The sequence below is a fragment of the Sporosarcina sp. BI001-red genome (genome assembly GCF_003384035.1).
In the GTDB taxonomy this organism is placed as follows: Bacteria; Bacillota; Bacilli; order Bacillales_A; family Planococcaceae; genus Sporosarcina.
This window is the reverse complement of record NZ_QQAK01000011.1, coordinates 346,028-403,698: the sequence shown is the minus strand read 5'-3', so window position 1 is coordinate 403,698 and position 57,671 is coordinate 346,028. Positions and strand designations below refer to the sequence as shown.

Here is a 57,671-nt window from a genome sequence, read left to right as displayed (position 1 = left end):
AGGAATTGGGATGATTTTTCAAGATCCTATGACGTCTTTAAATCCGACTAAAAGAATAGGGAAACAGATATGCGAAAGCATTATAAAACATAAGAATGTCTCAAAGAGAAAAGCAAAGAGAGAAACGATTGAGCTTTTAAATATGGTTGGCATTAAGGATAGTGAAGTTCGGTATAACCAATACCCCCATGAGTTTTCTGGAGGGATGCGTCAACGGGTTATGATTGCAATTGCTCTTGCTTGTAAACCTGCACTACTAATTGCAGATGAGCCTACGACTGCACTAGATGTAACTATTCAAGCACAAATTCTCGATCTCATGAAAAATATTCAACAACGTTTTGGCACTTCTATAATATTAATTACTCACGATTTGGGAGTAGTAGCGGAAATGTGTGATCATGTCGTAGTTATGAAGAAAGGCGAAATTGTGGAGACCGGAACAACGCTTGAGGTGTTTGAAAGTCCAACACATCCATACACTAAAAAGCTCTTAAATGCACTACCTAGACTTGATGAAAAGAAGAAGGAGAAACGTGTATCCCAATTACCAGAAGGAATTGATAAGACGATTCCTCTTGTTCAAGTGACGTCTCTTAAGCAACATTTCGATAGTGGGAAAAATGGATTGACTAAAGCGGTTGACGATATTAGTTTCCACATTCGGCCTGGTGAAACACTTGGCCTTGTGGGCGAATCAGGGTCTGGGAAGTCTACAACAGGTCGTGCAATTTTACGGTTGGACGATCCGACGGAAGGTGAAGTGTTGTACCAAGGGATGGCCATCAACCGTTTTACTTCAAAAGAGATGAAGAATATGAGAAAACATATGCAAATGATTTTCCAAGACCCATATTCTTCTCTAAATCCCCGCTTCAAAATACTCGACATTATCGGGCAAGCTCTAGATATTCATCGAATGAGTAAGAACAAAGCTGAACGTAAGAAAAGGGTTGAAGATTTGCTAAGGATGGTTGGTTTGGAACCCGAGCATGCCATGCGGTATCCCCATGAATTCTCTGGCGGTCAGCGTCAAAGAATTGGAATTGCACGAGCTCTTGCAGTGGAGCCGGATTTCATCGTCTGTGATGAACCCTTATCTGCACTGGATGTATCGATTCAAACACAGATTGTAAAACTTCTGGAGGATTTGCAACATAAGCTTGGTCTCACTTATTTATTCATAGCTCACGACTTGTCAATGGTGAAGCACATCAGTGATCGGGTGGCGGTTATGTACGCTGGGAAGATTGTCGAGTTGGCTGAAAGCGAAGAACTGTACAATAACCCTTTACATCCGTACACAAAGTCCCTGTTAGCAGCTATTCCAATTCCGGATCCTAGGATGGGTGCAAACAAACATCGCCAACTGAACAAACAGGATATAGCAGATAGGAAGTTCAATGTAGAAAATACAAAACTGGTAGAAGTAATGGAGGGGCATTGGGTGGCCCAAGGAATAGAGTAACCAGTTAAGTAACTCACATGACAAATATACAATTTAGTATCTGAAAAATTGATGCAGTGCATCACAAAGCCTCATTCAGCCTAAGTCTTCCGCTGAATGAGGCTTTTAATTTCATTAAGTTTCTGTTTTCGTTTTACTAACAGTGAACACTCGATACACCGAAGGAATAAGCAACAATGTAATGAAGGTCGCAAACAGCAGTCCTGAAATGAGTACTGTTGCGAGAGGTGCTTGGTAGTTCCCTGATACGCCAGATGCGAGTGCAAGGGGCAACATACCACCAACCGTCGTTAACGTTGTCATGAGGATGGGACGTATCCGCTGTTTCCCTGCTGCAACGAGTGCCTCTTCAACGGATCGCCCTTCTGAACGCAGCTGATTTGTCCGGTCAATCAGCAAAATTGCATTGTTTAAGACGATACCAATGAGCATGATAATCCCCATACCCGACAAGAGATTTAGTTCCCTTTGAGTTACGACCAATCCGATTATGACTCCGACTATTGCCATTGGGATGATGGACATGACAATGAAAGGGTGCCCTAAGTGATTGAACTGTACAGCCATAACAAAATATACAAGGAATAATGCAATGGTCAATACAGCGACCATTTCCATCATCAGTTCTTGTTGCTGCTCGATATCACCAGCGACTCCAACGGTATATCCATTAGGCGTGTTAAAGGCCTTCAAGACCTTTTGTACATCTCGATTGATGGCCCCTAAATCTCTTCCTTCAGTATCCGCTGAAACAGTAATATAACGTTCGCCATCCTTATGCATAATTTCATTTGGCGTCTGAACAGCGTTTAAATCTATGAAGGTAGACAATTTCTTTTCTCCATCCGTCGTTGGAATCTTTAAATGGAGCAAGGCTTCTGCGGTAGTTGTTCTTGAGTCCCAACTTGCGATTAATGGAACTGCCTGATCCGCAATCGTGATTTGTCCGATAGGTGTATGGATAAACGTTTCTTCGAGGAATTGTTTCACTTGAAGTGTAGATAACCCTGCGGCCTGGATTGCTTCCTCCTTCAATACGATGAGTTGCTCAGGTGAAGTATGCTGCATGGTATCCGTAATTCCAACAATCCCGTCAACAGCACCAAGTTTTTGTTTAAATCCTTCTGCTAGCTTTTGTAAGGAGTCAAAGTCTTCTCCTTTAATGATCACTTGAACGGGGGATCCTGCCAAGCCGTCCATGGAGCTTTGAACACTCATAATTGGCGTGGATGGCACCAGTTCACGTAACTTTTTAAGTATCTCTTCATTAACTTCTTTTTGTCCTTTGTGAATCTCATCGCCTTTTGTCATATTAATGATTCCAATGAGTAACCCGTCTGTATCCAATATATAGTTGGATTCAATATCCTGAATGGCTTCCAGACGTTCATTCACATCTGCGATCACGTCTGCTTTATCTTTCTCGTCAATACCCGATTCCAATTCCATCACGACTTCTGTATATCTGTTGAAAATGTCCGGCATCACCGTCATCGGGATTTTAGGGACTAAGAAGAGAGAGCCGACGAAGAGTGCAGAAAACAAGGCAATGACGAGAATACTACGTTTCTTTTTTCTGACGATCCAAGAAATGGCTGCACTGTATACTTTGGTAATAGCACCTTCCTTAGGAACCGCAGACCTCTTTTTGAACAGCAAGAATCTTTCGGATAAAGTTGGTATTACCGTAAAAGCGACAATGACGGAACTGATCAACGTAATGGCAACAACAATTGACAAGATGATCATAAGCCGACCAAGATCGCCGCCAATGAACCCGATAGGTAAGAACACCACGATTGTCGTCAACATGGATGCAAAAACTGCACCAGCAACTTCCTTTGTACCAATAAGAACCGATTCCATATTTCCGAGTCCAAGTTCTCTCTGCCGGTAAATCGATTCCAGAATTACGATAGATGAATCCACCATCATTCCAATCCCTAATCCTAATCCAATGAGGGTCAGCATGTTTAGACTATAGCCTAATAGGTGAACGGTTAAAAAAGTGAGGAGAACGGAAGTAGGGATGGATACCCCGATAATGAGTGTCGCACGGATGTTTCGCAGAAAAACCAGTAGAATCGCAATCGCGACAATACTACCTATTAATATATTGACTGTGACCCCGTCAATCGACTCTTTCACAAAGTCTGCCTGGGCAACCATTTCGTTTAAGGTGAAGTCTTCGATAAGTCCTTCTTCACGGATTTTTTCGATTTCCTTGCGAACTGCTTTTGCCATGTCTATTTGGTTTACACTGGCGGAGCGGCTAATTTGCACGAATACTAAATCCTGCATGCCGTTTTTCCATACGAATGATGAGCCTTCAAGGGGCACTAAGGAAACCGTTGCTAGTTCATCCAAAAAGATAGTCCCAGTGGCTGTAGGAATTTCTAGTTGTTCAAGGGATGTCACACTATCCAATTTTGTATCCCATCTAACCGTTGCGTTGTCTTGATCGTCTATTAGTTCCCCGAGCGTCACTTCTGAATTCGCTTGAGCAACTACGTTAATTACTTGTGAAATATCCAACTCGTGTTTAAGCAACTCATTGCGCTTAAATTGAATGGCAATTTCTGACTCGGACATTCCTGACAGACTCACATCTGCAACCTCAGGTAGGTCGTCAAGCCGTGGTTTTAAGACGTCTTTTGAGAAATCAGACATGGTGTTCATATCTCCGCCGGCCACGTCCATATAGAACTCATAGCCTTGGCTCACACCATATTGACTTGAAGAGATCTCTTTAATCTCAGGATGAGCTGCTGTTAGTTCCGTCACGACTTGATGGACTTCTTTGGATAACTCTTCTCCCCGTCCACGTTCAAAAGTGATTTGTAAAGCGCTATTCCCCCTGTTGGTCTTGGACTGAATTTCTTGTACGCCGTCAATGGCCATGATCTTTTGTTCAAGGGGGGTAGTAATCGTTCGCTCTAAATCGATGGCAGATAGTTCTCCAGCATCGACGTTGACATAAGCACCATCCATTCCGACAGAGGGCATAATTTCCTTGTCCAATTGAAGAACAGCGAGCCCCCCAAGAGCGATAATCAGAACAGATAGCAGACCTACTAATACTTTTTTTCTAACGATATATTCTAAAATACGCAACGCAAGACCTCCTTTTGCTTTTTACTATCTCCAACATAACGTTTCATTCGGAAATTTCAGACGACACTTAGTCTGATTCTTTCTCATCCTTTGGATGTAGAAGAGAATTTCATTCATCTCATTCTCAAGACTATTCTTCAGTGTCTTCAATCATTACACTTCACGTATATCCCTATTTTACGCGGACGTAAGTGAATCAAAAAAACTGTACGCCGCCTTAGAATATAAGGTGGCGTACAGTTTTTTATTCATAATAATCAACATCCAACTAGTTCTTTGTCTCGCTACAAGTAAATGGATGGTGAGTGCGCAATGCTTTCTTCTGCTATATAGTTACGCAGAGCTGCCTTCTCCCCTTTATAGTAAGTGTATATAAGCTACCTCAATTTCGTACTTAGACGGAAGGTCGTGAAAATTAGTAATTAGGGAGATTTCTGTATCGTTTTCTATAATCCTATTTGTTCACTAATTACCTTGCTTCTGAGAGTTGAACAAAAGGTTTTTTATGTTTGGGATTTGTACGCCTCCTCAAACATCTCCCTTTTGTATCTCCTTGAATTAGTCTATAATTGGGAAGGTAAAGCACATTTATTTATTAATCAATCAAACCGTATAGATTAAGATCAGGGGTATTAGCAGTACAAAAAAGATGCTGTGGGAGCGTTTCTCGTCATCTTTTTTGCAAATTTAGTATATAAGGATGGATCAAATGAGCAAAAGAGATACGAATACAGACGTTATTTTGATTGGCGCAGGCATTATGAGTGCCACGCTCGGAGCGATGCTGAAAGAGGTAGCTCCAGAGTGGAATATTACCATGTTTGAAAAGCTTGACCGTGCAGGGGAAGAGAGTTCGAATGAATGGAATAATGCGGGTACAGGTCACGCGGCATTATGTGAACTGAACTATACGACGGAAAAGGCAGACGGCTCCATTGATATTAGCAAAGCAATTAAAATCAACGAACAGTTTCAAGTATCTAAGCAGTTCTGGTCATTTTTAGTAGAGAACGGAAGAATTCAACGTCCTGAAGACTTCATCCGTTCACTCCCACATATGAGTTATGTGCAAGGTAAGGATAATGTGACGTTTTTAAAGAAACGCTATGAAACGATGAAGCAAAATCCTCTGTTTCAAGATATGGAGTACACAGAAAACCGTGAAACGTTAAAAGAATGGGTCCCTGTGATGATGGAAGACCGTGTAGATACTGACCCGATCGCAATTTCTAAAATCGATGCTGGAACGGATGTCAATTTCGGTGCTCTTACAAACATGCTTTTCGATCATCTACAACATGAAAATGTCGATCTTCAATACCGACGTAGTGTAGAGGACTTGAAACAGAAGAGTGATGGGCGCTGGGAGTTGAAAGTTCGTAACTTGGTGAGCGGGGAAATCGAACGCCACACGGCGAAGTTTGTTTTCATCGGCGGTGGCGGTGGAAGTCTTCACTTGCTGCAAAAGTCTGGTATTCCTGAAGGTAAAGGAATAGGTGGCTTCCCGGTTAGCGGTCTGTTTTTAGTGTGTAACAACCCAGAAGTTGCAGAAAAGCATTACGCCAAAGTATATGGGAAAGCTTCGGTCGGTGCACCGCCGATGTCTGTCCCTCACTTGGATACGCGTTATATTGATAACCAAAAGTCTTTACTGTTTGGACCGTTTGCTGGCTTCTCACCTAAGTTCTTGAAAACAGGTTCAATGATGGACTTGCTATCTTCAGTAAAGCCGAACAACGTCTTCAATATGCTATCGGCAGGTATGAAAGAGATGTCGCTGACGAAGTATCTTGTTCAACAGCTTATGCTATCGAAAGAACAGCAAGTTGAAGAGTTACGTGCGTTCATTCCAAATGCGAAGGTTGATGAGTGGGATGTTGTCGTTGCAGGTCAGCGCGTGCAAGTCATTAAAGAAACAGAGGCTGGCGGAAAAGGAACACTACAATTCGGAACAGAATTGATCAACGCATCAGACGGTTCAATTGCTGCCTTGCTCGGAGCATCCCCTGGAGCGTCGACAGCCGTTCACGTCATGATCAATCTACTCAACACGTGTTTCCCAGAGCGTAAAAATGAATGGGAAGCTAAATTCAAAGAGATGATTCCTTCATACGGCATAGCACTGGTGGAAAATCCAGATGTGCTTCGTGATGTGAAAGCGGCAACTGCGAAGTCACTGAAGCTCGAAGAAGATCCCTTAGTCGTTGAGGGTTCTGATACCAGTGTTATTGAACTGGAGATCTTACCAAAAAAGAATTAACAACTATAAGTTACCCCCTTACTGATTCTGTGTAAGGGGGTTTTGCTGAGTGGCTGCAAATGAATATGTAACGGCTATATGGGAAAACTGAGTTTCTAAAAAATCTATAAAGTGAAAACTTATATTTAGCATAATTCAATATATGAAGTGAAAGTCATCGCTTTTCACTTCATCCAGGCGGTATAATCTCATGAAACTTCACACTATCCAGTTTTTCAGTTTCCGTGACATACGTCACTCTAACGACAACGCCGTATTCCCGTTTCCCTTCACGCAACCAGAGGCGGAACGTTGCAACAGTGGAGCCATTATTCGCGGCGCTTCCCATATACAAGTAGTCAACAATACTAGCTTTCGGATAGTTGGATTGGGTTTGTTTAATGGCTAGTCTCGACCACTTAGCATAGGCGGGAGCATCTTCCTGTACCACTTCAGCAATTTGAGGATGAGGTGAATAAGTGACTATGAAAAGTCCGATCGCAATCGCAATTTTAATCATCAAAACGGTTCACTCCTTTTTGGTAGGATGCGTTTTTTTGCATGTTTTATACAGAGCGAATGGGTGTGAAGTAGCGTCATAATTCTTTTTTGGTTACACTATAGAAAAAGAAAATCGGGGAGGACATCGTGATTATGCAACCATCCATTTATCATGAAGAAGCTAGTATTGCCACGTCAAAAGTGGAGTATCAATCGCCAATTGGTGTAATTGAAATCGTGGGTACTGAGGAAGCGATTGTTTCGATTTTATTTTCTGATACTGAAGTTGTCAGGTCAGAGCTTAAAGATTCCACCTTTCAAGTAGTCAAAGACTGCTACAACGAGCTGGATGAATACTTTAACGGGACACGTATTGAGTTTACGGTTCCTTATACAAATGAGGGAACCGAATTTAGACGAAACGTCTGGCAAGCACTTACGGAGATTCCTTATGCACAAACTGCATCTTATCGAGATATCGCCTGTTCAGTCGGCAACGAAAAAGCAGTGCGAGCGGTTGGTACGGCGAATGGGAAAAACCAACTGAGCATTCTCATACCGTGTCACCGGATTATCGGATCGAACGGAACGTTGACTGGATACGCAGGTGGCTTGTGGCGGAAAGAATGGCTGCTCGCGCATGAACAAAAAAATAACCAATGATTTTAGCATGAAAGGGAAGATGCAGTTTGAAGGGATTCATGCGGTAGTCAGGTTGGATTTCACGCGCATATCATTATGTTAAAAGGAAATACTACCTCTTAAAGTGAGGTAGGTGTAATTAGATGAAAGCTGGTCATTTGGTGTTTTTGATGCTGATGTTCAGTTTAATGGCTTTCTTCGTTGTAACTTTTGAAAAACCAACAGAGGTACAAGCGTTGATGGGTGAACAAGACAAGTCATCGAATGGAATTAAAGAGCCATGCAGTCTGGTTTTGGAGCCAGTCGATAAAAAACTTAAAAACGCAAAAGGTGTAGCATTAGTATACAAAGTGCAATTAAATCCACCCAGTTTTGCACGAACGAATATCAGTATCCTAGCTGTACATCTTCCTGAACCTTCGTCATATGGCGATTACGATAGCTATGAAGGATTTGCGTATATACCGGAAGAAATCAGCTGGCGGTTCAAGCTTTATCCCACAGCTGAGGAGTACAGTCCAAGTTGGGCTGGTCGATTTGACTTAATTACAGCAGACATGAAAAATGCGGTAGTACAGGTGCGTCTCTCCAATGGAAAAACAGATAGGCTCGGCCCTAGCGTTCTAACTAACACTATTAGCAACTGTAAGTGATTTATTCAACCGGATGCCTGCCCCGCTAGGTTCGGCGGTCAACCCGCCCGTTTCGGAGGAGAACCCGCCCGTTCCAGCGAGGAACCCGCCCGTTCCGGTGAGCAACCCGCTCGTTCCAGCGGTGAACCCGCTCGTTTCGGCGGTGAACCCGCCCGTTCCGGTGAGCAACCCGCTCGTTTCGGAGGAGAACCCGCCCGTTTCCGGGAGCAACCCGCCCGTTCCCACGGACAACCCGCCAATTCCAGCGAGCAACCCGCTCGTTCCGGCGGAGAACTCGCCCGTTTCCGGGAGCAACCCGCTCGTTCCAGCGGAGAACCCGCCCGTTCCCACGGACAACCCGCATATTCCCACTACATTCCCTTGCAAACTATTTATATATTCCCCATTATTCAAAAAAACAATTGGAATTTCCCTTACATCTTGTTACGCTTGAACAAATAGAGTGGTTTGGGGGAAATGATAGATGCAAACAGAACCAATTATTTCACTGCGCGACCTTACGATGGAATTCCCGGGGAAACGTGTTTTGGATGGAATTTCATTAGATGTATATCGAGGGCAGATCATCGGGTACATCGGACCGAATGGTGCTGGGAAAAGTACAACGTTGAAAATATTGCTCGGACTGCTTCAAGATTACAAAGGGACGGTCGAGATTTTCGGAAACGATTTACGTAACGAAGACCAGGACGTTAAACGGAGGATAGGCTATGTGCCTGAGAATGCGGAGATCTACGATACGCTGACACCTATGGAGTATCTGACGTTCGTGGGTGAGTTGTATGGCATGAAGCGCACGGTGGTAGAGGAAAAAGCAAGGCAGCTTATGACTGTTCTCGGATTGGAAGAAGTTCTACATACTCGGATTTCTTCCTTCTCTAAGGGCATGAAGCAAAAGGTGCTCATCATCTCAAGCTTACTACACGATCCTGATATTTTATTTTTAGATGAACCCTTGAGCGGACTGGATGCTAATAGTGTCATGGTCGTCAAAGATATATTGGCGATGCTCGCAGCGAATGGAAAAACGATTTTTTACTCCTCACACATAATGGATGTCGTAGAGAAAATCAGTAATCGTATTGTCCTTCTTTATAATGGGGAAATTGCTGCTGATGGATCATTTGATGAACTAAAAGGTCAGGGTGAAGCTGGGTCTCTTGAAATGTTATTTAATCAGCTGACCGGTTTTAATGAACACCAGCAAACTGCGAAGCGTTTTGTAGACCTTGTCACAGGTGGTGAAACGGATGGGTAACTTCCGTTCGCTGCGTTTTATGGACTTATTTAAAGTTATCTTCCAAATGTTTGGGATTGACTATTCTTCAATGCGGACAATTGTTGGTCTGAAGCTGACAATGGATGAACGGCGCATCCCTGTCGTGTTTTCACAAACGAAGCTAAAAGAAGGAAACCAGTTTCTAAAATCACTTGGATTGTATGTGATATACGGTTTGGCAACAATCCCTTTCCTGTTCTTTGGTGACAGCGCGATGCTGCAGATGGGAATTGTATTCGGAATTGCGATGTTTATGATCATGACATCCCTTATTGCGGATTTTTCTAGTGTGCTACTAGATGTTAGGGATCGAATTTTACTAGCTGCTGCTCCTGTAGATGATCGAACGCTGAATGCCGCTAAGCTCGTCCACATCAGTATTTACATGACACTAATCGCGCTTTCATTGCTCGGCATTCCATCAATCGTAATCCTTATATCTAAAGGGATTTCGTTCTTCTTATTGTTTATAGTGATGATGATATTTCTGATGCTGCTCATTATCGCACTTACAGCGATCACATACATGGTGATGCTACGTGTTTTCGATGGAGAACGACTAAAAGATATGATCAACTACGTACAGATCCTATTATCAGTAGGAGTATTTGTTGGATATCAAGTGCTAATTCGTTCGTTTGACTTCGTGGGCTTAACCGTTTCTTATGAGTTCAATTGGTGGCATTTCCTGATTCCACCATTATGGTTTGCAGCACCTTTTGAATGGTTACTAGGAGGCAATACGAGTCGGCCGCTCATTGTGCTCTCGATAATTGCAGTTATCATTCCGATGTTTGCAATTTGGATGTACGTCCGTAAAATGCCGCTCTTTGAACGTGACCTTCAGAAGCTAATGTCAGAAGCAAGAGGTGGAAAACAACAACGTGCCGTGATGATGAGGTTCTGGGAATGGATGCTCTGCAGAAACAGTGAAGAACGTGCGAATTTCCGATTTTCATGGCAGCTGATGAAGCGAGAACGCGATTTTAAACTGAAAGTGTATCCATCGTTAGGTATAGGATTTGTGGCACCGTTCCTTTTTTTATATATCTTTTTATCCGATGGAACATGGCAAGACATGATAAATTCCAATATGTATTTCATGATTTACTTTGGTTTTGTCATCATTGGTCCTCTTGCAGTGATGCTGAGTTATTCGAGTAAATTCAAAGGGGCCTGGATCTATGCGGTTGCTCCGATAACAAGTGTGTCCCGTGTGAAACGAGCGGCTTTAAAAGCAAGCCTGTCACAGTTGTTTTTACCAGTGTATCTCCTTCAGGCAGTAATATTTACAGTATTGTTCGGCTGGCGCATTGTTCCAGATCTCGTTATCGTACTGTTTTCAGCGATCCTCTATGCAGTCATTTGTTACGCAATAGGCGCTAAAGGTACATTGCCATTTTCACTTCCAATGGGTGAGTCTGTTCAATCTGGAACAGCAAAGCAGATTATCCTCATGCTACTTATCGGAGTTTTTGTAGGAGTTCATATCCTGATGTCTAAGATTCCATATGGAACTCCAATTTACTTAGCCGTGATTGTAGTTGGATGTCTAGTCGGTTGGAGGATGTTGCTTCCGATAAAACATAAGAAAATCTAAACGTAAATGAAACCTGTCAGGCATATAAGCTGCTTAGACAGGTTTTTTAATGTTTTTTCAACTTCATCCTGGGCATAGGTTACTGGTATAATATATAAGAACTACAAAATAGAGTGAATAAGTAGTATGATATTACTACTACAACATATATCAAATTAGAAGAGGTGAATCGATGTGTCATCTTTGAAATTCAAAAGTATTAAGTGGAAGATGTTGATGGGGTTTTTGACAGTTATCATACTTGTAACCGCATTAGGTATATACAATTACCAGTCTGTGAGAAAAGTTAATTTAGAGACTGAAAATATCATTGATGAACAAGTTCAATTGCTGATTTCAAATACACAAATAGCAAACTCCATGGCGAATGGCCTACGGGTGACAAATAGCTATTTGTTAACAGGGGACTCTAAATATAAAAATCAGTTTGATGAGTTTAGTGATCACGGTGTTCATTACGCTGATCATATGAAAAAAGTGTTGGGAGAAGAACACTTTGACTCGACTGGTGTGGATCTGGCGGCAGAATGGCGTGCAAGTATTATTCAGGACGTGTTCGGTGAGTATGATAAAGGAAATGAAAAGCAGGCATTGAGTAATTTAGCTGAACTGGATTCAATTGGTGAAGAATCGATTGAAACATTTAGCCATTGGGCATTAGTTGGGGAGGACCAAATTAATGAGTTGGGACAAGGCGTTATAAAAAGTGGAAAGACAACGCTCACGGTCATAGTTGTAGTCACACTAATTGTAATTATCCTTAGTGTAATTGCTTCGTTAATTACTTCACGAATCATCACAAAACCTCTAAATGCGGTAAAGGGTAGAATGCAATTGATTGCCCAAGGGGATTTAAGTATGGATCCACTAATTACGCACTCGAAGGATGAACTAGGAGCACTTGTGCTTGCGACGAATGAGATGCAGGAAACAACACGAGGCTTGCTTCATAACATTAATCGGTTATCTGATATTGTCTCGGTCCAAAGTGAAGAACTCACGAGTACAGCTCATGAAGTGCGAGAAGGGTCTAGTCAGATGTCATCTACTATGCAAGAACTATCTTCAGGAGCAGAAAACCAAGCGAACAGCGCGAGCGATTTGTCAGGATTGATGGATTCATTTACTTCAAAAATAAATGAAGCCAATAATAACGGACAACATGTTCAAGAAACTTCTGCGGGTGTTCTTGACATGACGGAAAAAGGAAGTCAATTAATGGTATCGTCTACCACACAAATGACTAAGATTGATCAGATCGTTCTAAATGCCGTGCAGAAGGTTGAAGGGTTGGATGTACATTCACAAAGGATTTCCGCACTAGTTTCCGTGATCCAAAGTCTTGCTGACCAAACAAACCTTCTTGCACTAAACGCAGCAATTGAAGCTGCACGGGCGGGTGAGCACGGAAAAGGATTTGCAGTTGTTGCTGATGAAGTTAGGAAACTAGCTGAGCAATCATCTTCATCGGTTACTGACATTACAGAAATTGTTCATCAAATACAAAGTGAATCTTCAAGTGTCGTTGCGTCTTTGCAAGAAGGTTATCAGGAAGTGGAACAAGGTACCGAACAAATTTTGACGACTGGACATACGTTTAACCAAATTAGTCATGAGTTAACGGAGATGGTCACTAACATTGGCAACGTTTCTAATAACCTTTCAGAAATTGTTTCAAGCAGCCAAAACATGACAGATTCTATTCAAGAAATTGCTGCAATTTCTGAGGAGTCTGCTGCTGGGATTGAACAATCTTCTGCCGCCTCACAACAAATCGGCAACACGATGGAAGAAGTCGCAGAAAAGTCAAAAGACCTTTCCCAACTTGCGTTAGAATTGAATGAGTTGGTAGGGAAGTTTAAGCTTTAATGGAGTTAAAGTGAACTTGCGTAATAAACCTGCATAGCGAAATAAGCTATGCAGGTTTATTTTTTGGTCCTAAGAAAGGTATTATGACTTCGAACCTTTTCCGATTGCTTCCTGCTGTCAGGAAAAGTGTCCTGTTCATTACCTTATTTTTTGTTCCAGGTTTTCAGGGCAACTATCGTCAAAGGAAAGGAGTTCTACCATGTTTTTTAAAGAGATTACACTTCTAAATGAAGAACGAAAAGTGTGATATCCCTTCACCATACCTTCAGTGAAGTCGTTGAGTGAACTAGAGTTAACACAAGTTTTTTAAAGAATTATTCGAAGGCGGACAACCGTTTGAGGTGCTGTATTGTAGAAGAATTTTTTTATGTCCTCAGCGCTTGTCTACTACTTGGAATTCTAATTCTTTTTTACTAAGACCTTTTAATTTGATAGCTTTTTCACTTTCAACAAGCGGATCATCTACGGCATGATTGATAGTAGCTGTAATAATTGGTTGACTGAGCCGTTTGTGTGCTTTGAGATGGAGGGTGCTGTAAGAGTTCGGCTCATTCAAGTGATACACGATGTACGTATGGTCCCCATGGTGATATGTACTGAATGCTTCATGACTTGGTGATTCCCTCAAGCCTTGTTGTACATGATCTGGCAGTTTTGATGAATTGACTACTTCATACTTCAATGGATGATGCATAGCGCTATATATACCAAGAGCGATTAAGAGAATTAGCACAACATATGTGAAATCCCATCCGTGTTTTTTCTTCAAGTAGAAAACCGTCCTTCACAAATTGTTTGTACTAATACGTTAGCAAGCCAAAAGGGTTCCCATTATTCAAACTAAAAAGCCAAGTTCCGATTCAAAAGGAACTTGGCATGTAGTAGGTTATTTAAACAGGGTGGTTTTCTTAAGTAGAACACACACAGGAATTGCTATAGCGATTCCAACTGCACTTTGTACAAGGTTTCCAGGAATTGAAGCGAGGGGAACCGCCCAGCTTTTATAGATAATGCTTTCCCCGAAATAATAGCCAACGAGCATCACAGGGATGGAAACTGTCATAGCGATCACGTTAACTGTCGTACTAGTTCCTTTACGCCCATTTGACCAAGCGATCTTGCCGACAACGTATCCTTGTAAACCTCGAGCTATTAGGCTGATGGTTGCCCATAACGTCCACCCGGACACTAGGTCGAAGAGGCCCATTCCATATGCTCCTGCAATCGCCCCTTTTTTAGGTCCAAACAAAATAGAGAAGACAAAGAGCATCCCTGTACCCAGATGCACAAGCCCCCCCATTGGCGGTAATCGGCAATTTGATATTCAATAATAGAGTAGCAACAAATACAAGTGCGATTCCCATAGCGGATAAAACCATATCAAACGTACTAGATTGAGTTTTAATAGTTGGAACAACAGCTTTTATTATTTACGACCTCCTCATCATTTCTGCGATTGCTGCAGTATTGCTAAACTTTAGCAAAGCACTGATCTAATAGGAAGTATCAATATTGAATAAAATGAAGGGGTCAGATTGATAGTGTGAGGTAATAAGTTACGATAAGTGCTAGATCCGGACAGCGACCCGCTCGTTTGTGCGCTCAACCCGCCCGATTGGGACAGCGACCCGCTCGTTTAGGCGCTCAACCCGCCCGATTGAGACAGCGACCCGCTCGTTTAGGCGCTCAACCCGCCCGATTCACCGAACAACCATCAATTCCAGAGAAGAACCTAATAAATTAAGATCACCACCATATACTTACTTAATATCTAACTTCAAAGCACCAATTTAATTTAATCCCTCACTTCAAACCCCAACTGAACAGAATCCGCAATCTTTCGGTATCCGATTTCCTGATAAATCTTGTTGGAAGTTGGGTTCAGCATGTCTGTGTAGAGGATGCAAAATTGGTATTGTTTTAATAATTCCGCAGAAAAGTCTGCAACGAGGGTCCGTGCATAGCCTTTTCTACGGTGTTCAGATGGTGTATAGACGAAGGACACGGTAATGCTGTTTTGAGTAGGCCTTGCGTGTTTTGCACACGCGACAGGAATTCCGTTGTCTTCCCACAGCACAATTTCCTGACGTTCAATAGTGCGAGCTACCCACTCAGTAGATTGTTCAGGAGTCACTTCGGGCATTTTGGTATCTTCTATAAATCCGAGATGCCATTTTTCAAGTAATGGCTTGTCTGACTCTTTGGCAAGCCTGCGTGTTCCAGGACTTTTCTCAAGGGTTTCATCCACTTTATCCAACCGATATAACCCTTGATCCATAATGATTTTGGAGGGTTGTTGGGTCTTGGCGGTCCAGCTATCGGCGAATCGCTCCGCCCAAGGTTTTAAACTGATGATGGAAGGAAGAGGTATATTGTTAGAAAGTAAGTAATTAGTCAAACCATCGATTGCCGAATCCATATGCTGTTCATCCGTGAAAATCATGTTGAGCGGAAAAGGTGGCGTCATTTGGAACAATGCGATTACATGGCCTTCTAGCTCTGCAGTTGCCATGAACGGTTCTTCCACCATGCCTGCTTTAATGGCTTGCAATACTCCATTGAACAGACTGAAAACATCTTCGCCTTCTGATAAAGTCTGTTCTGCTTTGGCGGCAAATACTAATGGGTCGTTAAAGTTTACTATTTCCATTGAAACACCCCTTCTTGTAATGAATTGAGTATACGCATAGACGGGGGAGTTTTCAATCATTTATTATGGAAATTCTTGCAAGTTAGACAGAAGAAAGATGAGGGCTTAGGTAAAAGAGTGCAAGGGTAGAGAAGGATAGAGTGACAGACCATAGGAGGCGGATGGAATGGCAGAAAGAAAGCCAGTGGTAGCGATAGCTGGAGCAAGCGGATATATTGGCCATAACTTGCTAGGTTGTTTAAAAGGGAAAGCAACGGTCATTGGATTATCCCGAAACGGCGGAAGACGTAAAGATACTGAAGATGTGAAGTGGCGATCGTGTGATTTGTTTTCAATGAAGGATGCAGAAAAAGGGTTAGAAGGTGCAGACATTGCAGTCTATCTAGTCCATTCAATGATGAAATCTGCAAAGCTGACACAAGGCAATTTTGAAGATATGGACGTAATTTTGGCGGATAACTTTGCACAAGCTGCAAAACGTCAAGGTATTCAGCAAATCGTCTATTTGAGTGGAATCATTCCTGAGGAACACGAATCCGAACTCTCCCAGCACTTAAGAAGCCGTTTAGAAGTAGAACGAATTTTGCGCGCCTATGATGTACCCGTGACTGCACTTCGAGCTGGTTTGATAGTCGGACCAAAAGGTTCTTCGTTTCCCATCCTGTCAAAGCTTGTGAAACGACTTCCAATTATGATCTTGCCGAAGTGGACGAGCACAAAAACTCAGCCAGTTGCACTGAAAGATGTGTTAACGGCGTTGACCTCCATCATTATGGACTTTGACTTGAAAGATCGTTCAATAGACATTGGAGGTCCGGATGTGATGACTTATCGAACGATGATGAAGGCGACGGCGAATGTGATGGGTAAAACCCCGAAGATGCTCGACGTGCCATTTTTCTCACTAACCCTTTCAAGATTATGGCTTAGACTTGTCACGAATACTCCAAAAGAGATGGTGTATCCACTTGTAGAAAGCTTGAAGCATCCGATGGTCGTCCATAAAAGTCATACAGTAGAAGGCATTAGTGATGGGCAAACCCCGTTTCAGGTAGCGGCGCAAATCGCCTTAGATGAAGAGGCTAAGAAAAAAAAGATAGCAACGCCACTAATGCCAACATTGGGACCCTTAAAACAAGACGTCCGCTCGGTTCAAAGGATTAAATTGCCACATGGATGGACGGCAGATGAGGCTGCACGTTATTACGTAAAATGGTTAGAGACGTTCTTAAACCCGTGGGTACATACAACGGTAGATAGTGATTTAAATTGTAAAATAGGATTCATAGGTAATCGTACGCTGCTGGAATTATCGTATTCCGGTGAACGCAGCACAGAAGACCGCGCGTTGTATTACATAACAGGCGGATTCTTGCTGGACGACCAAGCCAATGAGAGGGGACGAATGGAGTTCCGTAAAATACCTGGAGCTAGTGAAGCCATCATCGCAATTCACGACTACTTGCCATCGCTTCCGTGGTTTGTATACTACGTCACGCAAGCAAATATGCATGCGTTTATCATGAGTGCATTCAGAAAGCATATGCATAGACTGAGTGTTAGCGAGCGTGATCGTCAGTACGTTAGAAATTTAACGGTTGAAGAAGGTAGTCAATGAATTCTTACTGCCCACATCGTTGATTGACGGAGTGGGTAGTTTTTAATGTGGGTGGAATTAAACGGAATCGAGGAACAATTTAACTGGTGAAACCTATTAATGGGCGCGCTTTCGCTACTATCTAAATGAATCCACTGCAAATTCAGAGCAAAACAAAAAACACACCCATTTGGAGGGTGCGTTTTCTCTAACACTTATACAAATGTTGTAATTTTCTCAAGAGGCAGACGCGTCGAGCCATATGCAGGAGCAGCGGCTTTACCAAGCGCAATCAGCACGAGTGGAACGTAACGTTCTTCCAAGTTAAACTCTTTGGCAAATTGAGCTTTATCGAAACCGCCCATTGGGACTGTGTCGTAGCCTTTCGCTTTGGCAATCAACATCAATTGCATCGACACAAGTCCAGCATCAAACGCAGCAATCGTTAAACGTGCGTCTGTTGGCGCGTTGGGATAAAGTGCTTTTGCATTATCAATTTGTCGTTGGACATTTACTTCGTCGATGTTGCCTGCCTTCAAGTTTGATAAATAGATCTCATCGATATTGTGGTACATTTCTGTGTCACCGATCACAGCGATGATGGCCGAAGACGTTTCCATTTGCTCTTGGTTGAATGAGAACTCTTTAATTTTCTTTTTAGCTTCTTCGTCTTGGATGACGATGAAACGCCAAGGTTGTAAGTTACTTGAAGAAGGAGCAAGTGTTGCTTCTTGTAGCATATCTTCGATAACTTCAGGTGCAATCTGATATTCCGAATCGAATTTACGAACGGATTTACGAGCGTGAATGACTTCTGATAGGGGTGCAAATAGTTCTGTCATGTGAAAAACTCCTTTGTGGATTCATTTGAATTCAACTTACCTTTAGTAAGTACGTAATTCAGCTTACTATTGGTAAGCTTGTTTGTCAACTATGTCTGTGGTAGAGTGGGAATAACTAAAGAATAGGGGTTTTGATGATGAAAAAAACCGACGAACTTATTCAATCTACGCAACAAAATGGACAAGTAGCGTGCGATAGTTTTCACGCAACAATTGAGTTTATAGGGAAACGGTGGATGGGCATAATCATTTATCATCTACTGGACGGACCGAAGCGTTATCATGAATTAGCGACGGAAATCGATGGCATTTCTGATCGCTTGCTAACAGAGCGATTGAAAGAATTGGAAGCACATGGTTTTGTGGTGAAACGAACGTTACCGTCATCCCGTAAAGTCGAATATGAGTTAACGGAACAAGGGATTGCATTCGATCCGATCATCCGATCCATTTTGACATGGGTGAAAGCGAATGGTGGTTGTACAGAGTCGAAAACAGAAAGTGAATCATAATTTCGAGAGGATGGATACATGATGACATTTGAAGAAGTTTTACCGAGACTAAAAGCAGGAGACAAAGTCATTCGGAATGGTTGGGGCGGCGCAGAGCTATACGTGAAACTGGTTGAAGCCGAATCATTGGATGGGGAAAAGATGAATCCATATTTCGTCATTAACGTAACAGGGGAAGGCTACACGATGTTTACACCGACGGTATGCGATTTGTTAGCAGAAGACTGGTCGATTGTAAACTAAATAAACACAAAAGCTCATGAGCATTCATGGGCTTTTTGAATGGAGGAATTCAAGATGTCTCAAAGTGAATTTGCAGGGAAAACGGTATTCATCACAGGGGTAGCTTCAGGAATCGGGTTCGCCCAAGCCAATGCATTTCTAGAGAAGGGTGCATCGGTCTACGGCTTAGACGTCGATCAAGCTGGGCTGGAGAAGCTAGAAAGCGCACATACAGTACACTTCCGATATAGCAAAGGGAGTGTGAGTAACCAGACTGATGTTACAGAAGCAGTACACCAAGCAATTGATGCTTTTGGACATATTGACATTCTGTGCAATACAGCTGGTGTGCTTGATGGATATGCAAAAACGTTAGACACCGATGAAGCACTGTGGGATCGTATTATGAACACCAACGTAAAAGGGATGTTTTTCGTAACGAATGCAATTTTGCCGCATATGCTCGCGAAGAAATCAGGAGTACTGGTGAATATGGCTTCCGTTGCAGGACTCGTTGGTGGCGGCGGGGGAGCGGCATATACTGCTTCGAAACATGCGGTTGTCGGGTATACAAAGCAAGTCGATCTCGATTATTGTCGAGAAGGAATCCGAGCAAATGCGATTGCACCGGGTGCGATTCAAACACCGATGAATGCGGCTGATTTTGCAGGTGATGGGAAAACAGCTGAGTGGGTTGCAGAAGAAACACCTGCGGGTCGCTGGGCGCAACCAGAAGAAGTCGCGAAGTTGACGCTCTACTTAGCCGGAGCTGCTTCAGATTATATCCATGGAACAGTCATTCCGATCGATGGTGGCTGGACGGCGAAGTAATCATTCTCAGCATGGATGAATTCTGCTATACTAGGAAAGCAGACTTTTTGCCTGCACTGCGGCACTTTTTGACGGAGCAATCGGCTTCATCTTCCTTTGGTCGCAGTTATTACTAAAACAGCAGTTTCGCTGTTTTATAAAGGAGGACTATATATGACGTTACTCGCAAAAGAGCGTCCGCGGATTGCGGTCGGAGAGCTTGCGAAAATGGCGGTAGTGGCAGGACTTTATGTCGCTGTCACACTCACGCTTGCAGTCATCAGCTTCGGTGCGGTCCAGTTAAGGCTGTCGGAGATGTTCAACTACTTGGCCTTGTTCCATAAGCGATATATCATCGCTGTGACAGCGGGAGTAGTGCTTGCGAACTTTTTCTCGCCAACTTGGTTCCTGGACGTACCGATTGGTGGAGTAGCCACGTTTCTCGTACTGCTCATTAGCCGGGCTGCTACGAAAAAGCTGAAGTCAGACAAAATGAAATTTGTCTGGACTGCCGTGATTTTTGCCGTTTCCATGTTCACCGTCGCAGGACAATTGACCTTATTATACGGTGCACCGTTTTGGATCACGTGGTTCACGGTAGGTGCAGGTGAACTCGTGTCAATGACCGTCGGCGGTAGTATCATGCTCGCTTTAGCGAAAAAAATAGATTTCACAAAATGAAAAAACGCATCCCGATTCTATTGGGATGCGTTTTTTATTAATTAATTATGAATAGAGCTAGTTTGAGAATACATACATCGGTGTACTGGTTTCTTCTGGTTCAAAGCCAAGAGACTCATAAAATCCAACCGCTTTTGGATAAGAAACGAGTACTTTCGTGTGCATGTCGTGATACTTCTCCAACATCATCTTCATAATCTCTTTACCTACACCTTGCCCTTGATAGTCTGGGTCTGTAAGGACGTAATGGAAGTAGACAGCCATGGATCCATCAGACATTGCATTGGCGAGTCCAATCAGACGGCCACCGTCCCATGCAGTCACGACAGAGTGGGAGTTAAAAATAGCGTTGTACAAATCATTAGGATAGGAAGCAGATTCCCATTCCACAGACAGAAATAATTGTTGGATGTTGTCTTTCGTCAACTGATCCTTATTAGATGTATACATGATGGACATCGGTGAATTCCTCCTTCAGCAAGTAGCGGATAAGTGCCTCAATTTTCATAAGCACTTATCCCGCTAGTTATTCCTATATCCTACTTCAGAACAACTTAACCCACCTTTGAAAGAATTTAGCAGATATCCTTATGAAAATTGCTTGTTCAAGTTCGCCATTTCAATTGCAGAGACCGCTGCATCCCAGCCTTTGTTGCCTGCTTTCGTTCCTGCGCGTTCAATCGATTGCTCAATAGAGTCAGTTGTCAGTACGCCAAAGATCACGGGAATACCAGCTTGCATTCCAGCTGCTGCGACACCTTTAGCGGTTTCACTACATACATAGTCAAAGTGAGGGGTTGCTCCACGAATGACGGTGCCGAGTGTGATGACGGCATCGTATTTACTAGAGTCTGCCATCTTTTTAGCAATCATCGGAATCTCAAAAGCACCCGGCACCCACGCTAGGTCGATATCTTCTTCGGAAACTCCGTGGCGTCTACATGCATCTTGTGCAGCAGAGAGCAGCTTGCTTGTGATGAATTCATTAAACCGACCGACTACAATTCCGATTTTTAATCCTGTACCAACTAAATGACCTTCATATACAGTTCCCATTGTGACTGCCTCCTATAGTGTCAATAAATGACCGAGTTTTTCTACTTTCGTTTCCAAGTATTGTTTATTTTCAGGGATGGGGGGAAGTTCGATTGGAACACGTTCCGTGATTGTGAGTCCATACCCCACTAATCCATCCAACTTTCTTGGGTTATTCGTCAGCAATCTTATGTCTGTAATACCTAAGTCTTGTAAGATTTGTGCACTGATTCCGTAGTCACGTAAGTCGTCAGGGAATCCTAGCGCCACATTTGCTTCGACAGTATCTAGTCCTTGCTCTTGCAATTCGTAAGCTTTCAACTTATTAATGAGTCCGATTCCTCGTCCTTCTTGACGCATGTAAAGCAAGACTCCGCGCCCCCCGTCTTCAATCTGTTGCAAAGCTGCGTGAAGCTGTGGACCACAGTCACATCTGGAAGATCCGAAAGTATCGCCGGTTAAGCATTCAGAATGGACTCTGACAAGTATAGGTTCTGCGCTCGTCAGATCCCCTTTAACAAGAGCAACGTGTTCTTTGCCAGTCACTTTTTCGGTATAGCCAATCATCTTAAAAAGGCCAAGAGACGTCGGCAATTCGACTTGTGCTTCTCGCGTAATGAGTGTTTCATTGGCATGGCGGTAATGGACGAGATCTTCGATGCTGATCAATTTCAATCCTTCTGATTCTGCAAGTTTTCGTAACTCAGGAACCCGAGCCATGGAACCATCTTCGCTCATAATTTCGCAAATAACCGCAGCAGGTTCACTTCCTGCAAGTCTAGCTAAATCTACGGAAGCTTCAGTATGACCTACTCGGCTGAGCACCCCGTTATTTTGTGCAACCAGCGGAAAGACGTGACCTGGTTGCTTAAAGTCACTTGGTGTTGCTCGCTGCTCTAGCATTTTTAAAATCGTTTCGGAACGTTCGAATGCACTAATACCTGTATGGGATTCAGCATGATCGATACTCACTGTGAATGCCGTTCCGTGTGCGTCCGTATTGTGCGAGGTCATCATCGGGAGCCCGAGTTGAGCCGCCTTCGATTCAGTGATCGGCGTACAGATGAGTCCGCGTCCTTTCGTTGCCATGAAATTGATCATTTCAGGGGTTGCGTGTTCTGCTAAGCAGATGAAGTCGCCTTCGTTTTCACGGTTTTCATCATCCACAACAATAATCGGTTTCCCGAGTTTTAAGTCTTGAATCGCTTCTTCGATCGTATCAAACATGAGCAAACACCCTTTCCTTATAAAAATCCGTTTTGCTGTAAAAAGTCTTCGTTCAAAGGTCGTTTATCGGAAGGAGTTTGTCGCTGCAGCATGTTGAACATGTATTTTGCAAGCATATCAAACTCCACATTGACGCGGTCACCGGGCTTACGCTCCGCAAGAACCGTAGTTTTTTGAGTGTGCGGGATAAGCGAAATCGAGATGCTTTCATCAGTCACGTCAAAAATCGTTAATGACGTCCCTTCAAGTGAAATCGAGCCTTTAGGAAGCACATAGTTCAATCCTCCAGGAGGGAGTGATAAATGCATGACAAGCGAATTCTCGATGTGCTGACACGTTTGGACAATCGCAATTCCGTCGACATGACCGGAAACAAAATGACCGCCTAAACGACTATCCGCGCGAAGAGCACGTTCTAAATTTACTGAAGTACCCGCTTTCGCGTTATGTAACGACGTCGATCTAAACGTTTCAGGCATCACGTCTGCGGTAAACTGACCCGTTGTAAATGATGTAACGGTCAGACAAGTCCCGTTAACAGCGATACTGTCTCCTAAACGAACATCCTTCAGTATTTCTGCAGCTGCCACAGTGAGTTCCATCGATTGACCTGACGAACGGACTGTTCGTACAATCCCAATTTCCTCAATGATTCCTGTGAACATAAGAATCACTTCCTTTTGGTACAGCCGTTACCTTTAAATCTGGTCCGAGCTGTTCCGTTGTTACAAAAACAAAATCTTTTGCGTCACTCATCAATGCAGGATTTATCCCGCCGATTGGTGTGAGAGAATCTGCACCGCCGAGTAATCTTGGAGCCATGTACGTAATGATCCGATCGACAGCATCCGCTTGTAAAAAAGAAGCATTTACAGAGGATCCCCCTTCTACAAGAAGGGTCATAATGCCACGCGCGCCAAGCTGTTCTAGTACGTCAGACACTGCAATGGCAGGCACATTCATACGAAAAACTTCGACGTGATTATACGGTAAGAAACTCAATTCGCGTTCTTTTGAGGCCGTGCTGCCACAAAAAATCCACGTTGGGGCGTCCGCGTTTTGAATAACCTGACTCGTAACAGGGGTAGATAATTGTGTATCTAAAATAACTCGAATAGGGTGAAGTCCACCTTGGGGCAATCTGGTGGTAAGAAGGGGATTGTCGTGAAGAATCGTTTTACTTCCGGTCAAAATGGCATCATGAACATGGCGAAGACGATGGACGTCAAGCCGAGATTGCTCGCTTGTCACCCATTTACTATGTCCTGAAAATGCTGCTATTTTACCGTCTAATGTCATAGCTGTTTTCAACGTTACATGAGGTTGTTTGGTTTGAATGAAATGAAAAAAAGGTTGGTACAATTCACGTGCTAAATCTGTACAGACTTCGATTTGTACTTCAACACCTGAATCTCGAAGTCGTTGGATTCCAGATCCAGAAACCAATGGATTCGGATCAAGTGACGAAATGTAGACACGAGAGATGCCTGCTTGCAAAATCGCTTCTGTGCATGGCGAAGTTTTTCCAGTATGCGAACAGGGTTCAAGAGTGACGTACAAATCCGCGCCAACAGATTCTTTGCCTGCCATATCCAGAGCGACCCGTTCTGCATGACGTTCGCCAGCGCGCAAATGAGCCCCCATTCCGACAACCCTTCCATGGTTCACAACTACAGAACCTACGGGTGGATTGGGAGAAGTTTGACCTGCCACACCTTGAGCAAGTGAAAAAGCAATTTGCATATAGTGTTCAATTTCCAACGATAACAACACTCCTGAATCATAGATTCCTCATGTAACAAAAAAAGCCCCGCAACAGATGTGCGGGGCTGGGTAAGCATGACAAAATAAGCGCCAGTCAAAAGAAAAATTTGAAAAACGCACCATTCCTTCTCCCATCCAGACTTTAACTGTCGGCCTTGGAGTTTCACCAAATCCACCGTCTGCAAAATTGCATCCGGGTCACGGACTAAGAGCCATAAAAGCTCATCACCGCCGGTAGGGAATTTCACCCTGCCCCGAAGGAATATTATTCGATTGTCTCAAAGTCTAGCACAGCTATTAGCTAGCTTGCAACCTGCATGTTCAATTTTAAACGAGCAAGTCTTTCCACCCACCTGAGAAGAAATCTGCGGTTGCAAGTGTTCCCAAACAGAGGACATATAGTGCTATTGGAAGCACTAAAGCTGTTACTAGTTGCTTACGTGTAACGGTTATTTTTCTGTTTTTAATAAAGTGATCTACAGCAAAAAACAATAACGAAGCGATGAGTCCATATCCTGAAAAAACGAACCCAAAGCATGCGTGGAGAAATCCTGAAATATATAAATACGACCTGTCAGATTTAATTTTTTTGCTAATAAATACTGCCGACTTCTCACTAATTATTGAACATACAATACCGTATAAAAATATAATCGGCGTACCGTAAAACAGATAACCTAAAATACTTAAGACCACGGAATTAAAATAATGGGGTACTGACGTGATTGTTTCCCCGAAAGGATTAGGAATAAAGAAGCCAAGAAATATGAAGACCAACACGCCTGAAACAGATGCGGATAGGATCTTTCGTGATAACATATAGAGCCCTCCCTAATTGAAGATGGAGATAATTAATGACTACTGACATTTCTGAAATAAAAGCTTTCGAATCTTTTGTTTAATGGATTTGGGCAATTGCTTGCTGAATACTTGAAAATGTTTGGAGATGCTCATCAGATGCCCTTGATCCTATTAATGACTGTGCTACTTTAGGAGAGATACCTGTGATATAAAGCTGGGCTCCCATGAGTCTTAGCACGTCCTGGACAGCTAATAAACTAGTTAGCGGAGACTCATGATTCCAGTACAATCCCGTTATGTCGATAATGATATGATCCATTCCGTTTTTTTGAACAAATTCACTAAGTTTTTGTGTCAATAAGTTAAACCGCTGAGGACTCATTTCGCCAATAAGAGAAACGGCCGCTAAATTGTCCTGAATCGTCATGATGGGGAGCATGAGTTGTTCAATTTCTGAATCCTTATTAGTTAATTCATCACGTTGTCTGTATTCAACAGATACATTGGTTTGGGTCCCGATGAAGAAAGAATGACCCTCAATTTGGACAGGCGTTACAGAAAGACGGTTCCAGAATAAAGACCCATCTTTCCTATAGTTTTTTAGCGTGAGAATTATTGCCTCTTGGTTATGAATTGCATCTCGAAGTTTTTTGATGGCATGTGGATCGGTATCCGTGCCTTGAAGAAAACGACAATTTTGGCCGAGTGTTTCGTTTAATGGGTATCCTGTCATCGTTTCGAAAGTCCGATTCGCATAAATAATCGGATTATCCGCTTGAGATGGATCTGTGACTAAAGTAGCTACCCGACTGCCATCCAACATCGCTTCTAATAGTTGTGTCTGTATAGATTGTGCGAGATTTTTAATGATCTTCACGTCCTGACCTATTTAGAATACTGTCTTTCATTAGTTTAGCATGGAACAGACAATCGTTTACGAAATGACAGTTATGCTTTTACCGTTTCATATTGGTAGCCTGCGAACTTATAATTTTGCCGTAGGTACATGTCTTTTGGCGTATCTTCACCGTCAGCGACTAGAATGACTAGTTTGTCAGGATACTGTTCCATCAACCATCGCTGCAACTGACTTCCAATGCCTTTATGTCTCATTTTTTCTAATACGTGTAACCCATCAATTTCGACAGTATGTTCATTAACCATCAGATCCACTGATCCGGCTAATTCATCATCAAAATTTGCAACCAGCTGTACAACATTAGGGTCAGAGAAATTCTTTTTATGCTGCAGCTGTTTTTGAGCTGCAAACTCTTTCCCAAATTGCTCATCAATGGTTCGCTGCAAATAGAGGAAATCTTCAAGATTGCTCATAGTTACAGGCGTCACTTGGATAGCTGAAGATGGTGGGACGTCTGGAAAGTCTTTCGGATCAAGTATATATAATTCCAGAAAACCAGTATCATAATCATGTCGGTTTAAATAAGCATTTAGTTCTTTTGGAATGGGTTCATCCTGAGGGAATGTGAATTTCAGATGATGCTGACCTCGCGCAGTATGGTAGATTTTCAATGCATGTTCTGCTTTTTGAAACTCGCTGACTGTAGGCATTTTTAAAAATGCAATATAGTTACTGTCATAATAAAGCGGCATATCGGGCAGGTGAAAATGGGTATATGTATCAGAAGATGAAGCGACAACTCCAGCATTATAAATATCTTTGAATGTGATCGGATTCATAGGTAATCCCTCCTTCTGCTATCGTATCATATAACGCAGAACTGGAATTCACTTGTCTGAACATTCGTGTTGACATATTAATTTAGCAGGAATATACTAGCACTAATACTACTTGGCGTCACAAGGTAGTTGTTTTTTTGCGAAGCTACCTTGTTAGGCAACATACCGGATGGAGAGTGGTCTCATGTCAGTTAGAAGTGAATTACTTAAGGGGATTCTAGATGGCTGTGTTCTGGCCATAATTGAAAAGGAGACAGTCTATGGGTATGAGCTTTCCACCAAGCTGAAGAAAGTCGGGCTTGACGATGTAAGTGAAGGTACTATTTATCCGGTTTTGCTGAGATTACAGAAAAACAGTTGGATTTCAGGTGAAATGCGTGCATCTGAATCTGGACCCAGACGGAAATATTATACGTTAACGACAGATGGCAAAGAGGCATTGGAACTCATTAGAAGTGAGTGGGAAAAACTTGCGGAACCGGTAATTACATTATTGAAAGGAGAGGTTGACCATGGTGACAACTAAGGAATTAATAAAGGAGAATAATGAGAAACGTGAACAATTAACTGAGGAAAACGAACAGTACTATACCAACATCCTCGTCTACATCCGTTCAAAATTTTTATTGTCTGAACGGGCAACGGAGGAACTACTAATGGAAATGCTTGAACATCTATTGGAAGGCCAACAGGACGGCAAAAGCGCAGAAGAAATATTCGGAGGAGATCCAAGAGCGTATGCGGACGAAGTGATTGGACAAATGCCTAAGGAGAAGAAGAAAAACCAACTGTTATTTGGAATCCAGCTGATATTCAGCGTATTAGGCTGGATGGTCATAGCTCGTGGTGCTATTTTAGGCGTACTATCGTTTATCAAACCAGCGGATGAGCATATATATCTTGCTTCAACAGCAGCTATGGTCGTAGCGGTACTCATGATGACGGCGGTTGGTGTGCTACTTTTAATGAACATGGTGAACAAAACGGCATTTGAAGAGAAGAAAAGTACTTGGAAATTTGCAGTTATTGGAGGAATATCTGGAGTCCTGGTATTCGGACTCTTTATGGGGATTGCTTTCTTCTTTAAAGGGAGAGGTCCTGCCTTTGAATTTCCCTGGTTAGCCTCTTTACTAGTAGGTTTCGTGCTATTACTTATGAGTCAGTGGATTGCTCGGAAAAATGAAGGTACTTCTTAAAGGAAACGAAACCGAATGAACCCACAATCCGTAGTATAGATAGAAGTCCAGAACGGATTGGGAGGTTTTCAAATTGAATGAAAGCTATTTTGTTGGATGGGGAACACTAGCATTGATCAATGCTGTATTAGCACAAGGAAAAAATCGATCGGGCCTTAACTGGTTCTTACTTTCACTATTACTTGGACCAGTGGCGACATTCTTTTTAGCACTCTCCGAGAAGAGATAACCTATTTCAAACGCAGACCATCGGGTACTGCGTTTTTTTATGGGCAGAGTCATTGCTTTTTAATACCCGTATAGGTATATTTGGAGGGATAGAAAACAATTGGAGGAATTACAAATGAGTTGGATCGTAATCTTACTAATAGTGGCATTCTTTGTGTGGCGTATGAAACCAACCAAAGGAATCCGAACGATGTCTACGATTGAAGTAAAAGCATTAACGAAAGACAAGTCGAAGCAGTTTGTAGACGTACGAACACCTGGAGAATACCAAGGTCGTCATGTAAAAGAATTTAAAAATATTCCCTTAAATGATTTAGGAAATAGGTTAGATGAGCTGGACAAAAATAAAGAAACATATGTGATTTGCCAAAGCGGGATGCGTAGTGCTCGTGCAGCTGGAATACTTAAAAAGCAAGGATTCACGGAGGTTATCAATGTCAAAGGCGGAATGTCTGCTTGGCAATAATGAAAGTAATAAATTACTTTAAACTGATCCGTTATTCCGCATAATTTCGGGAAATATCTTGTCGAAATATAAATTATTTCCGGGGAAATAATTGAGAATTGTCGGGAAATAGTGACTGTAATAACTTGCGAACAATTCAATATTTGTTATAATGAACAGACTAACTGACAGAAAGGGTTGAGCGTGGCTGATGGATAACTAATTCCTGAATTCTCAAAACGAATGATTCGTTATGTAGAAAAACGGGATTGGTCTGTCCATTTATAATTGCCACTATCAACCTTTGCTGAGTCGATATAACGATGCTCATCAATAGAGTTGAGGCTTTTTTGAGATGCTGACAGGACCGATCCTTCCGATTAATTTACGGAGGGATCTTTTTTGTGTTCCCTCCCAACTGGAGGAATGTAGATGTTACGAGGAATAGTGAACAAGGTATCTGCTAGATATGGGGATGTGAGTATTTTTAACGAGCTCAGCGCTGAGATCCCAATAGGAACTAAAATAGCAATTGTCGGTCCGAACGGAGCTGGGAAAACAACTCTATTGTCAATTCTGGCAGGTGAACGAGAACCTTCTTTTGGGGGCATGGATTGGATTGGTCGAACACCATCCATCTCATATTACAAACAAGAGGCTGAAACAGAGGAGCCAGTGGACTGGACACAATCGGAACTCCTTCAGAATCGCAGTCACTGGCACGTGCCGAAAGAGGTAGAATATACCCATGCAAGCGGTGGAGAGCGAGTCAAAATGCGGCTTACAACTACGCTTGCTGAAAACCGTGAAATTTTGCTGTTGGATGAACCTACCAATCATTTGGACGCAGCAAGTGTGGAAACACTCATTCAAGCGCTTCAAGATCGTGAAGGCACATTGCTGTTTGTCTCCCACGACCGGTATTTCATCGACCATCTGGCCGATCTCGTTTTTGAAATTGAAAACGGCAAACTGACGGTCTATGAAGGCAATTACACTGATTATCGTAAGCAGAAAGAACACGAGCGTATTGTGCATCAAAAGCATTACGATGAACAGCAAGAGCATATTGCTGAGATCGAAGGACAAATCGATCGGCTTGATAAATGGTCTGCGAAAGGGCACGCAATGTCGACGAAAAAAGGCGGCCGTGCAATGGGAGCTAAAGAATATTACCGTAAGAAGGTGAAAAAGCGGAACGTTCAAATTAAGTCCAAGCGAACGCGATTAGAAGCAGAACTTAAAAAAAGTCGAGTGGAGATGCCTATTGCAGAAACGTCCGTTTCGTTTGAACTGGAAGGACTGAGGAAAAAAGGGAAGCGCATATTGGAGTTGAAAGATGCAGGCAGAGCATTTGGAACCAATCAGGTTTTTAAGAGTGCCTCGTTTACCGTGCAAGCAGGTGAGAGACTTGCGCTGCTCGGACCGAATGGTTCAGGAAAAACGACTCTATTCCGCATGCTTTTAGGAGAACTAGATTATGATGGGGACGTCTGGCTATCTGAGGGAATGACGCTAGGATACTTGCGCCAAACCGCATTCGATTTACCGGATGAACTGACGATGGCAGAATATTTTTATTCTCCATCTTACGAGGAACAAGGTTTCCTTCGCATCCAGTTGACCAATTTAGGGTTCACGGCGGGTCAATGGCAGCTGCCGCTCGGGGCACTTAGTCAAGGTGAACGGTTGAAAGTGAAGTTGCTGGATTTCATTCGCAGAAAAACAGACGTACTATTGCTCGATGAACCGACAAATCATTTGGATCTTCCATCACGTGAAGAACTGGAGCGGACGTTGGAGACCTACCCAGGAACGTTGCTATTCGCATCACACGATCGATATTTTACGGAGCGAATGGCAGGTGGATTGCTGCTATTTGAAAATGGAACCGTTCGTAAAGTACCGTATAGTTTAGTGGAGTGGGAAGGTAGAGAGCCTTCTGCCCCCATTCCTTCATCAGAACAAGAAAAGCTTCGTCTTGAAACAGAATTACAGGCGGTATTAGGAAAATTGAGTCTGATGACACCGGGGAATCCAGAATACAGCAAACTAGATCAGCTGTTTTTTGAGTTGTCCCGACAGCTACGTAGTCTGAATAGCTAATAGATAACTAAAAACCAGTGGATTGGACGATGAGCATAGAGCTCTTTCGTAACAATCCACTGGTTTTCTCTGTTACTGAATCGGCATGAATGCAACTTGCCAAATGCCGTCTTTGTTTTTGATCAATTGAAATCCAGAAGGTGGTTCGTTGTTGCTGTTTGGATAGTATTCAATATAGCCTTCAATCTTACTCGTCTGAAGAAAACGCCCCTGTTCAAAGTTTCGAAACTGCTGGGTCAATTGTTCCCGTGTGCCGCGGTCAGAATCCGGAATCGCTCGGTCTTCCTTTTCACTCCATTGAGTGTATTCTTTGCGGTCTGTGTAAAGTGCATAGACTACCTCGTGATCTTCTAGATAAGAGGCTTGGATGTAAAGTTTTGCAACGCTCATAGGCGATAATCCAACTAAATGTTGAGTATCTAAATCTTTTTCAAATGCAGTATATACATTCTGTTCTGCAGTGTTCAACTCAATGGAACCCAATTCACTAGACGTATCTTCAGGCAATGTTTCCAATCCTTGGACCACGCCTGTTGTAAGGTTCTGTTCTTTGTCTTCACCGTCCACGGAATAACGAATCTTAATGGTCCGGGATTTATCAGGAACTACAATTCTCAGTGAAACTTCTAAAATTAAACTGCTTTCTTTTTCAATCTCAACGCCATGAATATCAGAAATTTCACCAATCTGGTCCCGCGCATAAACACCAGGCCTTTTTGCTGCGTCACCACCGTAGAATGTATAAGAAATTCCATCGGATGTTTGAAGGGTTTGCTGATTCTCTTTAAACAATTCAACCTCTTTAATAGTTGCTGTACTATTCCCATTCCAGGTTATTGGCAGGACAATGTAATAGGTTTCATTGGTAAGAAAAGGTCCTGCAGAAAGGTTTGCTATCGTGAACGCCCCTGTATTATTCATATCTTCATTAGATAAGCCATTTTGTTTTGCAGAATCCATCAGCTTAGTGTTCATTAAAAATATTCCAATGAAAACTAAGGATACAGCAAACAGTGTACCAACAATAGCGGGAACGAATCGGGATGGGCGTTGTGTGCGTTGAATTTTTCGTCGGACAGTTTGTTTGTCCTGTTGGGTAAATGAGTCTTTATGAAATACGGTTTTATCTAAAGCAGGACGAATTTTTTTCTCCTTATTTTTCATTCGGATCTCCGCCTTCCAGCAGTTGCGCTAATTTTTCTCGGCCCCTTTTTAACCGAGTCCGAAGAGTATTTTGGTTGACGTTCAGCAGTTCGCTAATTTCGGGTACGGTCAGGTCCTCGTAGTAATAGAGTAAAATGATTTCTCGATACGTAAGTGGAAGTGCGAGCACGCATTGTGCCAGCTGTTCATCTTCACTGTTTTGAAGCATGTAATCCTGTGGAGTTGGCTCCTTAGATCGAAGAAACTGAAAAAGTGTACTCCCTACAATCACACGCTTAAACCACGAACTTTTTAACACGTCTTTACATCGATTAATGGTAATCCGATACAGCCAAGCTTCTATAGAACGAATTTCTTCCAGTTGATGTGCTCGCTGAAAACACGTCACGAAAACATCTTGGACGACTTCTTGCGCCCGACCCCAATCTTTGAGGTAACTGAACGCAAGATTCGTCAACCGGTTTCCGTATTGATCCATCAATTGTTCGAGCCATTCATCCTGCTTCCAATCTGGAACGGACTTGGTCTCACGAGGCATGCCAACCCATCCTTTCTCAAGTAGCTCCACCAGGGTGTACCTTAAAGACGATTGGAAAAGCACCATCGTTTCATTTATCAGTCAAGGAATTCATTTTCTAACGTTTTTGATCAGTCTAGGGGTAGTATACAGGTAAAGGGAGTGATCACGTGGGCTTAGAACAAGGATGGAAATTGGACAGCAGCTACAGTCTGCTGCCAGAAGTGTTTTTTGCAGAAGCGATTCCTGAAAAGGCAGTTTCTCCAGAAGTGGTATTGTTGAATAAAGGTCTTGCTGAATCACTTGGATTGCAAGTTGAAGAGTTGAATCCCGAAACACTCTCTGGAAATGAAATTCCGGATGGGGCTGTGCCAATAGCACAAGCCTATGGGGGACATCAGTTTGGGAATTTCACGATGCTGGGTGATGGACGAGCGATTCTTTTAGGAGAGCAGTTAACACCTTCAGGAGAGCGAATTGATATCGGTTTAAAAGGATCCGGTCCTACAGCATTTTCACGAGGTGGTGACGGCCTAGCGGCGCTTGGCCCCATGTTACGTGAGTATATCATTAGCGAAGCGATGCACGCATTAGGCATTCCAACGTCTCGAAGCCTATCTGTTACATTGACCGGGAACGACGTGCTTCGTGAAGACGTTTTGCCAGGCGCTGTTCTCGTCCGGACATCAAGCAGTTATTTGCGAGTAGGTACGTTCCAATATGCAGCTGCCCGTCAAGTAACTGAGGATTTGAAGACGCTTGCTGATTACGCAATAGAGCGGCATTATCCAGACGTTGCAACAGAAGACAATCGATATGAATTGCTGCTCGAGAGTGTTATTGAACGACAGGCAGCATTGATTGCCAAGTGGCAGCTTGTTGGGTTCATCCACGGGGTTATGAATACCGATAATATGACGATTAGTGGGGAAACGATTGACTATGGCCCATGTGCATTTATGGACGTATACGATCCAGCGACCGTGTTCAGTTCTATTGACGTAAATGGGCGATATAAATACGGAAATCAGCCGGGGATCGCATCATGGAACTTAGCACGGTTTGCGGAAACCTTGTTGCCGTTACTTGATGAGAATCAGGATGCGGCGATTATAATTGCAGAGAGACAACTCAAGCGATTTGGTGAAGTTTTTGAACGTGAATGGCTGAAGGGGATGCGAGCAAAGTTAGGTTTGTTGGATGAACAACCGGAGGATGATACGCTTTCCAAGGAGTTATTACTTATCATGAAAGACGCTCAAGCAGACTTTACGAATACGTTCAGAGCTTTAACGGATGAAAGCGCAGAGCAACCAAATTGGTTCAGTGAAGATGCTTTTTGTGAGTGGAAGAATAAGTGGGAGACACGACGAAAGCAACAGGTGGCAACTATTGAAGAATCTTATGATGTAATGCGATTTAGCAACCCTTCAGTGATTCCGCGTAACCATAGAGTGGAAGAGGCGATTAAGGCAGCGGGTAATGGTGATTTCAGTATGTTGCACAAATTAAATCATGTTTTATCTTCTCCATATTCATATTCTGAACAGCAGGTTGACTATACAACGCCGTCCGATTCGTCAGCACCGTTTCGAACATATTGTGGGACATAATTGAGCAATGAAATATGCGGACGCTTATGAGCGTTCGTCTTTTTATGGTCAAAAATAGGTAAGAAGAGTTCATTACCCTATGATAGTGACGCTTAGTCTAGTGACTACGATCGAAATAGATTCTAGTAATCTGGTAGGAAGTAATCATTTTATTGAAATAACAGTATATTAAATTGATTATAAACTAAGTAGTCGCTATAGTGAGGAAGTTGAAAAAATACAAATGGAGGTTGTAAACATATGTTGAAAAAATGGACTAGCATAATCCTAGGTGCACTATTGATGCTGACTCTTTCCGCATGTGCTAAAGATAAAGCAGATCAGACAAGCAAAACCGATGTTGAAAAACCGGAAGTCTCTGCTGAAAACAACGTAGAGTCTGAAGAAGATGAGGAAGAGGGAACAACTGGGGAAGCAGCAGATATGAAAATTGGGTTAACTGCTAAGGAATTCCAAACGAACTTCAATAAATCTGCTGAAGAAGAAGGGATTTCAGCGCGTGTTTATCATTTGGATTGGGAAAGTACGGGTTTTAATGAAGATCACCAAATTATAGACATGAGTTATGACGATGAGGGCCGTATGCAGCTGCTTGGCAAAGAAAGCGAAGAAGAATTGCGTAGTGTAATGTTCAGTACATCTGGTGACCGACAAGAGACGCTCGGAGTCATCCGTTCAATAATACGTGCTACTGAGCCAGGTGCTTCTGAAGAGGAAGTGGATGGCTGGATGAAAGAACTCCAATTATCAGATGTTGAAGCAGAAGGTACAGAAGATTATCGGTTCGTGAAAACTGAACGGTTCAACTTGCTTACGGATGACTCAGAATCGTACACTCAATTCGTCATTAGTAATGTAAACGATCCTGAAATCGATGCTGAGAACTTTGAAGCTGGAGAATTGTAAGCACCTTTACACGCCTGACTTATCCTATTTTAGGGTGAGTCGGGTGTTTTTGTTGTTTGGATGAAATTTCTACTTGTACCCGCCCGTTCCGGCGAGGAATCCGCTCGTTCTGGCGAGGAACCCGCCCGTTCTGGCGAGGAACCCGCTCGTTCTGGCGAGGAACCCGCTCGTTTCCACGAGGAACCCGCTCGTTCAGTCGAGGAACCCGCTCGTTCCCACGAGGAACCCGCTCGTTCCCACGAGGAACCCGCCCGTTCCCACGAGGAACCCGCTCGTTTCAGCGAGGAACCCGCTCGTTTCAGCGAGGAACCCGCTCGTTTCAGCGAGGAACCCGCTCGTTTCGGCGAGGAACCCGCTCGTTCAGTCGAGGAACCCGCCCGTTCAAGTCGAGGAACCCGCCCGTTCCCACGAGGAACCCGCTCGTTCAGTCGAGGAACCCGCTCGTTTCATCGAGGAACCCGCCCGTTCCCACGAGGAACCCGCTCGTTCCCACGAGGAACCCGCTCGTTCCCACGAGGAACCCGCTCGTTCCCACGAGGAACCCGCTCGTTCCCATGAGGAACCCGCTCGTTCCCACGAGGAACCCGCTCGTTCCCACGAGGAACCCGCTCGTTTCGGGGAGGAACCCGCCCGTTTCAGCGAGGAACCCGCTCGTTCCCACGAGGAACCCGCTCGTTCCCACGAGGAACCCGCTCGTTCCCACGAGGAACCCGCTCGTTCCCACGAGGAACCCGCTCGTTCCCACGAGGAACCCGCCCGTTCCCACGAGGAACCCGCCCGTTCCCACGAGGAACCCGCTCGTTTCAGCAAGGAACCCGCTCGTTTCAGCAAGGAACCCTCTCGTTTCAGCGAGGAACCCGCTCGTTCCGGTGAGGAACTCGCCCGTTCCAGCGGGCCACCCACCCCAACCCCTCCCAATATGGTATACTCCACCGTAGAATTTAATAGAAAAGGATTTGGAGATATGACAAAAGCAATCACCACAAAGAAATCATTGCCCACACTTTGGCTTGTCGTGCTGCTCGGTTCGTTGACAGCATTCGGCCCGCTGTCGATGGATATGTACTTACCTGGACTGCCAGCCGTGGCCCTGGATATGAGTGCATCGACCTCACTTGTTCAACTAAGCTTGACGGCATGTCTCATTGGACTTGGTGCTGGGCAACTCATATTTGGTCCACTAAGTGATATTTACGGGAGACGTAGACCACTCGTTCTGACTCTCGTGGTCTATGCAATTGCCTCTGTACTTTGTGCGTTTACGACATCCATTTGGCCATTCATCATCCTGCGTTTTGTACAGGGGTTAACGGGTGCTGCTGGTATTGTTATTGCAAGAGCATGCGCTCGCGATCTATATGCAGGGCACGAACTTACAAAGTTCATGGCACTGCTCTCCATCGTCAATGGGGCAGCCCCGATTCTTGCACCGATTGCGGGAGGTGCCATCTTAAGCTTTGCCTCATGGCCAGTTGTATTTTTTGTACTCGGTGGAATTGGATTGCTGATGTTCGTTGGAACGGCTGGTTTTTTACCGGATACCCTTCCGTTTGAGAACCGGGCTGAAAAAGGAATCCTATCAGTCTTCAAGACATTTGGCCGATTACTCAAAGATCGTCAATTCATGGGAATTGCACTAACACAAGCATTTGTCATGTCTTCCATGTTCGCTTATATCGCAGGTTCTCCTTTTGTCCTGCAAAACATGTATGGCGTCACACCACAACAGTTTTCTCTATTCTTCGCGTTAAACGGTGTTGGAATTATTGCAGCTGCACAAATCACAGGGCGTTTATCGCATAAAATATCTGAACTGAACTTCCTGATGACGGGCGTACTTGTTTCGTTAACTGGTAGTGTACTGTTATTGCTTGTCATATGGCAACAAGGGCCACTATTTGTCGTCGCCACAGCATTCTTCTTAGTTGTTTCTAGTGTGGGAATGGTCTCGACTTCATCGTTTTCACTAGCTATGCATCGACAAAGCCAGGCAGCTGGCAGTGCCTCTGCATTCCTTGGTTTACTACCGTTTATCGGAGGCGCAATCGTCTCACCACTTGTAGGAATTGCAGGCGATCAAAGCGCATGGCCGCTAGGAATTGTTATTGTAAGCTGCAGTTTGATGGCGTTCATTCTATATATGGGGCTTGTAAGAAAGTCTTCATGAGGAAGAGATGACTGTGAACTAAAAAAATTATTTCATCAAGTCCTCAACAGTGTAATGTTAAGGTCATTCTATCGTAATCAGACTATCTAGCAGACAGTATGGAGCAATCAGCTCTTCCTGTCTGCTTTTTTACTGCCATTTTACGAATGATAAAAAATATGATAATCTATTTGTGTTAACCTAAATATTATAATGGTTAACACAAATGAAATTCATTCTGTGAGATAAAGAAGGTATTTACGATGCAACATTTTTGGGTAGTGGGAACAGACACGGACGTCGGAAAAACATTTGTGACAACTTTGTTCTTGAGAGAGCTTCAGAAAACAGGGATAGCTGTAACTCCTTACAAACCTGTACAAACGGGTATTGTTGCAGATGACGGCCAGGGGCATTATCAGGATACGTCTAGTTATAAAGATTATAGTTTGTATCCCTTGGACAACGATTTACTCAATACATATTCATTTCCAGTAGCGGCGTCTCCACATTATGCTGCCGAGTTAGCTGGTCATCAGATTGACGAAAAACTGGTGCTCCAGACAATTGAAAACTTGAAAGTAAAATTTGAAACGGTTATTTGTGAGGGAGCAGGTGGATTATTAGTACCGCTCCATTCAAACACGAAACGGACATTATTGGACGTGGTGGAACAGTCGGATTTACCGGTGGTTCTTGTTGCTTCTACGAAACTAGGCACTATCAATCACACACTTTTGTCGATTGAAGCGCTACAAGCGCGTGGAATCAGTGTACAGGGAATTGTGTTCAATCAATTCAACCAAACACCGTTAGAGCAAAACAACATGGAGACTATACGTCGGTTTACCGGATTACCTTCCGTTGTCATTAAGGCAAACAGTACAATTGAAAGTTTTACGGACGTGCCGGTCTTGGAAGGGTTGATGTCCAATGAAGTATGAAGAACTACAAGCACGAGATGTTGAAAATATCTGGCATCCATGCGCACAGATGAAAGATTATGAGACGTTCCCGCCGATTGTTATCGAAAGCGGGGAAGGTGTCTGGTTAACCGATAAACAAGGCAATCGATACTTAGACGCAGTGTCTTCTTGGTGGGTCAACTTGTTCGGTCATACGAATCCACGGATCAGCCAGGCGATTGCGGATCAGGCGCAAAAGCTGGAGCATGTAATTTTTGCAAACTTTACTCATGAGCCAGCAATTCACGTTGCTGAAAAACTTGTGGAGTTAACACCACAAGGATTAGAGAAAGTGTTTTTCGCGGACAATGGTTCTGCGGCAATTGAAGTTGCCCTGAAGATGAGCTTCCAATATCGGGCCCAAAGTAATCAACCAGAGAAAAAACGATTTCTGGCGTTTACGAATGCCTATCACGGTGAGACGCTCGGAGCACTATCTATGGGGGGCGTTGGGTTATATAACGATGTTTACGCGCCGCTCCTACTGAATGTAGTTCATGCCCAAGGACCGGATTGCTTTCGCTGTCCATTCGGTGATTCACCAGAAACGTGCCATGCCCAGTGCATTCAAGACACTGAAAAGCAATTTATGGAACATGCGGACACGATTTCTGCTGCGATTATCGAACCACTGATTCAAGCAGCAGCTGGAATGAAAATGTATCCCCCGATATTTCTGAAGAAGCTACGAGATTTGTGTGACACATATGACGTACACCTGATTGCGGATGAAGTGGCGGTTGGTTTTGGACGGACGGGTACACTTTTTGCGTGTGAGCAAGCGCAGATCACACCGGACTTTTTATGTTTATCCAAAGGGATTACGGGAGGTTATTTACCGTTGTCTGCAGTGTTGACGACCGAGGATGTATACCGCGCATTTTATGATGATTACGGTACGATGAAAGCGTTTCTGCATTCTCATAGTTATACAGGGAACCCGCTAGCACTTCGCGCAGCACAGGAAGTACTCGCCATTTTTGAAGAAGAACGCGTAATGGAACAATTAGCACCGAAGCAACATTTATTGAATAATCTTGCCCATGCTGCATTTGACGAATTGCCTTACGTGGGGGAATATCGTCAAACCGGTTTTGTTGGTGCAATTGAATTGGTGGCGGATCGTAAAACAAAAGAACCTTTTCCAAGTGATGAAAGAATTGGTTATGAAATTTACCAGCAAGCGCTTAAAAAAGGGCTTCTGATACGTCCGCTTGGCAACATCATTTACTTCATGCCACCTTATGTAATTTCTGAGGAAGAAATTGAGTGGATGGTGAAGACAACGAAAGAAGTAATGGAACAATTTTTCCATAAGCGAGGACAGCCTGTATGACGAGAGGCAATAGTATACATTCAATGGCCCTTATTGCAGTTTTTGCATCATTAACAGCGATAGGTGCATTCATTAAAATTACGCTACCGGTTGTCCCGTTTACATTACAAATTGTTATTGTTTTTTTAGCAGGTACGTTATTAGGGAGTAGTCGTGGTCTACAAAGTCAGCTTGTGTATTTGTTCGTGGGATTAGCAGGACTTCCCGTTTTCACAAAGGGCGGAGGAATCACATATCTCCTTCAACCCACATTCGGCTACTTAATAGGATTTGCTGCGGCTGCCTATGTCATCGGCCTTATCCTTGAGCGGGTTCCTGTTCCTACTCGAAAGCATTTCATCTTGGCAAATTTGGCGGGAACTGCAGTGATATATGCAATTGGAGTACCTTATTTGTATGTAGCACTTAATAGTTGGCTAGCTACACCGGCCAATGTCATGAATGTCTTGGTTGCGGGATTCTTTAGCACAATTGTTATAGATATTGCGCTTGCTGTAGGAACGGGATTACTCGCTACGAGACTATATCCGATATTGAAAAAATTCACGCACACAAAAAGGGGCTTACGACATGAACTGGAAAACACTCGCACACGAAGTCATTGATGGGAAAGAGCTTTCAAATGACGAAGCATTATCAATTTTGAACTCAAGTGACGACAACATTTTATCCCTACTAGATGGTGCTTATGAGATTCGACGTCATTACTTCGGGAAAAAAGTGAAACTGAATATGATTATGAATGCAAAGAGTGGTTTCTGTCCGGAAGACTGTGGATATTGCTCTCAATCGTCTAAATCCACAGCGCCGATTGATAAGTATCCATTCATCTCAAAAGAGGAAATTCTAGAAGGGGCAAAACGGGCATTTGATAACAACATTGGAACGTATTGCATCGTAGCAAGTGGGCGAGGGCCGACTAGAAAAGACGTACGTGTTGTCAGCGAAGCCGTTGAAGAAATAAAGGAAAAGTACGGGCTAACTGTGTGTGCATGTTTGGGGATTTTAAAAGAAGAACAAGCAGAGCAGCTGAAAACTGCAGGTGTCGATCGGTATAACCATAATCTGAACACTTCCGAGCGTCATCATGATTTCATCACAACGTCACATACGTACAAAGATCGTGTGGACACAGTAGAAATTGCGAAAAGGTATGGCATCTCACCTTGCTCTGGCGCAATAATTGGGATGAAAGAGACGAAAGAAGATGTCGTTGATATTACCCGTGCACTCCGCAGATTAGATGCAGACTCTATTCCAGTGAACTTCTTGCATGCAATTGACGGAACGAAGCTAGAAGGGACGAATGAACTGAATCCACGCTATTGCTTAAAAGTATTGGCATTGTTCCGTTATATGAATCCTACGAAGGAAATTAGAATTTCAGGCGGTCGTGAAGTCAACTTACGATCACTTCAACCGATGGGGATGTATGCAGCAAATAGTATATTTGTTGGGGATTACTTAACTACGGATGGTCAAGAGGTTAACTCAGACTTTCGGATGTTAGAAGACCTAGGATTTGAAATCGAACTCACTGAAAAACAAACTCTGGTTACACACTTATAAAAAACAAAAACCAGCTTCTAATCGGCATGTCTAACTGCCGAGGGAGCTGGTTTTTCTATAGAATCCCATATTTCGAAAAAAGAGAGAAAGGGGATATGGGTCAGTTACTTTAGTTTCCGTTCATAAGGAGACTAAAAAGTATTACATTGGTGGAGTAGTGTCGACTTTCAAAAGGCTGAGGGCATCTTGGATCAGGCGGATGTCAGTGAGGATTATCGACTTCAATGGAGTGGGCGCAAGTTGATATTCTTCGTTGAGGTGATGTAACTCACGAACCATCACATAACTTTCACACTCTGTCTGCATATTCTGTCCCTCCTCGTATAAGCAATTTTACCCGGTAGATACCAGGTGTAAACTAATTTTCAAGAATTCAAGAAAAAACTTTTCGACAATTGTTGCAAAAAGATGACATGAGTGCTTACATAGCGTGTTAACATATGAAGAATTGCAACCTCATCATTTAATGAGAAAATATTTTTCATAAAAATACCCGACTTACTCTATTAGAAGTATTGCCGGGGTATATCAAGTTTATTCATATATAATTAGGATGTTTGAAAAGTCAAAACACCAGTTATTGTAGAGGCTGCCTCCGCAATAACTGGTGCATGTAAGTTACGCTGTAATATCCCGTTTAGTAAATACTGTGTAGCTAACAATTAAGAATACAACTAGATAGACTGCTAACACAGCTAGCGAGAACGGCAACGTGATGTCATCATTCAAGACGAAATTGGATTCATACATCGTCAAGTCCATATGTGTAAATATCAAGTATTTTACAATTTCAAATCGGCTTAAAAGACCGACGATGACACTTCCCGTGAAGTAGATGAATAAGGATAGCCCAATCGCCATTCCACTTGAGCGGAACACGCTTCCAACCATGAACGCAAACGTTGCGGTGATGATTACATTAACAAATGAGAGCAATAACATGTATAGGCCATGGCTCCATATGGAAACTTCTACAACGTTACCACCTGATACGGCGAGAGCTTGCCCACCCGCCGATGGGAAGAAGACGAAAGCACTTAAAATGGTTGTTATAAAGCCAATTAACATTAGCACTATGCCGAATATCAAAATTGCCAAGTATTTAGACGTCATGATTTTCCATCGTTTCACGGGACGAGTGAGTAGCATTTTAATTGTCCCTTGTGAAAACTCGGATGCGACAATTCCCGCGGCTACAATGACCGTGAGTAGCAATGCAATACTGCCGACTGAAGGATTGTAAATCATACCCTCTCGGCTAGTGTTTTTCAGTGGTGCGATATCATTTGCAAGCCGATATTCAGAGATTTTAACATTCTCTTCTGCATGCCGCTTGCTTTCTCCTTTTAGGACACCCATTTCTAATGAACTTTTATCATTTTCTAGGTCGCTTTGGGTGCTAAGTTTCCAGTCGGATTCATCATCCATTAAACTATCAGACCATTTCACTATCCCCGCCATGGCGATAATGAGTACTACCATCAAGCCCGCCATTATCCAAGTACCTTTTTTAGACCACAGTTTCATCCATTCATTTTGCAGCAGTCTCAGCAAGCTGGCCACCTCCTGTCAATTCGAGGAATTGGTCCTCAAGTGTTTGTCTGTGTGGTTGGATTGCGTATAGCTCTAGTCCGGCGGTTGACAACGTTTTGACGAGCTCGGGAATTTGTGTTTTTTCTGCTTGGATTACGAATCCATCGTTGACACTTTCTGTTTTGAATCCGAGAGACCCAAGGAGTTCAAAGGTTTGGTCAGCAGGAAAAGCTTCTACGTAATAATGAGCTTCTTGTGTTTCACTCATATCCCGAAGGTCCACGAGCTTACCATTTTGAATGACGGCAATCCGGTCACACATGAGCTCAATTTCTGACAGCATGTGACTGGATACGAAAACAGAAACGTCTTCAGTTTGAGCAATGAGTCGTAAGTATTCTCTGAACTCACGAATGCCTGCTGGATCCAGTCCGTTGGTCGGTTCATCTAAAATTAAAAATTTAGGTCTGTGCAACAAGGCTTGAGCAAGGCCAAGACGCTGACGCATCCCGAGGGAATAGGTCCCGACTTTTTCATGGATGCGATTTTGCATTCCAACTTGTTTCACGACTTCGTCAATCCGTTCTTTTGTTACCCCTTTTTGCATGCGCGCAAAGTGTAGCAAATTTTTGTAACCGGACATGAATTTATACATTTCCGGGTTTTCGACGATGACGCCCACTTTAGAGAGAGCTTCTTCAAAATCTGCGGAAAGCGTTTGTCCGTCAATCACGACTTCTCCACCACTTTTTTTCATCAGGCCGACCATCATTCGAATGGTAGTTGTTTTCCCTGCACCATTCGGCCCGAGAAAGCCTGTGATCTGACCAGGGTATAGTTGCAAACTCAGGTCATCAATGATTTTCTTGCCCTTGATCGTTTTGGATAAACTTTTCAATTCCACGATTGGAGTGGGTTCCATGTTGTTTCCTCCTTTGTTTCGTAACGAGATTGTAAAAAAATGTCCATAATAAGGTGTACGTATAGAAGAGCATATAGTTTCGTATTTTTAGAAACTGCTTATGATCGGTTGTTTGTTTCACCATTTCTGCTCTTACACGAGTACAATAGAGAAATTAACGATGCACTTAGGAGGAAGAATCGATGGAGATAGGAATTAGCACGTTCGTTGAGACAACGCCGGATTCGGAAACCGGAAAGCTGAAAAGTCATGCAGAACGATTGCGGGAAGTAGTTGAAGAGATTGTGCTTGCCGATCGGGTAGGACTCGACGTATTCGGTGTCGGGGAGCACCATCGGGCAGATTACGCATCCTCTTCACCAGCGATATTGCTTGCCGCAGCGGCTTCACAAACCTTTAATATCCGGTTGACAAGTGCGGTTACAGTATTATCTTCTGCGGATCCAGTTCGCGTCTTTCAAGACTTTGCCACACTCGATGGAATCTCGAATGGACGGGCTGAAATTATGGCGGGGCGGGGATCGTTCATCGAATCATTCCCGCTATTTGGACAAGATCTATCGGACTACAATGAGCTGTTCAATGAAAAATTGGATCTATTATTGAAATTACGTGAGTCCGAAGTGGTTTCGTGGGATGGAAAACATCGTCCAGCAATTGATCGAAGAGGTGTATATCCACGCCCTGTGCAAGAATCTTTACCCGTCTGGATTGGTAGCGGAGGGAATCCGGAGTCCGTCGTACGCGCAGGAAAGTTAGGACTACCACTCGTACTTGCGATTATTGGAGGACGTCCTACGCAATTCGCACCACTCGTTCAATTATATAAGCGAGCTGCAGCCGCAGCAGGACATGATGTGTCAAAATTGAAGATTGCATCTCATTCACATGGTTTCGTTGGAGAAACGACTCGGGCAGCTGCAGATGCATTTTTCCCATCTACTCAATACGCCATGAACGTAATTGGTAAAGAACGGGGTTGGGCACCTTATGAACGAGGTACGTATGACAATGCACGAAGTTTGGAAGGGGCATTGTATGTAGGGGATCCAGATTACGTGGCGAAAAAGATTATCAAATTGAGGAAAGAAGTAGGAATCACTAGATTCCTACTTCACGTTCCAGTTGGATCTATGCCACACGATGAGGTGATGAGTGCAATTCGGTTGCTCGGTGCAGAAGTGGCACCAAGAGTACGGGAAGCAATTGCTGAGTGGGAAACAGAATCATGAGATGAATAAAGAGAGGGCAGCCGTGTGTTAGTAGACACAGCTGTCTTTTTTTATCAGCAAATAGAAAGATAATTGAAAAATAGGCTGCCTCAATTCTAGTGATGACAAGTATTATGACAAAGTGAATCCCAATGTTCGGTTCATTGACGGTTTTATCTTAAGTGGTTTCTCTCCCTTGTAATAAATGCACCTCATAGACCCCGCCCGTTTAAAGCCAGAACCCCATCCACTTAACCAGGTACTCAATGTTTTACAGAAAGTATCGTGTCCTCCAGCTCATACACCACCACTAATGTACATAAACTATACCAGTTGATGATTTATGGGACAGGCGACCTAGCCAGTGCTCTGTAACTAACTCATTAAATTCTGATTTTTCTATAAGATAACAGTTTATTCTACCAAATACTTGATATACTAAAGAAAAGTCAAAGGGGAATGATGTTGAATGCTAAAGAAACGAATTAGAAAACAACTTCTATTACTTGCATTATTAGTTGCGGTCGCATTTCTACCAATCGCTTATGAACACACGATTCCGGCACTCACTGCCTCTGCAGCCTTAATTACTCCACCTGCGAATGCTTCAGTTACGTTATCCAAGAAATTAGACGTATTACTAGCAGATCCGAAATTGAAGGGTGGAATTACGGGTGTAAGTGTGCGAAACGCGGAGACTGGCAAATCGGTCTATTCTCATATGAGTGATATTCGATTGCGACCTGCTTCCAACATGAAATTGCTGACAAGTGCGGCTGCTTTGGATGTGCTTGGTGCAGACTACCGATTTAAGACGGAAGTATCGACAACGGGTAAGTTAAAGGGATCGACTCTTCAAGGGGACGTGTATTTGGTAGGAAAAGGGGACCCTACTCTTCTTCAAAGCGACCTTGTGAAGTTTGCTGAAGAGTTAAAGCAAAAAGGCATCAAAACTATTCAGGGTGATTTGTTTGCAGATGACAGTTGGTATGACGATGACCGATACTCTCAAGACCTGAATTGGTCAGATGAATTCAACTACGTCGGGGCACAAGTTTCGGCGCTCACGCTTTCTCCGAATGAAGATTATGATACAGGGACAGTGATTGTGGAGGTGAAACCTGGGGAAAAAGCGGGCGAACTACCATCCGTCTCGTTAACACCAAAAACGGAGACTTCCGTCATTGTAAATAAAGCGACTACCATTGGAAAAGACGGAGAAAAGACGATTTCCATCCACCGCGAGCATGGGACCAATCGAATGATTATAGAAGGTTCTATTCCAGTCGGTGCCTCAAGTTCACGGTCATGGACGGCTGTTTGGCAACCATCAGAACTTGTGCTCGATGTATTCCGAAATGCGTTGCAAAAAGAAGGGATTCGCGTTCTTGGAAAGAATGGATTGCAGCGTGCTGGAGTACCTAAAAACGCGAATGTTCTTGTATCCAAGAAGTCTATGCCATTGAATGAAGTCTATATCCCATTCATGAAGCTGAGTAACAATGGTCATGCAGAAATGCTTGTGAAAGAAATGGGAAGAGTCGAAAAAGGGGAAGGAAGTTGGAATGCTGGTCTTGCGGTAATGTCTGAAACACTGGAAGGGCTGGGTATCGCAAAAGATTCGGTTCTGCTGCGTGACGGTTCTGGAATGTCACACAAAAATCTGGTGTCTTCCGATACGTTGACGACACTTCTCATTCAAGCTCAAGAAAGGCCTTGGTATTCCGCTTTCAGAGAGTCGCTACCACTCGCAGGTGAAGCAGACAGGATGGTCGGTGGAACACTTCGAAATCGCATGAAAGGGGAGTCGACGAAAGGGAATGTAGCTGCAAAAACCGGGTCGATCACAGGTGTATCCACATTGTCAGGTTATGTAACAACGAAAAGAGGAACCCCACTCGTTTTCTCTATCATGATTAATAATTACATTACGGGACCCGTTACCCCAATTGAAGACGCCATTGCAACAGCAATTGCGGAAGCGGATTTATAATCTGAAAAGCAGAACTTCCGAGGGGATACCCGGGGAAGTTCTGCTTTTTCAGTGCGCTCGATTCACTTTGTTTTCAAGATCGAAAATACGTGATTTAATGACCATGAATTCCTCCGTAACGCTCTCATCATGAACCAATCGCTGTTCAGTTTGGTGTTCAAATTGACCGCCAATCCCTACTAGTAAGTTATCCACTCGATCAAACCGCGTGTTCATCTCGAAATGTAAGTTTTCCAGTCCAGACTTCAAAGAACCAACATCAGACTTCAATCCAACAACATCCGATTTCAATCCAACAACATCTGACTTCATCTCACCTAAATCTGACTTCATATCCCGTACGTCTGCCGTAAGTCCTACTAACAACTGTAAGATTTTTTCTTCCATGCTGCGTAGCTCCCCTCGACTGCTTGTTTTTATAAGTATACAACGGTAACTTATAAAAGTCTAGCATAAAAGGAACTAGTGTTCGTGTTTGTTTAAACCACTTTACACGAGAATTAACCATAATATCATCGTGAATACAATCGTCGTAACGCCCATCAATAGAGTCGCCATAGTTTGTGCTTTGTAAGCATCTGTCACCTTCATCCCACTGAACTCTGTCACGACCCAGAAGAAGCTATCGTTTACATGACTCACCGTCATTGCACCAGCACCAACTGCCATAACTACAAGAGCAAGTGGAATCGCCCCTTCAATCCCCATTGCAGGTAGCAGGGGTGCTACTAATGTGGACGCAATGACTAGCGCCGCAGTCGAAGATCCTTGTGCGGTTTTCAATGCCGCAGATATAAGGAATGGAACAAGTAAGAATAACGCTCCGCCACCAAGTGCAGTGAAATTCATTTCACCAATCACTTCTGCGACACCAGAAGTAGAAATGACTTTACCAAATGCACCACCGGCTCCCGTAATTAGTAAAATCGGAGCAGCTTCTTTGAGGCCTTCTCCAATCCAACCTGTAAGAGTCTCTTCGTTCCATTTTGGAAGCAGTAAGAATGCTCCAAGTACTCCGAACAGCAAAGCAACTGAAGGTGAGCCAATGAACTGTAGGAATGAGCTAAGGCCACTTTCTCCCATTGTAAGTTTAGCAACTGAGCCAGCGCCGATTAAAACAATTGGTAAGACAATCGGAAGGAATGCTTTAAATGCAGAAGGCATCTCGCCAAATGATTTAACGATTTCATCGTAGTCGAATGTTACAGATTCTTCGTCTTCAGGAACAGTGATTTTAGATCCAACTTTTACAGCCCATAAGTAGCCGACAACTGTTGCTGGAATTGCAACGATAAGACCGATTAAAATAATCACACCTAAGTAGCCTTCTGCCCCGATATTACCAGCGGCTGCAATTGGTCCAGGTGTAGGTGGGACTAGTGTATGTGTCGCAAATAATCCTGTTGCAAGCGCTACGGACATTGATGCAATTGTTACACCAGCTCGTTTTGCAAGCGCTTTCTTTAGGCTGGATAAAATAACGAATCCTGAGTCGCAAAATACAGGAATCGAAACGATGTAACCGATAAGCGACATCGCGAGTTGAGGTCGTTTTTCACCAATTACGCGTAAGACAACTTCAGCCATACGATAAGCAGCACCAGACTTCTCAAGAATGACGCCGATGATGGTACCTGCAACGATAACAATTCCGATACCTTTCATCAATCCGCCAAAACCTTCGTTAACGGTATCCACAACAGTCAGTAGAGGCATTCCAGAAGTGATCCCTATGAAGAAGGCACCCGCAAGTAATGATAAGAATGGATGGATTTTCAAAACAGCTGTTAAAAAGATAATAAGTACAACACTTAAAATAATCATGGTGAACAACATTTAACATTCCTCCTTATTTTTAAACTGTAGAATCGCTTGTTTCGTTGTTTCTTTCAGTAAGCGATACGGTTCCAACATAGCTTCTGCAACAGAGATGCGTTCTGAAGTGATCGCATGCACGCAGGTAAATAATTCACCAAGAGCGACTCGACTTTCAGGTGTGACAACCCCTGATATAAGTAACGTTGGAACGTTAGCTTGATGGGCTGATTGTGCGATACCGTATGGCGTTTTTCCAGAAAAGGTTTGACTGTCGGAACGCCCTTCTCCGGTGATAACGAGATCCGCAGTTGCCAAGTGTTCATCAAAACGAAGTGTTTCCAACACGACGTTGATGCCTGGCTGAAAAGTGCTTGGAAAGAAGACTTGGAACGCACCACCAGCTCCGCCGGCAGCTCCTGCTCCTGGTGTATAGTGAAGAGATATCCCTGTACGTCGCTCTATAATGTCTGCGAAATTTGCAAGGCATCTATCAAGATGTGGAACATCTGTGTCCGTAGCTCCTTTCTGAGGTCCGAATACCGCCGAAGCTCCATCTGGTCCAATAAACGGATTGGTGACGTCTGCTGCAATCAGAAACGTACTTTCAGCGATCCGGGGGTCGAAAAACAACGGATCAATGGTGTGTAACTGCTGTAGTGCAGCTCCACCTCTAGGAATTTCCTCTCCATTTGAGTCGAGTAACCTCATTCCCAGTGCTTGTAAGATACCAGCACCACCGTCATTTGTGGCACTACCCCCAAGCCCGATAATAAAGTCTCGGCACCCCTCATTGAGAGCGTGAACGAGTAACTGTCCCGTCCCGAATGATGATGTGATGAGAGGGTTTCGATCCTGTTCTGCAAGACGCATGAGACCGGATGCTTCTGCTAACTCGATTACACAAGTCGATCCATTCCCTAGCATTCCGTAGCGCGCTAGGATTAGATGACCAAGCGGCCCCTCAACAAAAAGAGAGACAAATTTTCCATTTGTTGCGTCGACTAAACTTTGCATCGTCCCTTCACCGCCGTCAGCAGCAGGTAGTAAGATAGGGGTGTTTGTAGGGTCAGCTTCTAGGATTCCTTCAGCCATCGCTTCGGCTGCATGGAGTGCAGACAAGGTTCCTTTAAAGGAGTCTGGTGCAATGAGTATTTTCATACGAGCATCATTCCTATCGAATAGTAGTTGATGTTTATTATTATATGTACAGAATAATCTAAATACATTAGACTGGGTGTATAAGTATTCATTAGATTCATAGACTATTTTGTACATAGAGGTGAAAATATGCTGACGAAGAGACTTGCTGAAGAAATTGTGGAACAAACGATGCTTAGACTGTCCCGCAATTTGAATGTGATGGACATGAATGGAATGATTTTGGCTTCAGGGGAAACGGATCGGGTGGATCAAATCCATGAAGGAGCAGCTTACGTTGCGAAAACTGAAAAATCACTTTGGATATCTAAAGAAAGTCTGCTCGAGTGGCCAGGTTCAAAGCCCGGAGTGAATTTGCCGATTCATTATAAATCACGACTAGTGGGTGTGATTGGCATTACGGGATCAGAAGAAGAGCTGCGAGATGTAGCGCCCCTTGTCCAGTTAACTACGGAAATGATGGTTCATCAGTCCATATTGACTTCTGAAACAGAGTGGAAGAGAACTGCGGGGGAGTTGGTGTTTAGAGAGTTAGTCAGCGGACAACCGATTTCAGGAGCGACCATCGATCGAATGAGGATGTTGTCCATTTCGTTGGAAGGCCCGTTTACAGTATTAATTGTGCAGCAAAGTGAGACGACCCGCACACCTAACCGTTTTGCGGAGTGGCTAGAAGAAACTATGGGGATAAGATCTGTGCTGACAGGATCAGATCACGGAAATGCCATACCTACCCTAATATGGGGAGTGAGACGGGAAACTGTGATAAAAAGACTGGAGCATATTTGCCAACACAAAGGTGTTTCGATTCATAAGATTGGGATCGGTAAAACAGTGTTCGAAGAAGAAGATATCGTTTTGGCCTATGAATCTGCCTGTCATGCGATGCAATTCGGTGTGATGAATGAAGTGATTAGTGATTTTGAAACAATAGAAATGCGCGCATTAATGGGTGCGTACCAAGGGACCTTACACGCCCAATACGTTGAGAAGGTGTTAGGAAATCTCAGTGAGCAGTTAGTAGAAACCCTTAAAATGTATTTGAATCTTGAACAGCATGCCCAAAATACATCTACTGAGCTTGGGGTTCATCGTCATACGCTCGCATATAGACTTAAACGTATTACTGAAATCACAGGGTTAGATCCTACTCGTTTCACCTCAGCGGTTCCATTGTATTATGCGATGATGTTAAAAGAAGGTTTATAAACATGAAAAAACCGAGTGAGTTCCACTCGGTTACTAGAGGCAGATGAAGGCGAGATGCCTTCCTGCTTTTTTGTCTTGCCGATACGAAAACCCATCTTCGCTTTGAAACGTACATATCGGATCGATCGAAATATTAGCACTTGGGATGCCTGCGAGTTCGCATTGAGTTTTTACCGTCCGCTGGTTATCAATATGATACTTGCCGGTCGTTGCATGGAACGAAATCCATGGCTCCGCATAGCCGAGTGCGTGAAAATTTTCGTAGACATCACGATCAACTTCAAATTTTTCTTGGCTAAGTGCGGGTCCTATCACTATTTGGAAATCTTCAGGCCGACATCCTTCCTGTTCAATAAGATGCTTCAACAATTGCGATGTGATTTCTTTGACGGTACCTTGCCAACCGGAGTGGATGACGCCTACAATACCCGCGTGTTCGTTCGATAGAAGTACAGGTACACAATCCGCCATGAAGCCGGCTAAAACGATGCCTCGTTCGTTTGTGTAAAGTGCATCAGTGTCCGGGATTGCCGTAGCTAGAACGGTTGCACCTCTTCCACGATTTGCTCGTGTTACTTTATGGAAGTTTGCGCTATGTGTCTGGTTTGCATAGACAAAATCATCTGTTGAATATCCAATGGAAGATGCAAGTGTTTTACGGTTTTTGAGGACAGATGCGGGATTCAGGCAAGCGTGTAACGCCAAGTTATTCTCTTCAGGTGCACTTGAGTCTTTCAAAGTAAAGCCTGAAATTGCACTCCCTTTTATGTCGTATCGCTTTATTTTCATCCCTTTCACTCCTAGTTATCGAAATGTTTGCTTATTATTGTACCATGTCGTGGGGTTACAAGTGCAGCAGATAGGGAAGAAATGAATACACCCTGCCGTATTGAGCAGAGACATTGACAACCTATTTTATGTGCATTATTGTAGACTATTATAATCCCTAGTAAGCAGATAGGATTTAATGAGAACTATAAAGAAAAGGGGATGCCGACATACATGAAAGCACTCTGGAACCGATATGCGAATGCATCTTTAATACTTAAAATAACGATCGCCCTGATTCTTGGGATTGCGGCGGGATTGTTAATGGGAGAGCAAGCGAGCGTGTTTGCGCCACTTGGAGATCTCTTGATCCGTCTTCTGACATTCTTAATAATTCCCCTTATCCTTTTTACGCTAATCGTTGGTGTGAATCAGACGACGATTTCGAATCTCGGCCGCATGGGTGGGAAAGTTTTCATCTACTATACGGCCAGTTCTGCCGTTGCGATTACCGTGGGACTTGCGGTTGCAACGCTGTTTCAGCCTGGAACCGGTATGAAGTTAGATGTAGGTAAGTCATTTGACGTACCGGATAATCCCGGCATCGTCAATGTGTTACTGAATATTGTTCCGTCAAATATAGTCACTGCGTTTACGGAAATGAACTTGTTAGGCATCATTTTTACAGCACTCGTTTTCGGTATTGCAATTTCTGCAATGCGTGGTTCAGAAGGGTTAAATGAGCTCGGGAATCATTTGCTGAAGACGGTTAGTGCACTGAACGAAGCATCATTGTTCATCCTCAAAGGGATTTTGCAATATGTTCCGATAGGTGTATTTGCAATAATGGCGAAGACGGTGGGAAGCCAAGGAGTCGACACACTCCTTTCTCTTGGAGGCATGATTGGTGTGCTGTACGCAGCATTATTAGCGCAAATCGTGTTGTATACTGTCGCGATGTTGCTGTTTAAAGTGAACCCATTAACGTTTTTCAAACATGCTCGGACACCGATAACAACAGCTTTTGTGACGCAAAGTAGTGCAGGTGCGTTGCCATTATCGTTAACTGCTGCCCATGATTTAGGGTTACCGCGCAGTTTGTATGGATTTAGTTTGCCGTTAGGTGCAACGATCAATATGGATGGAGCTGCGATACGAATCGCAGTGTCCGCGGTTTTCGCTGCAAATATATCTGGCCATCCGCTTTCGCTAACGGATATGCTCATGGTGGTCTTGATTGGGACGCTAGCGTCTATTGGAACTGCTGGTGTTCCTGGGGCAGGGATTGTCATGATTGCAACGGTTTTTGTACAGTTAGGGTTACCTATTGGAGCAGTTGCTTTGCTTACGTCGATTGATGCCCTGATTGGAATGGGAGCCACTGCACTGAACGTCACTGGTGACCTCGTTGGCACAACGCTCATCAGTCGTACTGAGAAACGAAAAGCCGCTTCAAAAAAACTGGAAGAAGAAGCTACAACACATTCTTAAAAGTGTTCGCCTATCGACTACTTAAGCCAGCAGACAGAGACGTATAATGCGTCTCTGTTTGCTGGTTTTTTCAGGACTAACATAATTGAATGACACATTAGAATGAATGGGAATATTCTGTTACCATTGACTTATAGTGATATATGGAAGAAAATTGTACAGGATCATAAACTGTAAATAGCATGCATTGCCACAAGTTGTGATGCAGTGAACCATAACTAATTTGAAGGGGGACGATTCAATGAATAAAAATGAAGGTGAACGTGAACGTCCATCTTCTGCTCAACGTTCGCTACTACTAATTGCCATTGTCGTAATAGGTTTTAACTTGCGCCCTGCAATAACTTCAGTAGGTCCTCTACTCAGCACAATAAGGGATGAAATTGGACTATCCAATTGGAGTGCGGGGATTATCGCCAGTCTACCGCTAATCGCGTTTGCGGCGATGTCTACCGTAGCTGCCCGATTCGGGAATCGGTTCGGTAATATGACTATGATTCTAGTAGGACTATTCTTACTTTCTGGTGGAACGATTGCCAGGTCTATTCCATACACACCACTATTATTCATCGGAACAGCTGTAATTGGTGTTGGGATAGCTTTAATGAACGTCTTACTCCCGGCCTTTATCAAAGAGAAGTTTCCAAACAAAGTGGGACGGATGACGAGTGTCTACTCAACGGCAATGTGTATATTTGCAGCAACTGCGTCTGGTTTATCGATCCCGCTCGCTACGGGTGCAGGACTGGGATGGCAACTATCCCTAGGATCTTGGGTTTTGTTGTCTGCAGCAGGAGCTGTCCTCTGGATCGTTGTCATGAGACAGGATAATTTTGCACCTGAGGATGAAATGAAAGTCTACATCGTAACAAAGCGGAAAGGACTGTGGGGTTCTGCCTTGGCATGGCAAGTGACGCTGTTCATGGGTCTTCAATCGTTTGCCTTTTACACACTTGTTTCGTGGTTACCTGAGATTTTGACAGATTACGGGTTTTCACCATCATCTGCAGGGTGGACATTGTCAATTGCCCAATTTGTTAGCATTCCGTCTACATTCATCGCACCATTGCTTGCGGAAAAGTTTCGCAAGCAGTCTGGAATCGCAGCGATAGCCGGTGGACTTTACACCCTAGGATATGCTGGACTACTCCTTGGCGGGTCACCTGAATTTCTCGTTGTGTCCTCCATGATCATTGGATTGGCATCTGGTGCGACGATTAGTCTATCTCTCGCTTTCCTTGGCATGCGTTCACGAGACGGTCGTCAAGCAGGCCAGCTTTCTGGAATGGCTCAGTCAGTCGGGTACTTACTAGCTGCGTCAGGTCCGATCCTCATTGGATTACTTTATGATGTGTCAGAGAACTGGAGGAAACCGTTAATGGTTCTTGTTGGTGTATGTCTTCTCATGACAGCGGCAGGAATTGGTGCTGGACGAAACAAATTTGTTTCGGAAGAAGTTTCCGAAGAAAGCTAATGGGTTGATATAATACCTTAAGGGGTATAAGGTTAGAGTCAATTACATCAAAGGAGTATATGTTATGACACCTCAAGCAACCGTTTATGTATCATCTACGTGCACCTACTGCACAATGATGACGAATTATTTGGATGAACAAAAAATTTCCTATGAAACCGTTAATATTTCATTAGATCAAGAGGCAGGAAAACGTCTAGTAAAAACGACTGGACAGATGGGTGTACCTCAGACCAAATTGAAGGACGTTTGGATTTTGGGATTTGACCCTGAAGGTGTTCAAAAAGCCCTTCATGGAGAAGCTCAGTGAAGCGTATTGTTGACAAGTTCCGCTGTATGACGTGTACTATTGAGACAGACGTGGAAAAGGAAATGATGCGGAAGCTATTTCCAAGGTTTTGCATCGGACATGTTGCACTATTTGCAACCGGTATTTTTCTCGTGATTATGGAATGGATGAACTGACAAACCGGCTTTCCCCTGGAGTTAAATGGGAATGCCGGTTTGATTTTTTTCTATGAACTTGCGATACTTTATAATAGGAGTGAGCGAATTTTACGTGAATTTATTTGCATTAGGTTACCTATAAGAAAAGGGGAATTGCCATGAAGCTGGATCGATTACGTCAGTCATTTGAAGAACTTGCGAAGTTTACAGACGAAGGAGAAGGTATCAACCGGCTTGCTTACACCGAAACAGAGCGCAACGCACGGGAATATATGATCCAACAGTTTAAAGAGGCTGGTCTCACTGTACGTACAGATTACGCGGGAAATGTCATCGCGCGACGTGAAGGTGCAACAGCTGAATTACCTGTAGTAGCAACAGGTTCTCACATTGACTCGGTCTATGCGGCAGGGGAATTTGACGGAACTGCTGGTGTGCTCGTTGCACTTGAAGTGATGCGCTCGCTTGCGGATGACAGCATTGAAACCGAGCATCCGATGGAAGTAATTATTTTCGCTTGCGAGGAGTCGTCACGTTTTGGAGCCTCTACGCTTGGTAGCAAAGCTATGTCAGGACGGTTGGATCCGGCATATACTCGGTCATTGACTGACAGAAATGGCTTTACTCTTATGCAAGCGTTTGAAGAGAATGGACTCGATCTGGAAGAAGTCCATTTAGCCATGCGTTTCCAAGATGAGTTCAAAGCATTTGTGGAGCTGCATATAGAACAAGGACCTGTGCTAGAGAAGCAACAAGCGTCTATTGGGGTCGTGTCTGCCATCGCGGCGCCAGTCCGGTTCCATGTACACGTAGGAGGAACGGCCGATCATTCGGGGACAACCCCGATGGATTATCGACATGATGCATTGCTGGGGGCTGCTGAAATTGCGTTGGCTGTAGAGCGGGCAGCTATTGCAGAACTTGTATATGGCACAGTTGGTACGGTAGGCGTTTTTTCCATAAAACCAGGGGCGATGAATGTCGTACCAAGTGCGACGGAAATGGACGTCGACATTCGAGGAACGAACACAGAATCGCGGAAACGTGTTGTGGATGCACTTGAAACAGCGGTTCAAGAAGTAGCAGAAGCACGTGGTTTAGACGTTTGGATGGACGCAATCTCCAGTGAAGAACCAGTTCAAATGGACGCTGATGTTGTGAATGAATTAAAAGCCGTTTGTGAAGAGCGTGGCGTGAAGTGGCTAGAAATGCCAAGCGGAGCAGGGCATGATGCTATGAATATGGCAGCCTTTTGTCCGACAGGTATGATTTTTGTTCCATCAAAAGATGGGCTCAGCCATAACCCTGCAGAGTACACGTCCATGGAAGAATTGTTGGAAGGGGCAGAAGTATTACGGGCATTCATGTTGAGACAGGCTATAATTGTGTAATTATCCGAACGGTGTGGCGGGACAGTCGTTGTCTCGCTGTGCTGTTTTTTGTGAGCAAATCTTTAAAAATGATGATTTTTCCAAATCCCACTAAAATACATCGACTGATTGATTAGCCCTTGGAAAGACAAGGAATGTGTTACCGATTAAATCCCTAAACGCACTTGAATTGCGTCCCGTTATCGAGAAACTTTCGCAAGTGTCGGAGAAACGCAGACCAGTGTCCGAGAAATCCCCCCTGATGAAGGACAGCCGTTATGATTTGATCGACAATGAGAAAAAACAACAAAAAATGGCCCACACAAAGTGGGCCATCTAGTTTACTTTCCAAAAGGATTCTTATGATCATATTGGTTATTGTGCACAACGTCACTACGTAAGTACTCGAGGATGTCATCTACAATCTCCACACCATTCTTCAACGACTCTTGTTCTTGAAGCGTTGTGTTCTGACCAGGATACAGCACCTGTTCAAACCCTGGAGCTGGCTTCACGTCATTCAATTCCTTCATCATGCCGGAAATATTAGCACGGAACAGATCAGAACTTGTGAAGGCACCTGGATCGATGACAATATGGAGTTGTCCGAGTTCTCTTCCTTTAGTCATATCGTGATACATCGACGACACGTGTTTTCCAAATGGAAGTCCGAGCAACACACCGGACAAGATATCTACCATCATCATTAGACCATATCCTTTTGGTCCAGCAATCGGAAGCAATCCCGTCACCTTAAATGGATCCGTCGTCGGCACGCCATCTTTGTCCACTGCCCACGTATCCGGAATGGATTCACCTTTTGACCGAGCATGCAAAATTTTACCCCATGCTTGAATGCTTGTCGCCATATCAAAAATGATT

At 43.6% G+C, this 57,671-nt stretch carries 57 protein-coding genes, 1 pseudogene and 1 riboswitch (2 of these 59 running past the window's edge); of the genes and pseudogenes, 32 read left to right on the top strand and 26 right to left on the bottom strand.

The annotated features are described in order from the left end of the window. Window positions 1–1,468, top strand: the 3' portion of a protein-coding gene (locus DVB69_RS09060; RefSeq protein ID WP_116018705.1) for an ABC transporter ATP-binding protein. The gene continues 272 nt to the left of window position 1, outside the view; 1,468 of the gene's 1,740 nt are visible here — the last part of the coding sequence; its start codon lies beyond the left edge, outside the window; it ends in the stop codon at window positions 1,466–1,468. A 114-nt stretch (window positions 1,469–1,582) separates the two neighbouring features. Here the strand turns inward: DVB69_RS09060 and DVB69_RS09055 are convergent, their stop codons facing one another. After that, a complete protein-coding gene (locus DVB69_RS09055; RefSeq protein ID WP_116018703.1) occupies window positions 1,583–4,582 on the bottom strand; it encodes an efflux RND transporter permease subunit in 3,000 nt (999 codons plus the stop codon). A gap of 709 nt (window positions 4,583–5,291) precedes the next feature. Between DVB69_RS09055 and mqo the strand changes: the two genes are divergently transcribed. After that, window positions 5,292–6,842, top strand: coding sequence for a malate dehydrogenase (quinone) (gene mqo / locus DVB69_RS09050; protein WP_116018701.1), 1,551 nt, complete (start codon window positions 5,292–5,294; stop codon window positions 6,840–6,842). A 169-nt stretch (window positions 6,843–7,011) separates the two neighbouring features. On the opposite strand, the gene DVB69_RS09045 is transcribed toward mqo, so the two are convergent. Further along, entirely contained in the window at window positions 7,012–7,341 is a 330-nt protein-coding gene (locus DVB69_RS09045; RefSeq protein ID WP_116018699.1) for a DUF3889 domain-containing protein, read from the bottom strand. A 134-nt stretch (window positions 7,342–7,475) separates the two neighbouring features. Between DVB69_RS09045 and DVB69_RS09040 the strand changes: the two genes are divergently transcribed. Then, entirely contained in the window at window positions 7,476–7,985 is a 510-nt protein-coding gene (locus tag DVB69_RS09040; RefSeq protein ID WP_116018697.1) for a methylated-DNA--[protein]-cysteine S-methyltransferase, read from the top strand. 218 nt (window positions 7,986–8,203) lie between these two features. After that, window positions 8,204–8,617, top strand: a complete 414-nt coding sequence (locus DVB69_RS09035) for a YoqH family protein (protein WP_233505364.1) — start codon at window positions 8,204–8,206, stop codon at window positions 8,615–8,617. On the opposite strand, the gene DVB69_RS09030 is transcribed toward DVB69_RS09035, so the two are convergent. Then, entirely contained in the window at window positions 8,588–8,953 is a 366-nt protein-coding gene (locus tag DVB69_RS09030) for a hypothetical protein (RefSeq protein ID WP_147300770.1), read from the bottom strand. The genes DVB69_RS09035 and DVB69_RS09030 overlap by 30 nt on opposite strands. 127 nt (window positions 8,954–9,080) lie before the next feature. Between DVB69_RS09030 and DVB69_RS09025 the strand changes: the two genes are divergently transcribed. From DVB69_RS09025 to DVB69_RS09015, 3 genes are all read left to right on the top strand, one after another. After that, on the top strand, window positions 9,081–9,875 hold the full coding sequence (locus DVB69_RS09025) for an ABC transporter ATP-binding protein (protein ID WP_116018691.1): 795 nt from the start codon (window positions 9,081–9,083) through the stop codon (window positions 9,873–9,875). Further along, window positions 9,868–11,496: a hypothetical protein gene (locus DVB69_RS09020; protein ID WP_116018689.1), complete on the top strand. Its 1,629-nt coding sequence runs from the start codon at window positions 9,868–9,870 to the stop codon at window positions 11,494–11,496. Before DVB69_RS09025 ends, DVB69_RS09020 begins: the two co-directional genes overlap by 8 nt. A 216-nt stretch (window positions 11,497–11,712) precedes the next feature. Beyond that, window positions 11,713–13,365 (top strand): methyl-accepting chemotaxis protein, encoded by a 1,653-nt coding sequence (locus DVB69_RS09015; RefSeq protein ID WP_158541069.1) that lies wholly within the window; start codon window positions 11,713–11,715, stop codon window positions 13,363–13,365. 373 nt (window positions 13,366–13,738) lie between these two features. On the opposite strand, the gene DVB69_RS09010 is transcribed toward DVB69_RS09015, so the two are convergent. The 3 genes and pseudogenes from DVB69_RS09010 to DVB69_RS09000 form a co-directional block, all read right to left on the bottom strand. Then, window positions 13,739–14,134 carry a hypothetical protein gene (locus DVB69_RS09010; RefSeq protein ID WP_116018685.1) on the bottom strand — a complete coding sequence of 132 codons (396 nt, stop codon included), beginning with the start codon at window positions 14,132–14,134 and terminating at the stop codon, window positions 13,739–13,741. 117 nt (window positions 14,135–14,251) lie between these two features. Then, a pseudogene (locus DVB69_RS09005) lies at window positions 14,252–14,744 on the bottom strand (ECF transporter S component). A gap of 416 nt (window positions 14,745–15,160) precedes the next feature. Next, window positions 15,161–16,015, bottom strand: coding sequence for a GNAT family N-acetyltransferase (locus DVB69_RS09000; RefSeq protein ID WP_116018683.1), 855 nt, complete (start codon window positions 16,013–16,015; stop codon window positions 15,161–15,163). Window positions 16,016–16,181: 166 nt separating this feature from the next. Here DVB69_RS09000 and DVB69_RS08995 point away from each other — a divergent pair, with 166 nt between their 5' ends. Beyond that, window positions 16,182–17,633 (top strand): NAD(P)H-binding protein, encoded by a 1,452-nt coding sequence (locus DVB69_RS08995; RefSeq protein ID WP_116018681.1) that lies wholly within the window; start codon window positions 16,182–16,184, stop codon window positions 17,631–17,633. Between the two features lie 194 nt (window positions 17,634–17,827). On the opposite strand, the gene DVB69_RS08990 is transcribed toward DVB69_RS08995, so the two are convergent. Further along, window positions 17,828–18,454: a nitroreductase family protein gene (locus DVB69_RS08990; RefSeq protein ID WP_116018679.1), complete on the bottom strand. Its 627-nt coding sequence runs from the start codon at window positions 18,452–18,454 to the stop codon at window positions 17,828–17,830. Window positions 18,455–18,591: 137 nt separating this feature from the next. On the opposite strand from DVB69_RS08990, the gene DVB69_RS08985 reads away from it, so the two are divergent. The 4 genes from DVB69_RS08985 to DVB69_RS08970 all read left to right on the top strand — a co-directional run bounded on the left by DVB69_RS08985 (window position 18,592) and on the right by DVB69_RS08970 (window position 20,679). Then, window positions 18,592–18,966, top strand: coding sequence for a winged helix-turn-helix transcriptional regulator (locus tag DVB69_RS08985; RefSeq protein WP_116018677.1), 375 nt, complete (start codon window positions 18,592–18,594; stop codon window positions 18,964–18,966). Window positions 18,967–18,987: 21 nt separating this feature from the next. After that, window positions 18,988–19,209: a DUF2829 domain-containing protein gene (locus tag DVB69_RS08980; RefSeq protein ID WP_116018855.1), complete on the top strand. Its 222-nt coding sequence runs from the start codon at window positions 18,988–18,990 to the stop codon at window positions 19,207–19,209. A gap of 54 nt (window positions 19,210–19,263) precedes the next feature. Next, on the top strand, window positions 19,264–20,019 hold the full coding sequence (locus tag DVB69_RS08975; RefSeq protein WP_116018675.1) for a 3-oxoacyl-ACP reductase: 756 nt from the start codon (window positions 19,264–19,266) through the stop codon (window positions 20,017–20,019). 153 nt (window positions 20,020–20,172) lie between these two features. Continuing rightward, the gene (locus tag DVB69_RS08970; protein ID WP_233505359.1) at window positions 20,173–20,679 is read left to right on the top strand and encodes a QueT transporter family protein; all 507 of its coding nucleotides are present in this window, start codon (window positions 20,173–20,175) and stop codon (window positions 20,677–20,679) included. A gap of 57 nt (window positions 20,680–20,736) precedes the next feature. On the opposite strand, the gene DVB69_RS08965 is transcribed toward DVB69_RS08970, so the two are convergent. From DVB69_RS08965 to DVB69_RS08930, 8 genes are all read right to left on the bottom strand, one after another. After that, window positions 20,737–21,138, bottom strand: coding sequence for a GNAT family N-acetyltransferase (locus tag DVB69_RS08965; protein WP_116018673.1), 402 nt, complete (start codon window positions 21,136–21,138; stop codon window positions 20,737–20,739). A gap of 129 nt (window positions 21,139–21,267) precedes the next feature. Next, window positions 21,268–21,735 carry a 6,7-dimethyl-8-ribityllumazine synthase gene (gene ribH / locus DVB69_RS08960; RefSeq protein ID WP_116018671.1) on the bottom strand — a complete coding sequence of 156 codons (468 nt, stop codon included), beginning with the start codon at window positions 21,733–21,735 and terminating at the stop codon, window positions 21,268–21,270. Between the two features lie 12 nt (window positions 21,736–21,747). Beyond that, window positions 21,748–22,941: a bifunctional 3,4-dihydroxy-2-butanone-4-phosphate synthase/GTP cyclohydrolase II gene (locus DVB69_RS08955; RefSeq protein WP_116018669.1), complete on the bottom strand. Its 1,194-nt coding sequence runs from the start codon at window positions 22,939–22,941 to the stop codon at window positions 21,748–21,750. Between the two features lie 17 nt (window positions 22,942–22,958). Further along, on the bottom strand, window positions 22,959–23,606 hold the full coding sequence (gene ribE, locus DVB69_RS08950; RefSeq protein WP_116018667.1) for a riboflavin synthase: 648 nt from the start codon (window positions 23,604–23,606) through the stop codon (window positions 22,959–22,961). Continuing rightward, on the bottom strand, window positions 23,587–24,702 hold the full coding sequence (gene ribD, locus DVB69_RS08945) for a bifunctional diaminohydroxyphosphoribosylaminopyrimidine deaminase/5-amino-6-(5-phosphoribosylamino)uracil reductase RibD (protein ID WP_116018665.1): 1,116 nt from the start codon (window positions 24,700–24,702) through the stop codon (window positions 23,587–23,589). Before ribD ends, ribE begins: the two co-directional genes overlap by 20 nt. Before the next feature lie 122 nt (window positions 24,703–24,824). Continuing rightward, window positions 24,825–24,971: riboswitch (FMN riboswitch) on the bottom strand. 61 nt (window positions 24,972–25,032) lie between these two features. Continuing rightward, entirely contained in the window at window positions 25,033–25,524 is a 492-nt protein-coding gene (locus DVB69_RS08940; RefSeq protein ID WP_116018663.1) for a hypothetical protein, read from the bottom strand. 79 nt (window positions 25,525–25,603) lie between these two features. Beyond that, window positions 25,604–26,383 carry a YtvA family blue-light photoreceptor gene (ytvA, locus tag DVB69_RS08935; RefSeq protein WP_233505358.1) on the bottom strand — a complete coding sequence of 260 codons (780 nt, stop codon included), beginning with the start codon at window positions 26,381–26,383 and terminating at the stop codon, window positions 25,604–25,606. A 71-nt stretch (window positions 26,384–26,454) separates the two neighbouring features. Beyond that, entirely contained in the window at window positions 26,455–27,204 is a 750-nt protein-coding gene (locus DVB69_RS08930) for a GNAT family N-acetyltransferase (protein WP_116018662.1), read from the bottom strand. Between the two features lie 184 nt (window positions 27,205–27,388). Here DVB69_RS08930 and DVB69_RS08925 point away from each other — a divergent pair, with 184 nt between their 5' ends. The 5 genes from DVB69_RS08925 (at window position 27,389) to abc-f (ending at window position 31,179) form a co-directional block, all read left to right on the top strand. Next, window positions 27,389–27,730 carry a PadR family transcriptional regulator gene (locus DVB69_RS08925; protein WP_116018661.1) on the top strand — a complete coding sequence of 114 codons (342 nt, stop codon included), beginning with the start codon at window positions 27,389–27,391 and terminating at the stop codon, window positions 27,728–27,730. Then, window positions 27,717–28,400, top strand: a complete 684-nt coding sequence (locus DVB69_RS08920; RefSeq protein WP_116018660.1) for a DUF1129 family protein — start codon at window positions 27,717–27,719, stop codon at window positions 28,398–28,400. Before DVB69_RS08925 ends, DVB69_RS08920 begins: the two co-directional genes overlap by 14 nt. 73 nt (window positions 28,401–28,473) lie before the next feature. Then, entirely contained in the window at window positions 28,474–28,629 is a 156-nt protein-coding gene (locus DVB69_RS17690; RefSeq protein ID WP_199562830.1) for a hypothetical protein, read from the top strand. A 114-nt stretch (window positions 28,630–28,743) separates the two neighbouring features. Next, window positions 28,744–29,094: a rhodanese-like domain-containing protein gene (locus DVB69_RS08915; protein ID WP_116018659.1), complete on the top strand. Its 351-nt coding sequence runs from the start codon at window positions 28,744–28,746 to the stop codon at window positions 29,092–29,094. A gap of 411 nt (window positions 29,095–29,505) precedes the next feature. Beyond that, a complete protein-coding gene (gene abc-f / locus DVB69_RS08910) occupies window positions 29,506–31,179 on the top strand; it encodes a ribosomal protection-like ABC-F family protein (protein WP_116018658.1) in 1,674 nt (557 codons plus the stop codon). 72 nt (window positions 31,180–31,251) lie between these two features. Here abc-f and DVB69_RS08905 read toward each other — a convergent pair whose 3' ends face one another. After that, complete coding sequence (locus tag DVB69_RS08905; RefSeq protein WP_116018657.1) at window positions 31,252–32,343, bottom strand: hypothetical protein; 1,092 nt, start codon at window positions 32,341–32,343, stop codon at window positions 31,252–31,254. Continuing rightward, window positions 32,333–32,881 carry a sigma-70 family RNA polymerase sigma factor gene (locus tag DVB69_RS08900; RefSeq protein ID WP_116018656.1) on the bottom strand — a complete coding sequence of 183 codons (549 nt, stop codon included), beginning with the start codon at window positions 32,879–32,881 and terminating at the stop codon, window positions 32,333–32,335. Before DVB69_RS08900 ends, DVB69_RS08905 begins: the two co-directional genes overlap by 11 nt. A 149-nt stretch (window positions 32,882–33,030) precedes the next feature. Here DVB69_RS08900 and DVB69_RS08895 point away from each other — a divergent pair, with 149 nt between their 5' ends. Together DVB69_RS08895 and DVB69_RS08890 are read left to right on the top strand one after the other, a co-directional pair. Continuing rightward, on the top strand, window positions 33,031–34,473 hold the full coding sequence (locus DVB69_RS08895; RefSeq protein ID WP_116018655.1) for a protein adenylyltransferase SelO: 1,443 nt from the start codon (window positions 33,031–33,033) through the stop codon (window positions 34,471–34,473). A 240-nt stretch (window positions 34,474–34,713) separates the two neighbouring features. Beyond that, window positions 34,714–35,379 carry a hypothetical protein gene (locus DVB69_RS08890; RefSeq protein ID WP_116018654.1) on the top strand — a complete coding sequence of 222 codons (666 nt, stop codon included), beginning with the start codon at window positions 34,714–34,716 and terminating at the stop codon, window positions 35,377–35,379. 424 nt (window positions 35,380–35,803) lie between these two features. Here the strand turns inward: DVB69_RS08890 and DVB69_RS08885 are convergent, their stop codons facing one another. Next, entirely contained in the window at window positions 35,804–36,166 is a 363-nt protein-coding gene (locus tag DVB69_RS08885) for a hypothetical protein (protein WP_147300769.1), read from the bottom strand. 177 nt (window positions 36,167–36,343) lie between these two features. On the opposite strand from DVB69_RS08885, the gene DVB69_RS08880 reads away from it, so the two are divergent. The 5 genes from DVB69_RS08880 (at window position 36,344) to bioB (ending at window position 41,395) form a co-directional block, all read left to right on the top strand. Next, window positions 36,344–37,546, top strand: a complete 1,203-nt coding sequence (locus DVB69_RS08880; protein ID WP_116018650.1) for a multidrug effflux MFS transporter — start codon at window positions 36,344–36,346, stop codon at window positions 37,544–37,546. Window positions 37,547–37,788: 242 nt separating this feature from the next. Beyond that, window positions 37,789–38,469 (top strand): dethiobiotin synthase, encoded by a 681-nt coding sequence (gene bioD, locus DVB69_RS08875; RefSeq protein ID WP_116018648.1) that lies wholly within the window; start codon window positions 37,789–37,791, stop codon window positions 38,467–38,469. Continuing rightward, window positions 38,459–39,826, top strand: a complete 1,368-nt coding sequence (gene bioA, locus DVB69_RS08870) for an adenosylmethionine--8-amino-7-oxononanoate transaminase (protein ID WP_116018646.1) — start codon at window positions 38,459–38,461, stop codon at window positions 39,824–39,826. The genes bioD and bioA overlap by 11 nt, the downstream gene beginning before the upstream one ends. Further along, window positions 39,823–40,431 carry a biotin transporter BioY gene (locus DVB69_RS08865; protein ID WP_116018644.1) on the top strand — a complete coding sequence of 203 codons (609 nt, stop codon included), beginning with the start codon at window positions 39,823–39,825 and terminating at the stop codon, window positions 40,429–40,431. Before bioA ends, DVB69_RS08865 begins: the two co-directional genes overlap by 4 nt. Then, window positions 40,397–41,395, top strand: coding sequence for a biotin synthase BioB (bioB, locus tag DVB69_RS08860; protein WP_116018642.1), 999 nt, complete (start codon window positions 40,397–40,399; stop codon window positions 41,393–41,395). The genes DVB69_RS08865 and bioB overlap by 35 nt, the downstream gene beginning before the upstream one ends. A 141-nt stretch (window positions 41,396–41,536) precedes the next feature. Here the strand turns inward: bioB and DVB69_RS17565 are convergent, their stop codons facing one another. The 3 genes from DVB69_RS17565 to DVB69_RS08850 all read right to left on the bottom strand — a co-directional run bounded on the left by DVB69_RS17565 (window position 41,537) and on the right by DVB69_RS08850 (window position 43,850). Next, complete coding sequence (locus DVB69_RS17565; protein WP_158541068.1) at window positions 41,537–41,701, bottom strand: hypothetical protein; 165 nt, start codon at window positions 41,699–41,701, stop codon at window positions 41,537–41,539. 312 nt (window positions 41,702–42,013) lie between these two features. Then, on the bottom strand, window positions 42,014–42,958 hold the full coding sequence (locus DVB69_RS08855) for an ABC transporter permease (RefSeq protein WP_233505357.1): 945 nt from the start codon (window positions 42,956–42,958) through the stop codon (window positions 42,014–42,016). After that, window positions 42,927–43,850: an ABC transporter ATP-binding protein gene (locus tag DVB69_RS08850; RefSeq protein WP_116018638.1), complete on the bottom strand. Its 924-nt coding sequence runs from the start codon at window positions 43,848–43,850 to the stop codon at window positions 42,927–42,929. Before DVB69_RS08850 ends, DVB69_RS08855 begins: the two co-directional genes overlap by 32 nt. A 182-nt stretch (window positions 43,851–44,032) precedes the next feature. On the opposite strand from DVB69_RS08850, the gene DVB69_RS08845 reads away from it, so the two are divergent. Both DVB69_RS08845 and dacB read left to right on the top strand, forming a co-directional pair. Then, a complete protein-coding gene (locus DVB69_RS08845) occupies window positions 44,033–45,082 on the top strand; it encodes an LLM class flavin-dependent oxidoreductase (RefSeq protein WP_116018636.1) in 1,050 nt (349 codons plus the stop codon). A gap of 448 nt (window positions 45,083–45,530) precedes the next feature. Continuing rightward, window positions 45,531–47,054 (top strand): D-alanyl-D-alanine carboxypeptidase/D-alanyl-D-alanine endopeptidase, encoded by a 1,524-nt coding sequence (gene dacB, locus DVB69_RS08840; protein ID WP_116018634.1) that lies wholly within the window; start codon window positions 45,531–45,533, stop codon window positions 47,052–47,054. A gap of 48 nt (window positions 47,055–47,102) precedes the next feature. Here dacB and DVB69_RS08835 read toward each other — a convergent pair whose 3' ends face one another. The 3 genes from DVB69_RS08835 to DVB69_RS08825 all read right to left on the bottom strand — a co-directional run bounded on the left by DVB69_RS08835 (window position 47,103) and on the right by DVB69_RS08825 (window position 50,030). Then, window positions 47,103–47,441: a hypothetical protein gene (locus DVB69_RS08835; protein WP_116018632.1), complete on the bottom strand. Its 339-nt coding sequence runs from the start codon at window positions 47,439–47,441 to the stop codon at window positions 47,103–47,105. Window positions 47,442–47,543: 102 nt separating this feature from the next. Then, window positions 47,544–48,890: a GntP family permease gene (locus tag DVB69_RS08830; RefSeq protein ID WP_116018630.1), complete on the bottom strand. Its 1,347-nt coding sequence runs from the start codon at window positions 48,888–48,890 to the stop codon at window positions 47,544–47,546. Continuing rightward, complete coding sequence (locus DVB69_RS08825) at window positions 48,891–50,030, bottom strand: glycerate kinase (protein ID WP_116018628.1); 1,140 nt, start codon at window positions 50,028–50,030, stop codon at window positions 48,891–48,893. Window positions 50,031–50,159: 129 nt separating this feature from the next. Here DVB69_RS08825 and DVB69_RS08820 point away from each other — a divergent pair, with 129 nt between their 5' ends. Further along, a complete protein-coding gene (locus DVB69_RS08820) occupies window positions 50,160–51,239 on the top strand; it encodes a CdaR family transcriptional regulator (RefSeq protein WP_116018626.1) in 1,080 nt (359 codons plus the stop codon). Window positions 51,240–51,272: 33 nt separating this feature from the next. Here DVB69_RS08820 and pgeF read toward each other — a convergent pair whose 3' ends face one another. Beyond that, window positions 51,273–52,028 carry a peptidoglycan editing factor PgeF gene (gene pgeF, locus DVB69_RS08815; protein WP_116018624.1) on the bottom strand — a complete coding sequence of 252 codons (756 nt, stop codon included), beginning with the start codon at window positions 52,026–52,028 and terminating at the stop codon, window positions 51,273–51,275. A 213-nt stretch (window positions 52,029–52,241) separates the two neighbouring features. Between pgeF and DVB69_RS08810 the strand changes: the two genes are divergently transcribed. The 5 genes from DVB69_RS08810 to DVB69_RS08795 all read left to right on the top strand — a co-directional run bounded on the left by DVB69_RS08810 (window position 52,242) and on the right by DVB69_RS08795 (window position 56,810). Continuing rightward, window positions 52,242–53,498 carry a dicarboxylate/amino acid:cation symporter gene (locus DVB69_RS08810; protein ID WP_116018622.1) on the top strand — a complete coding sequence of 419 codons (1,257 nt, stop codon included), beginning with the start codon at window positions 52,242–52,244 and terminating at the stop codon, window positions 53,496–53,498. 241 nt (window positions 53,499–53,739) lie between these two features. Further along, window positions 53,740–54,972 (top strand): CynX/NimT family MFS transporter, encoded by a 1,233-nt coding sequence (locus DVB69_RS08805; protein WP_116018620.1) that lies wholly within the window; start codon window positions 53,740–53,742, stop codon window positions 54,970–54,972. Between the two features lie 64 nt (window positions 54,973–55,036). Further along, entirely contained in the window at window positions 55,037–55,282 is a 246-nt protein-coding gene (locus DVB69_RS08800; protein WP_116018618.1) for a glutaredoxin family protein, read from the top strand. Next, complete coding sequence (locus tag DVB69_RS17560; RefSeq protein ID WP_158541067.1) at window positions 55,279–55,437, top strand: hypothetical protein; 159 nt, start codon at window positions 55,279–55,281, stop codon at window positions 55,435–55,437. Before DVB69_RS08800 ends, DVB69_RS17560 begins: the two co-directional genes overlap by 4 nt. 140 nt (window positions 55,438–55,577) lie before the next feature. Next, window positions 55,578–56,810, top strand: coding sequence for a Zn-dependent hydrolase (locus DVB69_RS08795; protein ID WP_116018616.1), 1,233 nt, complete (start codon window positions 55,578–55,580; stop codon window positions 56,808–56,810). Window positions 56,811–57,130: 320 nt separating this feature from the next. Here DVB69_RS08795 and allD read toward each other — a convergent pair whose 3' ends face one another. Beyond that, window positions 57,131–57,671 carry the 3' portion of an ureidoglycolate dehydrogenase gene (allD, locus tag DVB69_RS08785; protein WP_116018612.1) on the bottom strand. 509 nt of this gene lie beyond the right edge of the window, so 541 of the gene's 1,050 nt are visible here — the last part of the coding sequence; its start codon lies off the right edge, out of view; it ends in the stop codon at window positions 57,131–57,133.

Coding starts and splice junctions, on each gene's coding strand:
- DVB69_RS08940 (WP_116018663.1), bottom strand. CDS start 25,524: ATGTTATCACGAAAGATCCTATCCGCATCTGTTTCAGGCGTGTTGGTC.
- DVB69_RS17565 (WP_158541068.1), bottom strand. CDS start 41,701: ATGCAGACAGAGTGTGAAAGTTATGTGATGGTTCGTGAGTTACATCAC.
- DVB69_RS09045 (WP_116018699.1), bottom strand. CDS start 7,341: ATGATTAAAATTGCGATTGCGATCGGACTTTTCATAGTCACTTATTCA.
- DVB69_RS08955 (WP_116018669.1), bottom strand. CDS start 22,941: ATGTTTGATACGATCGAAGAAGCGATTCAAGACTTAAAACTCGGGAAA.
- DVB69_RS09000 (WP_116018683.1), bottom strand. CDS start 16,015: ATGGAAATAGTAAACTTTAACGACCCATTAGTATTTGCCGCCAAAGCA.
- DVB69_RS09015 (WP_158541069.1), top strand. CDS start 11,713: ATGGGGTTTTTGACAGTTATCATACTTGTAACCGCATTAGGTATATAC.
- ribH (WP_116018671.1), bottom strand. CDS start 21,735: ATGGGAACTGTATATGAAGGTCATTTAGTTGGTACAGGATTAAAAATC.
- bioD (WP_116018648.1), top strand. CDS start 37,789: ATGCAACATTTTTGGGTAGTGGGAACAGACACGGACGTCGGAAAAACA.
- DVB69_RS08880 (WP_116018650.1), top strand. CDS start 36,344: ATGACAAAAGCAATCACCACAAAGAAATCATTGCCCACACTTTGGCTT.
- DVB69_RS08850 (WP_116018638.1), bottom strand. CDS start 43,850: ATGGAACCCACTCCAATCGTGGAATTGAAAAGTTTATCCAAAACGATC.
- DVB69_RS08800 (WP_116018618.1), top strand. CDS start 55,037: ATGACACCTCAAGCAACCGTTTATGTATCATCTACGTGCACCTACTGC.
- DVB69_RS08975 (WP_116018675.1), top strand. CDS start 19,264: ATGTCTCAAAGTGAATTTGCAGGGAAAACGGTATTCATCACAGGGGTA.
- DVB69_RS08805 (WP_116018620.1), top strand. CDS start 53,740: ATGAATAAAAATGAAGGTGAACGTGAACGTCCATCTTCTGCTCAACGT.
- DVB69_RS08985 (WP_116018677.1), top strand. CDS start 18,592: ATGAAAAAAACCGACGAACTTATTCAATCTACGCAACAAAATGGACAA.
- DVB69_RS08980 (WP_116018855.1), top strand. CDS start 18,988: ATGACATTTGAAGAAGTTTTACCGAGACTAAAAGCAGGAGACAAAGTC.
- bioB (WP_116018642.1), top strand. CDS start 40,397: ATGAACTGGAAAACACTCGCACACGAAGTCATTGATGGGAAAGAGCTT.
- DVB69_RS08810 (WP_116018622.1), top strand. CDS start 52,242: ATGAAAGCACTCTGGAACCGATATGCGAATGCATCTTTAATACTTAAA.
- DVB69_RS08835 (WP_116018632.1), bottom strand. CDS start 47,441: ATGGAAGAAAAAATCTTACAGTTGTTAGTAGGACTTACGGCAGACGTA.
- bioA (WP_116018646.1), top strand. CDS start 38,459: ATGAAGTATGAAGAACTACAAGCACGAGATGTTGAAAATATCTGGCAT.
- DVB69_RS08990 (WP_116018679.1), bottom strand. CDS start 18,454: ATGACAGAACTATTTGCACCCCTATCAGAAGTCATTCACGCTCGTAAA.
- DVB69_RS08820 (WP_116018626.1), top strand. CDS start 50,160: ATGCTGACGAAGAGACTTGCTGAAGAAATTGTGGAACAAACGATGCTT.
- DVB69_RS08795 (WP_116018616.1), top strand. CDS start 55,578: ATGAAGCTGGATCGATTACGTCAGTCATTTGAAGAACTTGCGAAGTTT.
- DVB69_RS09020 (WP_116018689.1), top strand. CDS start 9,868: ATGGGTAACTTCCGTTCGCTGCGTTTTATGGACTTATTTAAAGTTATC.
- DVB69_RS08905 (WP_116018657.1), bottom strand. CDS start 32,343: ATGAAAAATAAGGAGAAAAAAATTCGTCCTGCTTTAGATAAAACCGTA.
- dacB (WP_116018634.1), top strand. CDS start 45,531: ATGCTAAAGAAACGAATTAGAAAACAACTTCTATTACTTGCATTATTA.
- DVB69_RS09035 (WP_233505364.1), top strand. CDS start 8,204: ATGGGTGAACAAGACAAGTCATCGAATGGAATTAAAGAGCCATGCAGT.
- DVB69_RS08825 (WP_116018628.1), bottom strand. CDS start 50,030: ATGAAAATACTCATTGCACCAGACTCCTTTAAAGGAACCTTGTCTGCA.
- DVB69_RS08845 (WP_116018636.1), top strand. CDS start 44,033: ATGGAGATAGGAATTAGCACGTTCGTTGAGACAACGCCGGATTCGGAA.
- pgeF (WP_116018624.1), bottom strand. CDS start 52,028: ATGAAAATAAAGCGATACGACATAAAAGGGAGTGCAATTTCAGGCTTT.
- DVB69_RS08970 (WP_233505359.1), top strand. CDS start 20,173: ATGACGTTACTCGCAAAAGAGCGTCCGCGGATTGCGGTCGGAGAGCTT.
- DVB69_RS08925 (WP_116018661.1), top strand. CDS start 27,389: ATGTCAGTTAGAAGTGAATTACTTAAGGGGATTCTAGATGGCTGTGTT.
- abc-f (WP_116018658.1), top strand. CDS start 29,506: ATGTTACGAGGAATAGTGAACAAGGTATCTGCTAGATATGGGGATGTG.
- DVB69_RS08965 (WP_116018673.1), bottom strand. CDS start 21,138: ATGTCCATCATGTATACATCTAATAAGGATCAGTTGACGAAAGACAAC.
- DVB69_RS08890 (WP_116018654.1), top strand. CDS start 34,714: ATGTTGAAAAAATGGACTAGCATAATCCTAGGTGCACTATTGATGCTG.
- DVB69_RS08920 (WP_116018660.1), top strand. CDS start 27,717: ATGGTGACAACTAAGGAATTAATAAAGGAGAATAATGAGAAACGTGAA.
- DVB69_RS08900 (WP_116018656.1), bottom strand. CDS start 32,881: ATGCCTCGTGAGACCAAGTCCGTTCCAGATTGGAAGCAGGATGAATGG.
- DVB69_RS08915 (WP_116018659.1), top strand. CDS start 28,744: ATGAGTTGGATCGTAATCTTACTAATAGTGGCATTCTTTGTGTGGCGT.
- mqo (WP_116018701.1), top strand. CDS start 5,292: ATGAGCAAAAGAGATACGAATACAGACGTTATTTTGATTGGCGCAGGC.
- DVB69_RS09040 (WP_116018697.1), top strand. CDS start 7,476: ATGCAACCATCCATTTATCATGAAGAAGCTAGTATTGCCACGTCAAAA.
- DVB69_RS08865 (WP_116018644.1), top strand. CDS start 39,823: ATGACGAGAGGCAATAGTATACATTCAATGGCCCTTATTGCAGTTTTT.
- DVB69_RS09025 (WP_116018691.1), top strand. CDS start 9,081: ATGCAAACAGAACCAATTATTTCACTGCGCGACCTTACGATGGAATTC.
- DVB69_RS08830 (WP_116018630.1), bottom strand. CDS start 48,890: ATGTTGTTCACCATGATTATTTTAAGTGTTGTACTTATTATCTTTTTA.
- DVB69_RS08995 (WP_116018681.1), top strand. CDS start 16,182: ATGGCAGAAAGAAAGCCAGTGGTAGCGATAGCTGGAGCAAGCGGATAT.
- ribE (WP_116018667.1), bottom strand. CDS start 23,606: ATGTTCACAGGAATCATTGAGGAAATTGGGATTGTACGAACAGTCCGT.
- DVB69_RS08930 (WP_116018662.1), bottom strand. CDS start 27,204: ATGAATCCGATCACATTCAAAGATATTTATAATGCTGGAGTTGTCGCT.